The 57671-nt window shown below is 65.8% G+C and carries 44 protein-coding genes and 2 pseudogenes (2 of these 46 only partly in view); 26 read left to right on the top strand and 20 right to left on the bottom strand.

Annotated elements, in window-relative coordinates; translation table 11 throughout:
* The 5 genes from KY501_RS30295 to KY501_RS30275 all read left to right on the top strand — a co-directional run.
* Positions 1–944, top strand: the 3' portion of a protein-coding gene (locus KY501_RS30295) for an ABC transporter ATP-binding protein (protein WP_224367032.1). 142 nt of this gene lie to the left of the window's left edge; 944 of the gene's 1086 nt are visible here — the last part of the coding sequence; its start codon lies beyond the left edge, outside the window; it ends in the stop codon at positions 942–944.
* 381 nt (positions 945–1325) lie between these two features.
* Positions 1326–3962: a glycoside hydrolase family 48 protein gene (locus KY501_RS30290; protein ID WP_224367030.1), complete on the top strand. Its 2637-nt coding sequence runs from the start codon at positions 1326–1328 to the stop codon at positions 3960–3962.
* A 142-nt stretch (positions 3963–4104) separates the two neighbouring features.
* A complete protein-coding gene (locus tag KY501_RS30285; RefSeq protein ID WP_224367028.1) occupies positions 4105–6804 on the top strand; it encodes a glycoside hydrolase family 9 protein in 2700 nt (899 codons plus the stop codon).
* Positions 6805–6829: 25 nt separating this feature from the next.
* Positions 6830–8065 carry a carbohydrate porin gene (locus tag KY501_RS30280; protein ID WP_224367026.1) on the top strand — a complete coding sequence of 412 codons (1236 nt, stop codon included), beginning with the start codon at positions 6830–6832 and terminating at the stop codon, positions 8063–8065.
* Positions 8066–8155: 90 nt separating this feature from the next.
* A complete protein-coding gene (locus KY501_RS30275; RefSeq protein WP_224367024.1) occupies positions 8156–8569 on the top strand; it encodes a hypothetical protein in 414 nt (137 codons plus the stop codon).
* Here the strand turns inward: KY501_RS30275 and KY501_RS30270 are convergent, their stop codons facing one another.
* The 4 genes from KY501_RS30270 to KY501_RS30255 form a co-directional block, all read right to left on the bottom strand.
* A complete protein-coding gene (locus KY501_RS30270) occupies positions 8570–9235 on the bottom strand; it encodes an SRPBCC family protein (RefSeq protein ID WP_224367022.1) in 666 nt (221 codons plus the stop codon).
* Positions 9232–9882 (bottom strand): 2OG-Fe(II) oxygenase, encoded by a 651-nt coding sequence (locus KY501_RS30265; RefSeq protein ID WP_224367020.1) that lies wholly within the window; start codon positions 9880–9882, stop codon positions 9232–9234. Before KY501_RS30265 ends, KY501_RS30270 begins: the two co-directional genes overlap by 4 nt.
* Positions 9883–9897: 15 nt before the next feature.
* Positions 9898–10704: a phytanoyl-CoA dioxygenase family protein gene (locus tag KY501_RS30260; RefSeq protein ID WP_224367018.1), complete on the bottom strand. Its 807-nt coding sequence runs from the start codon at positions 10702–10704 to the stop codon at positions 9898–9900.
* Between the two features lie 70 nt (positions 10705–10774).
* Positions 10775–11830 (bottom strand): hypothetical protein, encoded by a 1056-nt coding sequence (locus KY501_RS30255; protein WP_224367016.1) that lies wholly within the window; start codon positions 11828–11830, stop codon positions 10775–10777.
* A gap of 59 nt (positions 11831–11889) precedes the next feature.
* Here KY501_RS30255 and KY501_RS30250 point away from each other — a divergent pair, with 59 nt between their 5' ends.
* Both KY501_RS30250 and KY501_RS30245 read left to right on the top strand, forming a co-directional pair.
* The gene (locus KY501_RS30250; RefSeq protein WP_224367014.1) at positions 11890–12819 is read left to right on the top strand and encodes a metallophosphoesterase family protein; all 930 of its coding nucleotides are present in this window, start codon (positions 11890–11892) and stop codon (positions 12817–12819) included.
* Between the two features lie 43 nt (positions 12820–12862).
* Positions 12863–13261, top strand: coding sequence for a GFA family protein (locus KY501_RS30245; protein WP_224367012.1), 399 nt, complete (start codon positions 12863–12865; stop codon positions 13259–13261).
* A gap of 4 nt (positions 13262–13265) precedes the next feature.
* Here KY501_RS30245 and KY501_RS30240 read toward each other — a convergent pair whose 3' ends face one another.
* From KY501_RS30240 to KY501_RS30225, 4 genes are all read right to left on the bottom strand, one after another.
* On the bottom strand, positions 13266–14273 hold the full coding sequence (locus KY501_RS30240; RefSeq protein ID WP_224367011.1) for an ASPIC/UnbV domain-containing protein: 1008 nt from the start codon (positions 14271–14273) through the stop codon (positions 13266–13268).
* Positions 14274–14306: 33 nt separating this feature from the next.
* Positions 14307–15827: an FG-GAP repeat domain-containing protein gene (locus KY501_RS30235; RefSeq protein ID WP_304608657.1), complete on the bottom strand. Its 1521-nt coding sequence runs from the start codon at positions 15825–15827 to the stop codon at positions 14307–14309.
* A 110-nt stretch (positions 15828–15937) separates the two neighbouring features.
* The gene (locus KY501_RS30230) at positions 15938–17803 is read right to left on the bottom strand and encodes an Ig-like domain-containing protein (RefSeq protein ID WP_224367010.1); all 1866 of its coding nucleotides are present in this window, start codon (positions 17801–17803) and stop codon (positions 15938–15940) included.
* Positions 17804–18039: 236 nt separating this feature from the next.
* On the bottom strand, positions 18040–18945 hold the full coding sequence (locus KY501_RS30225; RefSeq protein ID WP_224367008.1) for a LysR family transcriptional regulator: 906 nt from the start codon (positions 18943–18945) through the stop codon (positions 18040–18042).
* Positions 18946–19068: 123 nt separating this feature from the next.
* On the opposite strand from KY501_RS30225, the gene KY501_RS30220 reads away from it, so the two are divergent.
* The 5 genes from KY501_RS30220 to KY501_RS30200 all read left to right on the top strand — a co-directional run bounded on the left by KY501_RS30220 (position 19069) and on the right by KY501_RS30200 (position 22563).
* A complete protein-coding gene (locus KY501_RS30220; protein ID WP_224367006.1) occupies positions 19069–19905 on the top strand; it encodes an oxidoreductase in 837 nt (278 codons plus the stop codon).
* 30 nt (positions 19906–19935) lie between these two features.
* Positions 19936–20403 (top strand): NUDIX domain-containing protein, encoded by a 468-nt coding sequence (locus tag KY501_RS30215; protein WP_224367004.1) that lies wholly within the window; start codon positions 19936–19938, stop codon positions 20401–20403.
* A 130-nt stretch (positions 20404–20533) separates the two neighbouring features.
* The gene (locus KY501_RS30210) at positions 20534–20695 is read left to right on the top strand and encodes a hypothetical protein (protein WP_224367002.1); all 162 of its coding nucleotides are present in this window, start codon (positions 20534–20536) and stop codon (positions 20693–20695) included.
* 194 nt (positions 20696–20889) lie between these two features.
* Positions 20890–21867, top strand: coding sequence for a hypothetical protein (locus KY501_RS30205; RefSeq protein WP_224367069.1), 978 nt, complete (start codon positions 20890–20892; stop codon positions 21865–21867).
* 105 nt (positions 21868–21972) lie between these two features.
* The gene (locus KY501_RS30200) at positions 21973–22563 is read left to right on the top strand and encodes a hypothetical protein (RefSeq protein ID WP_224367000.1); all 591 of its coding nucleotides are present in this window, start codon (positions 21973–21975) and stop codon (positions 22561–22563) included.
* Between the two features lie 79 nt (positions 22564–22642).
* On the opposite strand, the gene KY501_RS30195 is transcribed toward KY501_RS30200, so the two are convergent.
* Together KY501_RS30195 and KY501_RS54015 are read right to left on the bottom strand one after the other, a co-directional pair.
* Positions 22643–23524, bottom strand: a complete 882-nt coding sequence (locus KY501_RS30195) for a dienelactone hydrolase family protein (protein ID WP_224366998.1) — start codon at positions 23522–23524, stop codon at positions 22643–22645.
* Positions 23525–23635: 111 nt separating this feature from the next.
* The gene (locus KY501_RS54015; RefSeq protein WP_224366996.1) at positions 23636–24541 is read right to left on the bottom strand and encodes a M12 family metallopeptidase; all 906 of its coding nucleotides are present in this window, start codon (positions 24539–24541) and stop codon (positions 23636–23638) included.
* Between the two features lie 222 nt (positions 24542–24763).
* On the opposite strand from KY501_RS54015, the gene KY501_RS30185 reads away from it, so the two are divergent.
* The 4 genes from KY501_RS30185 (at position 24764) to KY501_RS30170 (ending at position 29208) form a co-directional block, all read left to right on the top strand.
* Positions 24764–26515: a hypothetical protein gene (locus KY501_RS30185; protein WP_224366994.1), complete on the top strand. Its 1752-nt coding sequence runs from the start codon at positions 24764–24766 to the stop codon at positions 26513–26515.
* Positions 26516–26671: 156 nt separating this feature from the next.
* The gene (locus KY501_RS30180) at positions 26672–27199 is read left to right on the top strand and encodes a hypothetical protein (protein ID WP_224366992.1); all 528 of its coding nucleotides are present in this window, start codon (positions 26672–26674) and stop codon (positions 27197–27199) included.
* A gap of 28 nt (positions 27200–27227) precedes the next feature.
* Positions 27228–28157, top strand: coding sequence for a LysR family transcriptional regulator (locus KY501_RS30175; protein ID WP_224366990.1), 930 nt, complete (start codon positions 27228–27230; stop codon positions 28155–28157).
* Between the two features lie 151 nt (positions 28158–28308).
* A complete protein-coding gene (locus KY501_RS30170; protein WP_224366989.1) occupies positions 28309–29208 on the top strand; it encodes a dioxygenase family protein in 900 nt (299 codons plus the stop codon).
* 403 nt (positions 29209–29611) lie between these two features.
* Here the strand turns inward: KY501_RS30170 and KY501_RS54010 are convergent, their stop codons facing one another.
* From KY501_RS54010 to KY501_RS30150, 4 genes are all read right to left on the bottom strand, one after another.
* Entirely contained in the window at positions 29612–33196 is a 3585-nt protein-coding gene (locus tag KY501_RS54010; protein ID WP_224366988.1) for an nSTAND1 domain-containing NTPase, read from the bottom strand.
* Positions 33193–36387 (bottom strand): CHAT domain-containing protein, encoded by a 3195-nt coding sequence (locus tag KY501_RS30160; RefSeq protein WP_224366986.1) that lies wholly within the window; start codon positions 36385–36387, stop codon positions 33193–33195. Before KY501_RS30160 ends, KY501_RS54010 begins: the two co-directional genes overlap by 4 nt.
* A 440-nt stretch (positions 36388–36827) precedes the next feature.
* Positions 36828–37361, bottom strand: coding sequence for a GNAT family N-acetyltransferase (locus KY501_RS30155; protein ID WP_224366984.1), 534 nt, complete (start codon positions 37359–37361; stop codon positions 36828–36830).
* A 120-nt stretch (positions 37362–37481) separates the two neighbouring features.
* Positions 37482–38489 carry a GlxA family transcriptional regulator gene (locus KY501_RS30150; RefSeq protein ID WP_224366982.1) on the bottom strand — a complete coding sequence of 336 codons (1008 nt, stop codon included), beginning with the start codon at positions 38487–38489 and terminating at the stop codon, positions 37482–37484.
* A gap of 138 nt (positions 38490–38627) precedes the next feature.
* On the opposite strand from KY501_RS30150, the gene KY501_RS30145 reads away from it, so the two are divergent.
* Positions 38628–40460: an FG-GAP-like repeat-containing protein gene (locus tag KY501_RS30145; RefSeq protein WP_224366981.1), complete on the top strand. Its 1833-nt coding sequence runs from the start codon at positions 38628–38630 to the stop codon at positions 40458–40460.
* Positions 40461–40478: 18 nt separating this feature from the next.
* Here the strand turns inward: KY501_RS30145 and KY501_RS30140 are convergent, their stop codons facing one another.
* Positions 40479–41255: a helix-turn-helix transcriptional regulator gene (locus KY501_RS30140; protein WP_224366979.1), complete on the bottom strand. Its 777-nt coding sequence runs from the start codon at positions 41253–41255 to the stop codon at positions 40479–40481.
* A 111-nt stretch (positions 41256–41366) separates the two neighbouring features.
* Between KY501_RS30140 and KY501_RS30135 the strand changes: the two genes are divergently transcribed.
* A complete protein-coding gene (locus KY501_RS30135) occupies positions 41367–42446 on the top strand; it encodes an alcohol dehydrogenase catalytic domain-containing protein (protein ID WP_224366977.1) in 1080 nt (359 codons plus the stop codon).
* A gap of 69 nt (positions 42447–42515) precedes the next feature.
* On the opposite strand, the gene KY501_RS30130 is transcribed toward KY501_RS30135, so the two are convergent.
* Positions 42516–43832: a S41 family peptidase gene (locus KY501_RS30130; protein ID WP_224366976.1), complete on the bottom strand. Its 1317-nt coding sequence runs from the start codon at positions 43830–43832 to the stop codon at positions 42516–42518.
* A 160-nt stretch (positions 43833–43992) separates the two neighbouring features.
* Here KY501_RS30130 and KY501_RS30125 point away from each other — a divergent pair, with 160 nt between their 5' ends.
* Both KY501_RS30125 and KY501_RS30120 read left to right on the top strand, forming a co-directional pair.
* The gene (locus KY501_RS30125; protein ID WP_224366975.1) at positions 43993–44841 is read left to right on the top strand and encodes a helix-turn-helix transcriptional regulator; all 849 of its coding nucleotides are present in this window, start codon (positions 43993–43995) and stop codon (positions 44839–44841) included.
* Positions 44842–45076: 235 nt separating this feature from the next.
* Entirely contained in the window at positions 45077–46102 is a 1026-nt protein-coding gene (locus KY501_RS30120) for an aldo/keto reductase (RefSeq protein WP_224366973.1), read from the top strand.
* A 692-nt stretch (positions 46103–46794) separates the two neighbouring features.
* On the opposite strand, the gene KY501_RS30115 is transcribed toward KY501_RS30120, so the two are convergent.
* Positions 46795–47808, bottom strand: a complete 1014-nt coding sequence (locus KY501_RS30115; RefSeq protein WP_224366971.1) for a DUF6402 family protein — start codon at positions 47806–47808, stop codon at positions 46795–46797.
* A gap of 769 nt (positions 47809–48577) precedes the next feature.
* On the opposite strand from KY501_RS30115, the gene KY501_RS30110 reads away from it, so the two are divergent.
* On the top strand, positions 48578–48736 hold the full coding sequence (locus KY501_RS30110) for a hypothetical protein (protein WP_224366970.1): 159 nt from the start codon (positions 48578–48580) through the stop codon (positions 48734–48736).
* A 224-nt stretch (positions 48737–48960) separates the two neighbouring features.
* Positions 48961–49329, top strand: a pseudogene (locus tag KY501_RS30105) (transposase zinc-binding domain-containing protein); the annotation flags it as partial.
* Positions 49330–49785: 456 nt separating this feature from the next.
* Here the strand turns inward: KY501_RS30105 and KY501_RS30100 are convergent.
* A complete protein-coding gene (locus KY501_RS30100) occupies positions 49786–50241 on the bottom strand; it encodes a diacylglycerol/polyprenol kinase family protein (protein WP_224367075.1) in 456 nt (151 codons plus the stop codon).
* 158 nt (positions 50242–50399) lie between these two features.
* Between KY501_RS30100 and KY501_RS30095 the strand changes: the two genes are divergently transcribed.
* The 3 genes from KY501_RS30095 to KY501_RS30085 all read left to right on the top strand — a co-directional run bounded on the left by KY501_RS30095 (position 50400) and on the right by KY501_RS30085 (position 56596).
* Positions 50400–53768, top strand: a complete 3369-nt coding sequence (locus tag KY501_RS30095) for a choice-of-anchor D domain-containing protein (RefSeq protein ID WP_224366968.1) — start codon at positions 50400–50402, stop codon at positions 53766–53768.
* Positions 53769–54988: 1220 nt separating this feature from the next.
* A complete protein-coding gene (locus KY501_RS30090) occupies positions 54989–55840 on the top strand; it encodes an endonuclease/exonuclease/phosphatase family protein (RefSeq protein WP_224366966.1) in 852 nt (283 codons plus the stop codon).
* 420 nt (positions 55841–56260) lie between these two features.
* A complete protein-coding gene (locus KY501_RS30085) occupies positions 56261–56596 on the top strand; it encodes a putative quinol monooxygenase (RefSeq protein ID WP_224366964.1) in 336 nt (111 codons plus the stop codon).
* A 137-nt stretch (positions 56597–56733) separates the two neighbouring features.
* On the opposite strand, the gene KY501_RS30080 is transcribed toward KY501_RS30085, so the two are convergent.
* A complete protein-coding gene (locus KY501_RS30080) occupies positions 56734–57189 on the bottom strand; it encodes an SRPBCC family protein (RefSeq protein ID WP_224366962.1) in 456 nt (151 codons plus the stop codon).
* Between the two features lie 93 nt (positions 57190–57282).
* Here KY501_RS30080 and KY501_RS30075 point away from each other — a divergent pair, with 93 nt between their 5' ends.
* Positions 57283–57636 carry a hypothetical protein gene (locus KY501_RS30075; protein ID WP_224366960.1) on the top strand — a complete coding sequence of 118 codons (354 nt, stop codon included), beginning with the start codon at positions 57283–57285 and terminating at the stop codon, positions 57634–57636.
* Between the two features lie 23 nt (positions 57637–57659).
* Here KY501_RS30075 and KY501_RS30070 read toward each other — a convergent pair.
* A pseudogene (locus tag KY501_RS30070) lies at positions 57660–57671 on the bottom strand (sensor histidine kinase); its annotated part runs 1302 nt beyond the window's last position; the annotation flags it as partial.

The raw sequence follows: 57671 nt of genomic DNA, 5'->3' as shown, positions 1-57671 counted from the left end.
TGATTGCAGGCCTGGAGCCGGCGACCAGCGGCCGCATCTTCATCGGGGGACGCGATGTGACGCAGCTCGAGCCGGACGAGCGCGATATCGCCATGGTGTTCCAGTCCTATGCGCTCTACCCGAACATGTCGGTGCGCCAGAACATCGGCTTCGGGCTCAAGATGCGCAAGGTCCCCTCGGCGGAGATCGACCGCAAGGTGGACTCCGTCGCGCAGTTGCTGCGCATCGAGCACCTCATCGACCGTCGGCCCGCGCAGCTCTCCGGCGGACAGCAGCAGCGTGTCGCCATCGGCCGCGCCCTGGTGCGCCAGCCCTCTGTCTTCCTGTTCGACGAGCCGCTCAGCAATCTCGACGCCAAGCTGCGCGCCGACATGCGCGTGGAGCTCAAGCGGCTGCACGAGCGGATTGGCCGCACCATGGTCTACGTCACGCATGACCAGATCGAAGCCATGACGATGGCCACGCGCATCGTTGTGCTCGACCAGGGCCGCATCCAGCAGTGCGACAAGCCGGAGGTCATCTACGAGCGGCCCGCCAACCGCTTCGTCGCGTCCTTCGTCGGTGCGCCCACCATGAACTTCCTCGACGGCCGCCTCACGCGCAGTGGGGACTGCCCGGCCATCGCCTGCCGTGATGTCGTCATTCCGCTGCCCGGACTGGAAGGCCCGCCCGCGTTGGCCGAGGGCAGCCCTGTCGTGCTCGGTCTTCGTCCCGAACATGTGATGCCCGCCGAGCGAGGCGGTGCCGGGACGATCCAGGCCGTGCCGTTGATGTCCGAGCCCACCGGGCCCGATGTGTTCGTGCTCATGTCGCTCGGCGACAGCGAGATCACCGCGCGGCTCCCCACGGGTGAAAAGATTCAGCGCCATGCTCCACTGCCCATCCGCGTCGACGGGCGGCGCGTCTCCCTGTTCTCTCCGCAGAATGGTGCGCGGCTGGCGTGAGGCTTGCTCCGCTCCACTGTTCTCAACCTAAACACAGCCATCAACCAGGAAAAGCTGTTTTGCTTTGACTCTCGGCGTTCACGGATGTATTAGAAGAATCAACGGGTATCCGGGCAGCGACAGACACACCGCCCGGGCCTCCGTAACGCCGCTCATCCCAAACTCTTCCGTGTGACCTTCTCCGCGATGGGAAGCGCGTCCAGCAGAACCGGTGTCTTCTGACATCGGTTTGAAGCCTCGTGCCGCTCGTTGGTCGTCTCATACACCGCTACACGTGTGCCCTGAGTCCGATCCCTCTCGAAGGAGGAAGTGATGTCTTTTGGCCTGCGTTCAATTACCTCAGCCGTCAAACAGGCGCTCTGTCTCTCCATGGCGCTCGCCATGCCTGGGCAAGCAATTGCCGCCTCTCCCAAGGCGGCTCCCACGCAACAAGCCGTAACGGCTGCCGCGGAGTCCACCTATACGCAGCGATTCCTCGACCACTACAACAAGATCAAGAACCCGGCGAATGGCTACTTCAGCCCGAAGGGAGTGCCCTACCACTCCGTCGAGACGCTGATCGTCGAGGCTCCGGATCACGGGCATGAGACGACCTCCGAGGCCTACAGCTACTGGCTGTGGCTCGAGGCGATGTACGGCCGGGTGACGGGGGACTGGGCGCCCTTCAACAACGCCTGGGCCAACATGGAGCAGTACATCATCCCCGCGCAGGCGGATCAGCCGACCAACTCGTTCTACCAGGCGAACAAGCCCGCCACGTATGCCGCGGAGTGGGATCTGCCCAACCAGTACCCGTCCACCCTGCGCACCGAGGTGGGGGTGGGGAGCGATCCGATCGCGGGCGAGCTGCAGAGCGCGTACGGCAACAGCAACATCTACGGCATGCACTGGTTGTTGGATGTGGACAACTGGTACGGCTACGGCCGCTGCGGCGACGGGACGACGTCTCCGTCGTACATCAACACGTTCCAGCGCGGGGCTCAGGAGTCCGTCTGGGAGACGGTGCCGCACCCCTCCTGTGAGTCGTTCAACTGGGGCAAGACGGGCCAGGGCTTCCTGAGCCTGTTCACGGGAGACGCCAGCTACTCCAAGCAGTGGCGCTACACCAACGCGCCGGACGCGGATGCGCGCGCCATCCAGGCCGCGTACTGGGCTTACGTCTGGGCGAGGGAGCAGGGCAAGGAGAGCTTGGTCGCCGACACCGCCAAGAAGGCGGGGAAGATGGGCGACTACCTGCGCTACGCCATGTTCGACAAGTACTTCAAGCGCATTGGCCAGTGCATTGGCGAGACGGCCTGCCCCGCGGGCACCGGCAAGAACAGCATGCACTACCTGATGTCCTGGTACTACTCGTGGGGCGGTGCGCTGGACACCAGCGGCGGGTGGGCCTGGCGCATCGGCTCGAGCCACTCGCACTTCGGCTATCAGAACCCGATGGCGGCCTACATCCTGAGCACCACGTCCTTCGCGCGGCCTCAGTCCGCGACGGGTGTCACCGACTGGGCCACCAGCCTCCAGCGCCAGCTCGAGTTCTACACGTGGTTGCAGTCGGCCGAGGGTGGCTTCGCGGGTGGTGCCACCAACAGCTGGAATGGCCGGTACGCGCAGCCGGAGAGCGCTTCGAGCTTCTACGGCATGTATTACGACTGGCAGCCCGTCTACCACGATCCCGCCAGCAACCAGTGGTTCGGGTTCCAGGCGTGGTCCGTGCAGCGCGTGGCCGAGTACTACTACGTCACGGGTGACGCCAAGGCCAAGAAGCTCCTGGACAAGTGGGTGGGCTGGGCCTCCGCGAACACGACGCTCACCGCGGATGGCAAGTACCAGATCCCCAGCACCCTCCAGTGGACGGGCGAGCCCGACACGTGGAACCCCACCACCCCGGGCACCAACAGCAACCTGCACGTCTCGATCGTGGATTACACCACCGACGTGGGTGTGACCGCCGCCTTCGCGCGGACGCTCACCTTCTACGCCGCCCGCTCCGGCAGCGTGAGCGCGAAGACCCTGGCCAAGGAGCTGCTCGACCGGATGTGGGCCAACTACCAGACGTCCAAGGGCGTGGCCGTGCCCGAGAAGCGTGAGGACTACAAGCGCTTCGATGATGCCTACAACGCGGCGACGGGCGACGGCGTCTTCGTGCCGACCGGTTGGACGGGCAAGAACGCCCAGGGCGCGACGGTCGACGCGAACTCCACGTTCCTCAGCCTCCGCCCGAAGTTCCAGCAGGATCCGGACTGGGCGAAGGTGCAGAGCTACCTGGCCGGAGGCGCGGTGCCCGAGTTCACCTACCACCGCTTCTGGGCCCAGGCGGACATCGCCCTGGCCATGGCGGACTACGGCCGCCTGCTGGATGGGGTGACGCCTCCCCCCGTGTCCATCATCGCCTCCGCGAACGATCTCAGCGTGCCCGAGGGCGGCTCCAAGAGCTTCACGGTGAGCTTGTCCGCGGCCCCCACGAGCAACGTCACCGTCAACATCACCAAGGTCTCCGGCGACGCGGACCTGTTCCTGGCCACCGCCTCCACGCTGACCTTCACGCCGTCGAACTGGAGCGTGGGGCAGACGGTCACCCTCTCGGCCGGAGAGGATGCGGACCTGACCAACGGCACGGCTGTGTTCCAACTGGCGGCGACCGGCCTCACGCCGGTGCCGGTGAATGCCGCGGAGCTGGACAACGACATCCCGCCTCCCGCCACATGCACCGTTACCGTGGACACCAGCAATGACTGGGGCAACGGCCAGGTGGGGCGCGTCATCGTGCAGAACTTCGGCACCCAGCCCATCAACAACTGGAAGGTGAGCTGGACGGCCACCAATGACTTCACGCTGACGAATTCCTGGAATGGCACCTTCACCAAGACGGGGCGCTCGGTCGCCGTGACGCCTCTGTGGAACTCGACGGTCCCGGTCAACGGCAACGTCGAAGCCGGCTTCCAGGCGAGCTACAGCGGGGCGAAGCCTGTGCCCAGCGGTGTCTCCCTGGAGGGTTACACCTGCAACATCGTAGTGAAGTAAGGGGAGGGCGGTTCCCCGGAGGCTGAGTCCGGGGAGCCGCCTGTTTTTCATGGTGCGTGGCGGCAGGGTTCCCCCCGACTGCCGCCGCGCATGACGTATGGGTTGAACTGTTGAGCCACAGCCGCAGCCGAGGAACTGACCCATGATGCGCAAGCATTTGCTGGCTACACCCGCCGCGCTCCTGATGGGCTTGTCGTCCGTCGTGAGCTCCCTGCCCGCGCAGGCCCAGACGTTCAACTACGCAGAGGCCCTGCAGAAGTCCGTCTGGTTCTATGAGGCCCAGAGGTCCGGCCCCCTGCCCGCGAACAACCGGGTGAGCTGGCGAGGCAACTCGGGCCTGAAGGACGGCTCTGACGTGGGCAAGGATCTCACCGGTGGCTGGTACGACGCCGGAGACCATGTGAAGTTTGGTCTGCCCATGGCCGCGAGCGCGACGCTGTTGGCCTGGTCTGTCTATGAATACGAGGATGCGTATCAACAAAGCGGGCAGTTGAACGCCATCCGGGACAACCTCCGCTGGGTCAACGACTACTTCATCAAGGCGCATACCGCTCCCAATGAGCTGTATGGCCAGGTCGGGGCGGGCAATACGGATCACTCGTGGTGGGGACCGGCCGAGGCGATGCAGATGGCCCGGCCCGCCTACAAGATCAGCGCCTCCTGTCCTGGCTCGGATCTGGCGGGGGAGACGGCCGCTGCCATGGCTGCCTCCTCGATTGTCTTCAAGGAGTCCGACCCGGCCTACTCGGCCACGCTGCTGACCCACGCCCAGCAGCTCTTCTCCTTCGCGGACACGTATCGGGGCAAGTACTCCGACTGCATCACGGATGCGCAGTCCTTCTACAACTCCTGGAGCGGCTACTGGGACGAGCTGAGCTGGGCCGCCACCTGGCTGTATCTGGCCACCGGTCAGAGCACCTATCTGAGCAAGGCCGAGAGCTACACCGCCAACTGGGGCAATGAAGGACAGTCCTCCAACTGGGCCTACAAGTGGACCCAGAGCTGGGATGGCAAGACGTATGGCGCGCAGCTCCTGCTCGCCCGCATCACCGGGAAGGCCGTCTACAAGACCTCCGTCGAGCGGAACCTGGACTTCTGGTCCACGGGCTACAACGGAGAGCGGATCCGCTACACCCCGGGCGGGCTCGCCTGGCTGGATACGTGGGGCAGCCTCCGCTATGCCGCCAACGCTTCGTTCCTGGCGTTCGTCTACGCGGATGACATCGCCTCCAGCGATTCGGCGCGCGCCACGCGCTACCGCGACTTCGCCTCGCGGCAGGTCCGCTACATGCTGGGAGAGAACCCCCGCAACTCGAGCTACGTGGTGGGCTTCGGGGTGAATCCTCCCCGCAACCCGCACCACCGCACGGCGCACAGCTCGTGGACTGATCAGATCTCCAACCCCACCGAGAGCCGGCACGTCCTCTATGGCGCGCTGGTCGGCGGGCCGGACTCGGCCGATGCCTACGCGGATGACCGGTCCAACTACGTCTCCAACGAGGTGGCCACCGACTACAACGCGGCCTTCACCGGTGCCTTGGCTCGGATGTACCTCCTCTATGGCGGCACGCCGGACCCCACCTTCCCCGTGAAGGAGACGCCCACCACGGATCCGTTCTTCGTGGAGGCGGGCCTCAATGTGACGGGCTCCAACTTCACGGAGATCCGGGCGTTCATCCACAACATCTCCGGCTGGCCGGCGCGTGTGTCGGACAAGCTCTCGTTCCGGTACTTCGTCGATCTCTCCGAGGTCATCGCCAGCGGACACTCGCCCTCGGAGCTGGCTGTGACGATGAACTACAGCCAGGGAGCCAAGGTCCTGCCGCTCGTGCGGTGGTCCGGCAACATCTACTACGTCACGGTGGACTTCTCCGGCACGGCCGTCTACCCCGGTGGACAGTCCGCGTACCGCAAGGAGGCCCAGTTCCGCATCGCTGCCCCGGCGGGAGTCCCCTGGAATCCGGCCAATGATCCGTCCTACGTGAACGTGGGCGCCACTCCGGTCAAGACTCCTTACATCCCCGTCTACGAGGACGGTGTTCGGCTCTATGGCATCGAGCCGGGCTCTGCTCCGACCGACTCGACTCCTCCCGCGCAGCCTGCCGGCCTGACGGCCACCGCGGCCGCGTCGCAGATCCAGGTGGCCTGGACCGCCAACACCGAGGCCGATCTGCTGGGCTACAACCTCTACCGCTCCACGAGCAGCGGCTTCACGCCCTCGGCTGCGAACCGGATTGCCTCTGGCGTGGTGGGACGCACCTACTCGGATGCCAGCCTGAGCGCGTCGACCACCTACTATTACAAGCTCACGGCCGTCGACACGTCCGGCAATGAATCCGCCGCCTCCTCGGAGGCCTCCGCCACCACCGGATCGGCGCCCCCGTCCAGCGTCTCGGTCCTGTACCGCGACGCGGACGCCAATTCACCGGCCAACAACCAGATCAAGCCTCACTTCAAGATCGCCAACGGTGGAACGGCCAGCGTCGCCCTCAGCGAGCTGAAGGTGCGTTACTACTTCACGCCGGACTCCGGGGAGTCCGTCCAGGTCTCCTGTGATTGGGCCGTCGCGGGCTGCGCGAACGTCACCTCCACCGTGGTGCCGTTGGCCACTCCGAAGACAGGAGCTACCCACTACCTCGAGCTCGGTTTCACCTCGGGCGCTGGCTCGGTGGCTCCGGGCCAGGACAGTGGCGAGTTCCAGATTCGTCTCAACAAGAGCAACTGGTCCAACTTCGACGAGAGCAACGACTACTCGTTCGATCCCACCAAGACAGCGTTCACTCCCTGGATCCGGATGACGGCGCTCCGTGGCGGCGTCCTGATCTGGGGCGCCGAGCCGTAGTTTCCTCACTCAGCAAGGAAATCCCATGAAGAACTCAGCGTTGATCGCGGCCCTCGCCGCTACGTGTACCGCAGGTGTAGCCCGTGCTGAACTGCCCACCATCGACTTCACGGGCTACATGCGCGCCGGCATTGGCATCAATGCCCGAGGTGGCACTCAGGTGTGCTACGGCCTCTCCGGAGCCGATACCAAGTTCCGTCTGGGCAACGAGTGCGACTACGTCGTCGAGCCGAGCTTCAGCGCCAAGCTCGTCACCTACGAGGAGTCTTCCTGGCACGTGCACTTCATGCCTGGAATCTATCGCTCGTGGGGCGGCAAGGAGTTCCAGACCTATACGACGCCGGGCGGTCCCGCCCTGCCTGACAGCGGCACGGACGAGCTCGTGGCGCGCTTCGGGCAGGTGTATGCCTATGGCACCAACATCGCGGTGCTGGGGCACGGCAAGGCCTGGGCGGGCCGCCGCTACTACAACCGCCTCCAGACGGGCATCAACGACCAGTTCCTGGAGATCAACGACGGAGATGGAGCGGGCGTCGAGGACATGAACGTCGTCATCGGCAAGCTCAGCATCGCCGCCATGCTGAACCCCCGGGGGAATGCCACCAGCAACCGTTTCACGCTGCCCGTGCGGCTCACGAACATCCCGGACATGCCCAACGGGGAGCTGGCTGTGTACGTCACCCCCTCCCTCCAACTCAGCACGGAGGATCAGACGACCGATCCTCCCACCACGCCGTCCGATGAGGCGAAGGGGCTGGGCCTGGGCGTGTACCAGACGCTGAAGGGAGTACTGCTGGGGGGCGATACGCTCGTGGGCTTCCGGTGGGACACGCTCGGCTCCACGCGCAACGGCCGCGTGGTGCTGCAGCAGAGCCACACGATCGGCCCCGTCACCATCGACGGGCTGGCCGAGTACCGCGTCCGGAAGGCCGCCAGCAATTCCGGCAACCGGTGGCTCGCCGTGGGCGCACGCGCGGATACTCGCATCGTCGGCCCCTTCCGTGTCCTGTTCGAGGCGGGTCATGACGTGGTCAAGCCGGATGATGGCTCGCACACGCGCAACATGACCAAGTTCACCCTCGCGACGGCGGTGTCCGCTGGCCAGGATGCGGGCTCGCGCCCCACCATCCGCTTGTTCGTCACGCAGGCCGTGTGGAACCAGGCGGCTCGGTTGAGCTTTGGCGATTCGCGCCTGCGCCAGGTGTATGGCAACGCGACAGCCGGCACCTCCGTGGGGCTTCAGGGCGAAGCCTGGTGGTGAGTCGGCTCGGAGCGCTGGAGGAGGGCCGGTAGCGCGCGCGGCGGGACGTGGGCGGGGCGGCGGCGTAGAGTAGGGGGGAGGAGTGGAGCGATGAGCGCGAAAAGAAAGCCCCTTCGGAAGATCGTCGTCGAGGGGGTGACCTATCTCTGGAAGGTGGAGCACGATCACCTCGCGTTGCCACCGGATCCCTCCCAAGGGGTGGGGGGAAGTCGGTGCCGCGAGGTGTTCACTGCCTTCCTGGAGGGCTATCACGCCAGTCCGGTGCGCATCCGTTTCCCCGATGGGGTGGGGCAGAGCTCTGGCTACCCGCAGGCTGGCGTCGTCTGGACCTCCGGCTCGTCCGGACTCGATGTGAACCTGAACACCCCGCGCGTCGCGGCCGGCCTCATCCGGATCGCGCTCTCACGAGGCTGGACTCCCGGCCAGAGCAAGAGTCCGATGGTCGTGGAGGATGGGTTCTTCCTCCTGGCAGAGTTGCCCGCGGAGTCGCCGCCGAAGGCCTGATCAGATGGAGGGATCCTTCAAGCGGGCCCGGAGCACGGCCCCGAGCACCGATGCGGTCTCCTCCGGTAGGCGGGGTAGGTGGGCGTAGAGTGTCTCCTCGGTCTGGGAGATGACCTCGGGCGGAGCTCCGGCTTCCCTCAATGCAGCCAGCAGGGTGTAGGCCGCGATGCCCAGCGGCTCGATGAAGCCGCGTGACTCTTCCCAGAACTCCTCGAAGCACGGCACCGCTTCCCCCGCGGCGACTCGCACCAGGCGCTTCAGGTTTTCCTCCCAATACGTCCGGTGCGCCTCCATCATCTCCGTGCTCGTGAAGGGGCCCTGGCGCACCTCGAACCGTGTGCCTCCTTCCGCGGGATGAAGCGAGAGGGTGGCGAGCGCCTTCCCTCCATCCAGTGGCCCTCCCTTCCACTTCAGCTCGAACATCAGGCTTTGGCCCTCCTCCACCTGATACATGAGCCCCTCTTGCACGAAGGGCGTACCGTCCGCGTCGAGCATCTCGACCTGGAACTTCTCTCCCGGTTCCGCCCCGTTGTCTCCCCCCGTGCGGTGACAGCCCGGAGGCGCCCCGTACCAGCGTCGCAGCACCAGCCCGTCACCGAAGGCCAGTTGGAAGAGCTCCGCGGGTGCCTGGGGAAACCATACCCCCAACTCCAACTCGCCGTTCATTCCAGCACCCCTCCGCGCGCCCGAAGCTCGATGCGAGGCACCGCCGTCCGGAGACTCTCCGGCACGCGGTACTGCTCCACCACCAGGCTGATGCGCGCGGCCGACAGCGCTGGAGCGCCGGCCGAGACAGAGACGACTTCGTGCACCAGATCTCCTCGGAACATCACCAACGAGCCCTGCATCGGCGAGAGTGCCTCCACCTGGCGGCCTCGGTGGTACAGCCGCAGCTCTCCTCCCGCGAGCGGCTGCGGCACCTGCACGTAGAGCACGCTCACCGCCACAGGCCCGCCAATCCGGCCGTCGTAGAAGATCAGGCTTCGATCCAGGTGGGTACTCACCCCGCGCCCGTTCTGGATCAACAGCGGGTTGAGCAGGAACACGTTGCAGCTCGTCAGCAGTGCCGTGTCCAGGAAGGGGACGAACGCGGGGAAGCGCTCCTTCACCTCCGGCAACGACTCTCGCCAGAACGAGATCGAGAAGCCGTAGCTCCCCACGAACTGATCCGTCAGGTGGTTCTCGTCCAGCAGCGGGGACGTGAGGATCGCCTGGCGGATGGACTCGACCGTGGCCGCCGGGAAGGCTTCGGAGGTGCGGTGGACGAACTGCTGGAGCCGGAAGGCCCCGTCCCAGGGAAGCTGAAAGCTCATGGCCCCGGGACTTTACTATGCCTCCGGACGAGGACGGTTCCCCTCCAGCAGACAGTCCCCCGAGAGCGCCTCGAGCGGAGTGCCGTCCCGGGCCGCGTCCTCCTCGGGGCGCACCGGGTTGGTGCACATGTTCTCCACGGAGTTGTAGACGAGCTGGTGCATCGCCCGGCGCAGCGGAGAGATGTTCTCCGAGGAGGCATGGACCAGGTTGCTGTGCATGAACAGCACCGAGCCCGGAGCGCCCAACTGCGCGACCATTCCCTCCGCCTTGAAGAGCTGCGTCACCTGCTCGTCGCTCACGTTGAGCTGCTTGTAGCCCTCCATCACCGGTCCGTCGTCTGTGGTCATCATCCCCAGGTGATGGGAGCGCGGGATGAAGAGGATGGGGCCGTTGAAGGCCGTCACCTCGTCGACGAACACCGCCACCACCACGGCGCGGGGCCCAGGCATGCCGTCGCGCACGTGCCAGGTGGGAAAGTCCTGGTGCCACGGGAAGCCGCGAGCCGGTCCCGCCAGGCCGAGCTTCGGAACGAGCCGGGACTGGTGCACGTACACCTTGCCGCCCAGGAGCTGTTCCGAGGGCTGGAGAAGGCGCGGATGCCGAGCCAGCTTGCGGATCTGCTCGTTGTAGAGGTGCGTGCCGTGGATGTGACGCACCTGACCGGTGACATCGCAGCGCCGCAGGCCGGAGAAGTTCTTCACGGCGAGCAGCTCTGGGATGATCGCGTCCAGGGCTGCCACTTCCCGAGCGGAGAAGACGCGCTCGAGGAAGAGATAGCCCTGCTGTTCATACTGCTCCACCTGTGAGCGCTTCAGTTCCATGCGTGTGTCCTGCCGGGCCTCGGCTGTCCCACCTCTGGAAGAGCCTCGAGTGTAGTGGATCTGCCCTGGACTATCCGCCCCGGTGCTTCGACGAGCGCTCTTGTGCTCGCTCTACCCGGAGCAACAGCTCGGAGTCCTCGAGCCGCTTCGCGATGGCTGAGGCTCGGGCCAGCGTGCCCGCGTTGTCCGGTGCCCCCTGGATGCGCGCGACGATGAGCAATCCCATCACCCGTAAGCGCACATACCCCCCATCGCCCGCGTGTTCACAGGCTCGACGTGCCAGCTCGAGCGCCTCCTCGCGGGCACCCTGGCGGTGGAGGCCGAACGCCAGCCCTGCGTCCCGGCGATAGCTGGCGAAGGGGTGCACGTCCTCGGTCGGCAGGGAGCGATACAGCGCGAGCGCTCCAGCCGCGTCACCCCGCCGGTTGGCGTCAAAGGCCTGGTGATCGACCAGCCGCGCCTGGAAGCAGGCCGCGTCCGCAGGGGGCAGTTCCACCCGGGCCGCGTCCAGGATGTTCCGGGCGCTCTCCAGGTGTGGGCGCGCGGCAGCCTCCGCTCGCGCCACGTCCGCGTCGAGCCGGCTCAGGAGGTAGCTCGTCGCCAGGTGGTGCTCGATCCGGGCCGCGGGCGAGTCCACGAGCGCCGCAGCCCCCTCGAGGAGGGTCTTTGCATCGTCGAAGGCCCGTCGGCGCAGCGCCACGCCCGCCAGGCCCAGGAGGATCCACACCCGGGCCCTCGACTCGGAGAGCGGTGGCCGATCCCACAGGCGAAGCTGGTCAACGCAGAGTTGGACGGGCAGGTCTCCGAAAGGGCTGTGGTACGTCCCCATCCATCGGGCCTGGGCTTCGACCGTCGCGGGCACCCCGAAGACTCTCAGGAGCCGCTGGCCGATGAGGCCTCCGTCCCGCTGGCCCCGTCCTCGGAGACGACGGATGGCCCGCTCCACGGAGGTGGTGTCTTCAGCCAGGCCCCGCTCGACGAGCTTCCACGCGAGCGCGGCGAGGGTCCCGTGCTCCGCAACCAGGGCTTCCACATAGTCGGCCCACGTGTAGCCAATGGGGGCCTGGGCCTCCTCCAAGCGCTGTCCGGTTTTCTGTCCGTTCCGGCGCGGCAGCCTGGGTGCCATGGTGTCGTCAGCGTTTCTGCCACGGCGAGCCACGCCGCCTCCTCGAAAGGACGCACATCATGCGCCTGCTCCTTATTTCCGACACCCATGGTCACCTGGACATCATCGAACGGCTCGCGAAGGAGTCCCGGGCCGACGCAGTCTTGCACGCGGGAGACTTCGGCTTCTACGACCAGGAGAGCGTCGACCGCATCGAGTCGCGCGAGCTCTTCCTTCGAGTGGTTCACTCGAAGCTGCCCGCGGAGACGAAGCAGAAGGCCAAGAAGCTGAAGGGCGACGCCCTCCGTGCCTTCATCCGCACGGAGCTCCCCCTGTCCGATCTGGGCGGATGGTTGCATGCGGGCCGAGGATTCTCGCTGCCCACGTTCGCGGTCTGGGGGAATCACGAGGACGGAGCTGTCGTCGCCGAGCTGCTGGCGGGGCGCCGGCACATTCCCAACCTGACGCTGCTGGGGACGGCCGAGTGCCGGCCGTTCCGATTCTTTGGCCTCGGGGGAAACCTCCTGCCCGAGCTCCTGGGCGAAGACGCGCCTCTCGATGGGGGACGCGGGAAGATCCGCGCGACGGCTCGGGAGATCTCCGCGCTGCTCGACTCCGCGAAGCCCCGGGTGGAAGGGGAGATCCGCGTGCTGGTGACGCACGTGAGTCCGGGCAAGGTGCCGCTGGTGGGGCTCCTGGCCCAGGCCCTGGATGTGGATCTCACGGTCTCGGGGCACATGGGTTCGCCCTACGGGTGCGTGTGGGATGACTTCGCGGTACGCGAGCCGGCTGAGGCCGAGGCGCGCCTTGCGGCGGCTGTGGCCGCGCTTCCCGAGGAGCTTCGGGCACGGCTTCCGGCGCCCCCGTCTGGCGAAGGGCCGGCTCGCTGGTACCGCGGCACCTTCCACGTCAACCTCCCGGACGCTCCGGATGGCCATGCCGTGGTGGAGCTCAAGGACGGACACTTGCGGCTGGAGACGGTCTCTGCTGGCCTTCCGCTGCGCAAGTGACCGGGGTTGACGTGGCGGGCCGTTGTCAGGGAGGAGAGGGGACATGACCATGCGTCGAGCAGCCTGCAGTTGCGGACAGTTGCAGGTGGTGTGCACGGGCGAGCCCGTCCGGCTGTCCATGTGCCACTGCCTCGCGTGCCAGCGGCGGACCGGAAGCGTTTTCGGCGTCCAAGCGCGGTTTCGTCGCCAGGACGTCTCCATGGAAGGGCGCTCCACTGCGTTCACGCGGGTGGCGGACAGTGGCAATTCCGTCACCTCTTACTTCTGCCCGGCGTGTGGCTCGACCGTGTATTGGGACTTGAACGCCCTGCCGGACTTTGTCGCCGTGGCCGTCGGGGCCTTCGCCGATCCCAGCTTCCCGGCGCCGAAGGTCTCCGTCTACGAGGCCAGGCGCCATGCCTGGGCGCTGCCCACGGGCATCGAGCTGGAACACATGGATTAGGTTCCTAGGGAGCGACCTCCGCGAGCGCCGCCTCCAGCGAGTCACCGCCGCGCACGACGCGAGCCAGCCGCCCTGACGCGTCGTAGAGCAGCACCGTGGGCAGGGCGAGCTGGCCGCCCGGAGAGAGCGGTTCGGCCACCTCGGGTGCCAGCGGCGCCACGGGGTAGAGGATGCCCATCTTCGAGGCTTCGGCCTGGACCTGCTCGGCGGGGTGGGCCGCCAGGCCGAGCACCTGCCACCGGCCCTCCTGGGCGAGCTTGGACAGCACGGGCACCTCCTTGAGGCAGGGCTTGCACCAGGATGCAAAGAGCTGCACCGCCGTGGGCCGCCCCGCCTTCACTTCGCCCACCTGCTCGAGGCGCAGCGGCAGCCTCGCGGTGCTCGCGCGGGGCGCTCGGGCCGCAAAGGCGGTGGAGTCCTTCGCTCCTCCCTCGTTCAGCACCCACCGGCGGCCGGCCTGGAGCGTGCCGAACGACTCCGTCACCCCGGGACGCCAGGTGACTTCCACCTCCGCCTGCTCCGCAGTGCCGAGCCCCACGTGCACGGCCGGCTCCACCGAGCTCACGTAGCCGCGCGTCAGCAGTACGGGGAAGGCCCGGGTGCCCGAGGCCGTGCGCACGCGCACGGTGGCGGTGCTCGCCTCGGTGTCTCCCCGGGTGGCGCGCAGGCGCAGCTCCAGGGCGTGGCCCACGGCGCCCTCGTTCACGAAGAGCTGGAGGCGCGGCTTGGCGCGGTTGAGCAGGAGCAGCTCCTGATCCCCGTCTCCATCGAAGTCCAGCGCCACCAGGGCGCGGCCATCCGCGCGGGACTCGAAGCCGTCCGCATACGCGCACTCCTCGAAGGTTCCATCCGGGCGCTGCATCCACAGCTTCTTGGGCTCCCAGCCAGAGAAGCTCTGCTCGAAGCCCGTCTGCCCGGCGCGCTTGAGCGGCGAGGGCCCGGTGGACTGAACCATGGCGTACGGGGCCGTCGCCGCCGCGGGGTTGTTGCGGCCGATCGATCTGCCTTCCATTGAGAGCGCCAGGACCTGGCGCCAGTAGACACTTCAAAGATCTTTTCGATTCGGGGCGCTGTAGAAGCCGTTGGCCACCGAGAGATCCAACCGCCCATCATCATCCGCGTCGAGGAAGATGGAGCCGAAGGCCCACAGGCCCCGGTTGACGCCCCGGGCCCGTGCCACCTCCTCGAAGGTGCCATCTCCGCGCGCCAGGTAGAGGGTGTTGCCGGCCGCGAACTTGTCCAGGCGGGACTTCAGCTCGGGGCGCACCTGGGAGGCGGCAGCCAGCACTCGCGTGCCGGCCTTGGAGAACATGTTGGCGACGTAGAGGTCCAGGAGCCCATCTCCGTTCACGTCGCCCACGTCCGCGCTCATCCCGTTGCCCGGGTCCCTCAACCCGTGGGCCTCCGTCACGTCGCGGGGTGTTCCGTCGGCATCGAAGCGCCAGAGATCATTGTCGCCGAAGTCATTGGCCACGTAGACCTGCGGCCTTCCCTCGCCGAGCAGATCCGCGGCGACGGCGGCGAGGCCCCAGCGCCGGTGCTGCTCGGCCTTGGGAGGGGAGAGCTCCTGGAAGGTGAGGTCCCCCTTGCCCCGGAAGAAGCGAGCCGGGCGGCCATCGCGGGCGTTGAGGAAGTCATCCGGGCCGAACTTCATCGGGTAGTGCAGGAACACCACGTCCAGCTTGCCGTCCCCGTCGAAGTCCGTGACGAGCGAGGTGTGCGCGTTTGCGGGCGGCAGCTTCGAGGCCACGACGGTGAAGGTCCCCTTGTCATTGCGCAGGGCCACCGGCTTCGAGTCGGCGTTCCAGGCGGTTTGCGTGGTGATGACGACGTCGGCATCTCCATCCGCGTCGAAGTCCCCCGCCGCGAGCGAGGAGAACCACGCGCCCTTGGGCGGGGCCACGTCCAGGCGCGTGCGGGTGTAGTGGAGCGGGGCCGTGGCATGGAACAGGTAAAGCGCGCGGGGATCCGCGAAGAGCACGTCCGGCAGCCCGTCTCCATCGAAGTCGCGCACGGCCAGCGCGCCGCTGTTCATGGCGGCCTGCATGCCGGCTGCCTCGCCGTCAGCCTCGGCAGGGAGCACGAGCCCCGCGGCCTCGGCCTGCTCGATGAAGCGCGGCTCGGGGCGGATGGCCTCCTGCCGGGAGGTGGGGCTCAGCTGCTCCAGCCGCCAGGCGTCCGGGCGGGGGCGGCTCAAGGTGGCGTCGGCCTCGCTGCGAATCGAGTGGCGGGCCCCGTCGTGGTCCAGGCCCTCCAACTCGAAGAGCAGGTGCAAGGAGGCGCCCTGGGGACCGGGCTCGAAGCTCAGCGCGCGCATGCTGCAGGAGGTGATCCAGACGAAGGACTCGGTGGGCAGGTGGATGCCGGGGGCGGCGAGCTCCTCGGGCCACGCGAAGCGCCCCTGCTTGACGGGGGCACAGAAGCGGGTGTCGAAGAAGGACTCCAGGGAGTCCTGGAGCGCCTCGCGCGAGTCGAGCTGGCGGAGGAGGTTCTTCTCTTTCCCATCCGCGCCCCAGGCGGGCGAGACGAGCAGACACAGCAGGGCTGCCACCGCGGGGGGACGCATTCGCACGGAGTGTATCATGTCTCGGGGCATGGAAGCGTGCGTGGCTGTGACACGGGGCTGGCCCCGCTCCGGTCTCCCAGAGCGGGGCCGTGCTTCCTAGCGGTGTGCGCTCAGGGCACGTACGCCTCCGCCGTGGCGAGGGAACGGGTGCCATCTTCGCCGCCCACGACGAGAACCCTGCCTGAGGTCAGCAGCGTCGCGGTGTGAGCTCCACGGGGCGTGGCCATGGAGGCGGTTGCGGACCAGGAAGGGGTGGTTGGGTTGTACAACTCCGCGGTGTTGTAATAGCTGCTGCCGTCGCCCCCCGCGACGAGCACCTGGCCCGAATCGAGCCGCGTGGCGGTGTGGCGGGAGCGGCCTTCGACCATGGCGCCCGCCGTGGACCAGACGTTGGTGCCTGGATCATACAACTCAGAGGAAGAGGCATCGTTGAGCGATGTCCCCCCTGAGATGAGCACCTTCCCCGAGGAGAGCAGCGTGGCGGTGTGAAGGCTATGGCGCGTCACCATGGTGGCAACTGGAGCCCACGAATTGGTGGCCGGGTCGTACACCTCAGCGCTGTTCAAGCTCCCGGAGCCATTGGACCCCCCTGTGACGAGGACCTTGCCCGAAGAGAGCAACGTGGCCGTGTGGTTGAAGCGGGCGGTGCTCATGGAGGCGGCCGGAGTCCAGAGGTTGGCGAGCGGCTCGAACACCTCCGCGGTGGCTAGAGCGTTGTTGCCGTCGGTGCCGCCGGTGACGAGGACCTGGCCCGAGGGAAGCAGCGTCACGGTGTGACCGGAGCGGCCCCCGCTCATGGGGCTGACCTCATACCAGGCGTCGCTCGCCGGATCATACATCTCCGCGCTGGTGAGGGCGCCGACGCCCCCAGTGGCGAGCACGTAACCACCGTCGAGCAAGAGGGAGGCGTGAGCGAAGCGGCCCTTGGACATGGCATGGGCTTGAGACCAAGAGTTGGTAGCTGGGTCGTACAACTCAGCACTGCTCAGGGTGGTCGTCCCATTGCGCCCCCCAGCGATGAGCACCTTGCCCGAGGCGAGCAGCGTGGCGGTGTGGTTGTAGCGGCCCGTGGACATGGACCCTGCGGACGTCCACCCAGTGACGCTGAGTTGAGCCGTGCCGCTCACGCCACCCAGGGTAGCGGTGAGGGTGACGGGCCCACCCCCGGCCATGCCGGTGGCCAGGCCCGTGCTGCTCACGGTGGCAAGGGCGGTGTTGCTCGAGGTCCACGTCGCGCTGTTCGTCACGTCGCTCGTGGAGCCGTCGCCGTAGGTGCCCTGGGCGGTGAACTGCTGTGTCGAGCCCTGGAGAACTGAAGCTGTCGCGGGGGTGAGCTTGATGGAGGTGAGCACGGGCGGGGGAGCAGTGACGCTGAGTTGAGCCGTGCCGCTCACGCCACCCAGGGTAGCGGTGAGGGTGACGGGCCCACCCGCGGCCACGCCGGTGGCCAGGCCCGTGTCGCTCACGGTGGCAAGGGCGGTGTTGCTCGAGGTCCACGTCACGCTGTTCGTCACGTCGCTCGTGGTGCCGTCGCCGTAGGTGCCCTGGGCGGTGAACTGCTGAGTGAGGCCTGCAAGCACGGAGGCACTGGTGGGTGACACCTGCAGCGAGAGGAGGCGAGCTTCGGTGACCTCGAGGGTTGCCTCGCCCGAGACTCCGTCCGCATTGACTGTGATGGTGGCGCTACCAGGCTTGAGAGCCGTCACTTCGACAGTGCCGTCCGGTTGCGGTTGGATGGAGGCCACTTGAGGAGCAGACGAAGTCCACTGCTGTGAAGTGGAGGCGTCGAGGTCGACGACGCGGCCATCGTCATAGATCCGCTGGGCCTTCGCGGTGGTCTTCGTCCCTGCGGAGATGCGGGTCTCCGCGAGGACGACATGGATCGAGAAATCGTCTGATGGAGACGAAGAGCTGTGGCAGCCAGTGACGGCAAGCGTCAAGCAGAGGGCAAGAAGTGAGATCGGCAGGTTTTTCATGCGATGTGGCGCTGAGTTCATGCTGGGGAAAGACCCAGGCGGCCAGCAACCAGAGGAGGTGCCAGGCCACGTCAGCGCGCGGTCACCCCTACCCAGAATGCCGGGTCATCGCAATTGGACTTTGTGCTTACACGGCGCGAATATGCGCCGCCATTCTCACTACGTTTCATGCCAGCCCGCAGCCATCCTGCTTCGGCTGAGTTCCCAGACCGTCTCTTCCTGGCGGGTCCTGCCGCTCAACTGTCTCCCGATGATGCCGCGGCCTTCACGAAATCAACGAAGGCTCGCAGCGCCGTCGGGAGCTGACGGCGACTGGGGTAGTAGAGGAAGAAGCCGGGATAGGACGGGCACCAGTCCTCGAGTGCCCTCACCAGGAGGCCCTCTGCGAGCAGCGTGCTCACCTGCGCCTCGAAGACATACGCCAGACCCACCCCCGCCAGCGCCGCATCCACCATGAGGCCCTGATCGCTGAGGGTCAGGGGACCATCGACTTCGATCACCACCTCTTCGCTGTCCCGCTCGAACTCCCAGCGATAGAGGACTCCGCTGAGAAATCGGAAGCGGATGCAGGGCAGCTCGCGCAGCTCATGCGGCGTCCTGGGCATGGCATGGCGCGAGAAGTATTCCGGCGACCCGACGACGGCGGACCTCTGCCGCGGGCCAATCGGAACCGCGAGCATGTCCGCGGCGATGCTCTCGCCGAAGCGCACCCCGGCATCGAACCCCTCCGAGACGATGTCGCTCAGTGCGTCGTCCACCCTCATCTCGACGCGCACGTCCGGATAGGCTCGGAGAAATCGCGTCACCACGGGCATGAGCGCCAGCTGCGACGACTGCCGGGCCGCGTTGATGCGCAACGTCCCCATCGGTTGGCCTCGGAAGGCGTTCAGGTCCTCGAGCGCATCGCTGATGTCTCGAAAGGCCGGGCGGATGCGCGCGAAGAGCCGCTCGCCGGCCTCCGTGAGGGCGACGCTGCGCGTGGTGCGATTCACCAGCCGCACCCCCAGGCGCTCCTCAATGCCCTGCAGCGAGTGGCTCAGCGCGGAGGGCGATACCCCCAGCTCCACCGCCGCCCGGCGAAAGCTGCGGTGGGTCGCGATGGCCAGGAAGGGCGAGAGGGCCGCGGGATCGATTCGCTTCATTGCTGAGATGAACTCATCAGCTCGGTGAAGATTCAAGAGATTCACTCATCAGAAGCCTCCCGCTACCTTGCTTTTGCCAGCCGACGAACCCGTCCGGCGGCCTTCTGGAAAGGAAGTCTCATCATGCGTACCTGGTTCATTACTGGAGCTTCTCGTGGTTTCGGTGCCCTCATCACTGCCGAGGTCCTCGCCGCGGGCGACGCCGTCGTGGCCACGGCTCGTGATCCGCAGGGCCTTCAGGCGAAGTTCGGAGACCACCCGCGGCTGCTCGCCGTCCGGCTCGACGTCACCCGCGAGGAGCAGATCCATGCGGCCGTCGAGGCAGCCATCCAGCGCTTCGGCCGCATCGACATCCTGGTGAACAACGCGGGCTACGGTCTGCTCAGCGCCGTCGAGGAGGCCAGCGCGAAGGAGGTCGAGAGCGTCTTCTCCACCAACGTGTTCGGACTGTTGGCTGTCACCCGCGCGGTGCTGCCGCACATGCGCCGCCAGCGCTCGGGGCATGTCATCAACGTCTCCTCGGTGGGAGGCTACGGCGCCTACCCCGGCTGGGGCGTCTACTGCGCCACCAAGTTCGCGGTGGAGGGCCTCACGGAAGCCCTGGCCGCCGAGCTCGCCCCCCTGGGCATCAAGGCGACCGTCGTGGAGCCCGGCTTCTTCCGCACGGACTTCCTCGACGGGCAGTCGCTCTCCGTGGCCCGGCCGATCGCCGACTACGCCGCCACGTCTGGCGTCACGCGCACGGTCGCGGGTGAGCTCAACCACGCGCAGCCGGGCAATCCCGCCAAGCTGGCCAAGGCCTTCCTCGCGCTGGTGGATGCTTCCAACCCGCCCCTGCGGCTGCCCCTGGGCAGTGACACGCTGGCGCGCATCGAGGCCAAGAACCGGCAGGTCGCCGAGGAAGTCGCCGCATGGCGCACGCTCGCGGTCTCGACCGACGGGTTCGATGCGAAGGCCTGAGCCTGCCTTCGGACGGACTATGGTGGAGGCATGACGAAAGAGGCGATTCCATCGTGGTACTTCGCGCTGGTGGTGGTCCGCGACGAGGACCGGTTCCTCGTCGTGCAGGAGCGCAAGCACGGGCAGCGGTGGTATCTGCCAGCGGGGCGGGTCGAGCTCGGGGAGACGCTCGCGGACGGGGCGCGCCGCGAGGTGTTGGAAGAGACAGGTGTGGAGGTCGAGCTGACCGGGGTGCTGCGGATCGAACACACGCCGCTGCCGGACTACTCGCGAGTGCGGGTGTTCTACGTCGCGCGGCCAAGTGGGGCGAAGGCACCGAAGACGACGGCCGACGAGCACTCGTTGCAGGCGCGGTGGGTGACGCTGGCGGAGCTGCGGACACTGCCACTACGCGGGTTCGAGGTCCTCGAGGTGTTCGAATCGGTCCTCAACGGGGCGCCAGTGGTGCCGATGTCGATGATCACGGCCGAAGGGACGCCTTTCGGCAGAAGGATGTGAAGCCCTCGTCTCGAGATGAGTGTTAGGTTCATGGCAAGAATTGCGCGGAGAGGGCTGGAAAGGGGTGTCAGGGGTTCTGGCTAGCATTTCGCCTCTATGAAACCTCTCCGTCTCGGTAGCCTGATTCCTCTTGAAGTATGCGAAATGGACGGGCACGGGATGGGAGATCATCAACCTGGGCCCTACGAGTCCGGTCATCTTCAACACATCCCTGGCGTTGGACGCGGCGGGCAGACCGCACATCACCTACGCGAACATCAGCCGTAGCCACTTGAAGTATCTCAGTCCGTGAGTTGCTCGTGAGCCTGTTTTTACGAGAAGTTCTCCTAGAACTTGCTTCACAAGGCTTGCAGGAACGCGTTTGATTTGCCCTCCCCCAGAAAGGCAGGGCATTTGATTCGCTCCATTCGTCGTTCCCCAGAGGTTCTCGCCACAGCTGTCGCCACCGCTTCCTTGCTGCTGCTCTCCGCGTGCGGAGAGGGCGTGATGGACGAAGACTCGCTCGGCATGTCGAAGAGCCCCCTGCTGAACGGCGTGGGCTCGACGGCGGCGCGGGCCGCGCTCACCAAGCGGTGGGCGCCCATCCACTACCAGGATGTGGACCAGACGGGATCGCACGCCCTGGGCGGCAAGTCCGACTACCTCACCCGCGTGGACTTCGACGGCGACTGGAACGGCGCGAACAACTGGGACAACACGTCCGGGCGGGCGCTCACCGCTCATGCGTACCAGTCGGTGGTGGAGACGAGTACGCACTGGTACCTGCTCTACACGTACTTCCACCCGCGCGACTGGTCCGACTCCATCTTCGACACGGAGCACGAGAACGACGGCGAGGGCGTGCTGCTCATCGTGCAGCGCGACGGCAGTGAATATGGGCAGCTCCTCGGCGCGGTGACGGTGGCCCACAAGGACTTCTACTCGTTCGTGCCGACGGGCAGCCCGCTCGGCTCGGGGACGGAGACGGTGGACGGCACGCTGTCGCTCGCCCAGTTCGAGAACGTGGCGCACCCCATCACCGCCCAGGAGGCCAAGGGCCACGGGCTCAAGGCGTGGCCGGCCGTGGACATCGTCGGGGACGGGGTGAAGTACTACCCCTCGCTGAGCACCGCCGAGGAGCCCTCGTCGCCCACGGACTCGGATGTGCGCTACAAGCTCATCGACCTCTACGGCTCCGAGGGGCTGTGGCAGCGCCGGAGCCTCTCCTCGCTGTTCGCCTCCGACGGCACGTTCCTGGGCGACACCAGCGGTGGCTGTGGCCTCATCGCGGGCAACTGCGGCACGAACTCGGCGAACGCGCCGTGGGGCTGGGATGACCAGAACGACGGCCCCATCCTGCGCGGGGAGATCGCCTTTGATCCCGCGAAGCTCGCGGCCTACTACTTCAGCCCGTCCGCGTCGTTCTCCACGACGTACACGTTCAATCCGTTCAAGGGCATCGGGGCCGATCCGAACCAGCCCTGAGCCAGTGCGCGGTGTGGGCAGGGTGCGCACTCCCGGTGAATCGATATGCCGGGCCGGCCAGGACGTTCGAGAAGCGATCCGCTTCATGCACGTCAGGAGGACGGGGTGCTCGCTGCATGCCGGCTGTCAGAGGGAACGCGAACCCGGGTGCTGCTCTCGGGGGTACTGCTCGGTCTGTTGATCCTCGGGGGGACTGGCTGTGCCACCACCTCCGAGCGCCAGAGCCTGCTCGAGCGCAGTGCCGCCCATGTTGCCTATCGGCTTCCCCCCGAGCAGGTCCTGGATGCGGCGCGCGAGGTTCTCGAGGAGCAGGGGTATCTCATCATCGAGAGTACGGACCCCTTCTATGTCCGCACCTCGTGGCAGGCGAAGTTCGACCAGAGCCTCGACATCGGGGCCGTCCGAGAGCGGTGCTTCGTCATGGGGAAGCAGCTCGGAGACGGCCGCTTCGTGCTGAACGCGTACCGCCTCACCTACACCACCATCGGCCGGACCCGACCCCATCCCGCCTCTCCCGTGAAGGATGACAGGACGGGCGAGCAGAAGATGTTCAAGGGCGACCCTCTCTCCTATGCCCGTCCGGTGCTCATGCGGGACCTGGCGCTGGAATGGCAGATCCTCTCGAGGGTGTCCCCTTCCGTGGCCCACAACCTCGAATCCCAGACGGACGCGTACCTCGCTGCCCGGCCGAAATAATCTTCCCCGCGAATCAGTCGAGGGTCCTCCTCGCTCAATCCGTTCAAGGGCATTGGGGCTGAGCCGAATCAGCCCTGAGTCAGCGCAGGTACTTGTTGAAGAACTCCAGCGTGCGTGTCCAGGCGAGCTTCGCGGCTTCGGGGTTGTAGCGCGGTGTCGTGTCGTTGTTGAAGCCGTGCTGGGTTCCCGGATACGTGAAGGCCTGGTAATGCACCTTGTTCGCCTTCAGCGCCGCCTCGTACGGAGGGAAGCTCGTGTTGACGCGCGCGTCATTCTCGGCGAAGTGGAGCAGCAGCGGGGCTTTGATCTTCGCTGCCTCTTCAGGCGCTGGTGAGGTGCCGTAGAAGGGCACGGCTGCCGCGAGCTTGGGTACGCGCGTCGCGAGGATGTTCGCCATGGCGCCGCCGTAGCAGAAACCGACCACGCCGACCTTGCCGGTCGAGTCCGGCCGCTTCATCAGCCACTGGACGGCCGCGACGAAGTCTTCCTGCGTCTTCGCCTGGTCCAGCTTCGGGAAGAGCGCACGCGCGTCATCTTCGGTGCCAGGGTAGCCGCCCAGAGGGAAGAGCGCGTCGGGCGCGAACGCCATGAAGTTCTCCAGCGCCAGCCGCCGCGTGATGTCCTCGATGTGCGGATTGAGGCCGCGGTTCTCGTGGATGACGAGGATCGCGGGCAGCTTGCCCGTGGCTTTCGCTGGGCGCGCCAGGTAGCCCCGCATCTTGCCGTAGCCCTTCGGCGACTCGTACTCGGCGTACTCCGTCTTCAGCCGTGCGTCGTCCTTCGGCACCTGCTGCGCTTCGGCGAACCTCGGCGACAGCATGCCCAGCAGCATGGTGGCGGTGACTCCGCCGGCGGCAAAGCGCGCCGCCTTCTCGAGAAATCCGCGGCGATCGATGTCGCCGTGCACGTACGCATCGAACAGGATGAGCAGGTCCTGGTCGAAATCCTCGGCTCTCTTCATCTCTGCCATGGTGCCGCAGCATATCACGCGGGCGCCGTCGAGAGCAGGCTGCTGGTGCGCTGCGTGAGCGCTTGGATCACTCGGCTCTTGCCGAGGGCCGCGCATCCTTTGTTACTTGCACCCATACAGCTTGTGGATCTTCTTCACATCGAGCGCCGTGAGACCCGGCTTGTCATAGGGCTCCACGACTTTCGCACCCGCCTTCTTGGGCACCATGGTGGCCTTTCCGTTCTTCGTGAAGGCTTGGGCCCCATAATGCATGATGGAGTCGTACTCATAAGGAATGTCCTGCGTCGTGCAGTCCTGGCAGACGTCGAACTGATCCTCCAGCCCCGACTCGACGTTCTGGAAATTCACGGTGATGTACTGGTCTCGGTCGGGGCGGCTCTGCTCATGGTAGAAGCCCAGCGCGTGCATGAGTTCGTGCACGGCGGTGCCCTTGAACTCACAGCCCTGTCCCAGGCTCAGCTCCTGCTTTCCCTGCTGGACACAACCGACATAGGAGTAGCAGCCGTCTCCCTGGAACACGCTGACATAATTCCTGTCCTTGGAGGTGCGCGGGACGAATTGGATGCATGTCTTCTGTGAGAACTCCGCAACGGCGGCCTGGAGGGCCTGGACTTGCTGGCGCGGAACTCCGGCAGCGACCTCGTAGGGGACGACGACCTTTCCGTTGACCATGGGCCACTTCATCTGCGGATTCCGGATGGCATTCTCCATCGAGATGACACCGGTCAGCGTCTTGCCGTGCTCGCCCACAACCATGTCCCCTTCCGTGATGGCCAGGTTGCCTCTCTTCACGATGACCATCGGGACGGGCTTGGAGTCCGCGGAGCGCCGGACCTGGACGGTGGTTGGCTTCTCGTCGATGCTCAGGCGCTCCCAGGGCGCCAGAGGCTTGGACTCGGTGGGGGCGGGAATCGTCTGCCCCATCGACTTCTGTGCGCGGGCCTCCATCGCGGGGGCCAGCAGCAGCAGCGCCAAGGTGAGTGGATGAAACAACCGGGTGCGTGTCACGTTGGGTCTCCTGGTGGGTGGGCTCGGGCTCCAATGCACGAACCATTCCGCGCTCCAGAGCCCCCTGGGAACTTCATCGACGTGTGTTTGCAGGCCCATGACCTGTCACTGGCGTGTCACTGACACGTCAGGCGACAGAAAGTCGGGTAGGTTCTCGCCATGCGGTGTTGGGTCGCCCTCTTGGCCGTCGTTGCCTTGCTCCCGTGCCCTGGCGCGGCCTCCATGATCAGCGACCGTCTCGAGCTGGGGCCGCCCCTGTTGTTGCAGCGGGAGCGAGGCCTTGTGGTCATCCGGAGTGTCACCGGCGAAGTCACGACGCGGAGGAGGAAGGTTCACCGCTATTATGAGTCCTACCCGGTCCTGGCGCTGACCGTGGAGGTGGAGAACACGCTCGCGGAGGCCGTATGGCCGCTGGAATTCGAGGTCTTCTCCGGAGACTCCCAGGACCGCCTCTCGAACAGGCGCCAGGTCTCCGACTGGGGGACGTTCCCACCCCGGAGCCGAGCTCCCATCACTGTCGATATACCGCTCGGAGAGCACGAGTCGGCCCGGGCCTTTGACGTAGGCCTCTCCCGCTACGGGTTCGAAAGGTGGCCTGGCGCCTCGCTGCTTCTCCAACTCGCCGCTTCGGAGGGGCCGGTCGACCAGGTGACCGCTCTCAGGTACTCCGAGGGAGACGTCCTGTCAGCCGCCGCCCGTGAGCCGCTCGCTCGAGACTTTGCCGCGGAGGTGAAGGCAGGCCCTGCGGGTGAGCGCGCTTGGACGCTGGCACCGCTGCTCGCGTTGTATGCGCTGGGTGAGGTGGGCCGCGAGGACGCGGTGCCCGTGCTGCTCGAGGCGCTCACCCGCGAGGCGGCATACCAGGAGGCCTCCCTGCGGGTGGAAGCCCTCCGGAAGTCCTTCCCCGAGAGCGCGGTGCCCCAGGCGTTCCCCCGTTCCGAGGTGCGGGAGGTGGTGGCTGTTGCGCTCGGCACGCTCGCCGTGGACGACGCGGTTCGCGGGCTGGTGAGGGCCGCCTATGCGGGCGATGAGCGGCTGCGCCAGCACGCCCGGGAGATGCTGGATCAGGCCTGGCCCATGACGGGCTCGCGGGTGGCGGGGCTTCGCGGAGACTCGGCGGCGCCGGTCCTCGAGATTCTGTGTCGGGGCGGCGATGCCCTGGCGGTGCGGTTGCTGGTGGCACTCTCCGCGCTGGGATTGGACGGCGGAAAGGGCAGGGGCTGTATCGCCGCACTGCCAGATGCGGTGGTGGTGCCGGCCCTGCTGGCCACACTACAGGAGCCTCTGCGCAGCGCCGACCCGCTGGCGGTGGAGCTGCTCCAGGCTCGGCGCCGGAGCGCGCTGCCAGCACTGCGCAAGGCCACTCGTGGCCTGGAGGTGGCTCCGGGCGCGGACGTCGCGGTTCTGGCGCACGCTCTGTCCCAGAGCGCCCAGGCGCGGCATCAGGAGCAGTTCCAGCAGGCCATGGCCGAGCTGACCGCCCTCCTGGACAAGCCGACCGTGAGTGCTGCGGATGCCATGCGTCAGCGGCGTGAGCAACTCGCCGTGCTCCGCCTGGCCCAGGCGCATGCGAGCGCGGAGCAAACCGGCTGGCTCGTGCAGTCGTACCTCCGGGCGTGCTCCCAGAACTGGTTCTCGGTGTGGGATCCGACGTGGAGGGAACTCGCCGGGCTCTCGGAGTTGATCCTGTCCAGACCTCCGGATGCGCAGGTGGACGCAGCTCTGGAGCGCCTCGTGCAGCGCATCAACGAGCGGCTCCATGAGCAGGCGGCAGCGCCTCGGCTGGAGCAGTTGAAGCCCCTGTTCTTCAACCCCGCGCGCTTTGCCAGCGCCGTGGAGAGCTCCCGCCTTGCCGCAGAGCGCGCGAAGGCACCTGCGCCAGATAGCACCTGGGCGTACTGGCTGGTGGGAGTGCTCCTCCTGCTCCTGCTCTCCGTGCCCATCATCAAGGGCATCGGCAAAGGAGCGCCCTGAGCGTTCGTTTCCACTCCGCCTATGCTTTGGTCCTCAGGGCTCAACGACAGGGGAGCACATGGCCACCCGGAAGAACAAGGTCGCGACAAGACAGGGGAAGAACATGTATTACGGGAGCGTGCATCCGATCGATCTGTCGGCAGGTCAATACGCGACATGCGACTGATAGAACTACTGGTGGGCCGCAGCGCCGATGACCAGGGGGCTGCCGCTCGCAGGAACGTGGAGCGGGCGTCGCTCGACGAGCTCCTCGACGCCCTCGACCTCGAGCCGCTGGGCGAATGGGCGCTCCTTCACATTACCTACGAGTTGACCCATCGCGGAGCGTTGATCATTGCGCCGATCGCGGCGAGGCTTGTGGCGCGTCCCATACGGCCTGGGACATACGGGCTCACCGAGGCGCTGACAGAGCTCTTCCGCTACGAGCCTGATACCGCGGGGCCCGCGATCGTCCGCGCTCTCATCGAGGGTGGGGAAGCGGCCCTCCGCGCCGGGGCAAGCTCGCACGACGCCGGAACCTATCTCATACAGCTTGCCGACTGCGCTCGGATGGCCGAGCGGCCACTGCTGGAAGCGCGGCCGCTGGCGCTCGCCTTCCTCGAGAAAGCCCGAGGCGAGGCGGAGCCCTATCGCTTCGGCATCGACAACGCGGCATTCCTCGCCGGCGGCGAACCCGGTGGGTGATGATCTGCATCGGCATGGATGATGGATCATGATGGGCAACCTCACTCTGGATCAACTGCGCGTCCTCGTGACGATTGCCGACATGGGCAGCTTTTCCGCTGCTGGCCGCAAGCTCCGCCGTGCGCAATCGGCGATCAGCCAGGCCGTGGCGACGCTCGAGGACATGCAGGGGGTGTTGCTCTTCGACCGGAGCGGTCACCGGCCGCGGCTGACCGAGATCGGGCGCGTGCTCGTCGAGCAGGCGCGGCTGGTGTTGGCGAGCGCGACCCGGTTCGAAGCGGTGGCGGCAAGCACCCGCGCGGGGCTGGAGCCCGAACTCGCGCTCGCGATCGATCCCCTGGTGCCGACGACGCCGCTGATCGATAGCCTTCGCGCGCTCAGCGGCACCTTCCCTGATCTCCCGGTCAGCTTCTCGACCGAGGGGCTCGGAGGCGCGCTGCGACGCCTGCGCAACGGGTCGGCCGCGCTGGCGATCTGTCTGCTCCTGCCCACTGTCCCCGACGACATCGCCGCCTACCCGCTGCTGCGCATCGGATTGCGAGCCGTGGTGGCGCCCGCTCATCCGCTCGCCATGCTCGGACGGCCGGTGACGCGAGGAGACCTGGAGCCGCACGTTCAGCTCGTGCTGTCGGATCCGTTCGATTCCGGCGGCGCCAATTATGGGCTCGTGAGTTCCAGGCTCTGGCGCTTCGTCGATCTGGGGCGGCGTCTCGACTTCCTGCTTGCCGGCTTCGGGTGGTGTCGTATGCCCGAGCATCTCGTCGCCGGACCGATCGCCGCGGGGCAATTGGTACCGCTCCAGCTCGACGAGGATCCGACCCCAAGCGATGGACTGACGATCTATGCGGCCCACAGACGCGACCGCGTGCTGGGGACCGCCGGCCGGTGGTTGCTCGACGAGCTGAGGCGCCGCCTGTCGTCTGCTGAGCGCGCGGCACCGCCTCGGCGAAAGGCATGAACCCGGCCCACGGGTAATTGCTCGCACGAGAGCTATTCGAGTCGCCCGTACAAAGTGTCCCCATCATGATCCATCATCCACGCCGATGGAGATCATCATGATTTGCTCACTCCCGCAGAGGAGAGGCGGCGTTTAGATTTTCGAAATGCCAATGAGCACGAAAACGAAGAGCATGACGCGCCGGGGGCTGCTCGGCGCGATGGGTCTGGCGGTGGTGGCGCTTCCTCTTCCCCGTTTCCTGGCGTGGGCGAAGCAACCCGCGAAGCAGATGGGGAAGGGCTGGGCCACCGGAGGCACCGCCGCGATGACCGGCGCAAGTGCCTACCCCAATCCCTTCACTTCCCAGGTGGGAGCAGCGTGCAAGCTGACGTGCGAGCAGGTCGTGGGCCCCTGCTATGGGAGCACGAAGGTGCGCAAGGACATCAGCGAGGGTCACGCGGGGCTGCCCGTGCGGCTCGCGTTCCGGGTATTGGATGAGAACTGCAAGCCCGTTCCAGGGGCGAGCGTGGACATCTGGCATGCCGGACCCGAGGGGGTCTATTCGGGCGACGATCAGCACCCGCTCTGCAATCCCGATGACGAGAAGGCGCGAGCCGCGCATTGGTTCCGGGGTGTGCAGACAACGAACACCGAGGGCCGGGTGGATTTCAATACCTGCTTTCCTGGCTGGTACAAGAGCCGGACCGTGCACATCCACTTCACCATCAAGATCGCGGGCACCGAGAGCGTGACGTCTCAACTCTACTTCGAGGACTCGCTCAACGACGACATCCTGAACACCCAGGCGCTCTACAACACGCGCGGTGTCCGCGACACGCGCAACTCGACCGACAAGACGGCGGCACCCGACAAACAGGGTGACTTCGTGCTCCAAACCCAGAAGATGCCGGATTGTGCGCTGCTGGCCTGGAAGACATTCATCGTCCGCTCCTCGACGGGCATTCCCTTGTGCGATGCCAGCAGCGAGCACGTCAAGGCGCTGATAAAGTCGGGCGTCAATCCTGCGGACCCCAACACCTTTCCCTCCGACATGCTCTCCCCGGAGAATTGAGACGAATAGGAGCATGGCGCGGCACCCTCCGGATGATCTGGGAGATCGACCTGACGCGTGAGCCTGCCCCGAGGATGACCATCGCGATGGAGCCTGCGTAGAACCGGAGGGGCGGTGGGCGGAGCGCCATCCGGTTGATGGTCACAGCGCCCAGCCACGCCTGTGATGCACTTCCTTGACCTCCCGCTTCCAGAGCAGCGGCGTGCTCCCTGCCGAGGCCGCTAACAATTGGAGATCAACAGCGGATGCTGGCACCCGATGACCAACACCGCGCCGCCCTGTGGCGAGGACGCATATGAGTGGAAGGGCGCGTGTTACTAACCCATCCTCGACCGAGCCAAACCACGCACTCCGAAGCAACTCCGGTAGGCCTCCCGCTCACAAGAAAGGCCAGGGGCGGGGCTCAGCGCTCTTGCGTGAAGAACGGGGGGCGGCCAAACGAGTGCTCACATTCCTCATAGCCCTCTTGGGCCCGGGCGGAGTTTTCGTCCAGATAGGCCTGGCGTATCTCAGGGGAAAGACAGTCCTTGGTGGCGTCGAGCAGCAGGTGGCGGTAGCTGGCAATGGAGACAGGCCATACCCGAACCATGCTGTCAGATGAGGCGGTGACGATGTGGTCGCCGTTGGGACTGAAGGCCGCGGTGGTGACCCATGCGTCATCGGCCTTGAGCACCAGCGGCGTCCCACTTCCATCGGTGTTCCACACCCGAGCCGAACTGTCATTCGAAGCGGTGACGATGCGGCGTCCGTCCGGGCTGAAGGCCGCGGAAACGACTGCGGCCCCATGCCCGCGGAGCACCAGTGGTGTCCCGCTCCCATCCGCCTTCCACACCCAGGCTGTGCCGTCATACGAAGTGGTGACGATGTAGCGCCCACCGAGGCTGAAGGCCGCGGTGATGACCCGCCCCTCATGTCCCGCGAGCACCCAGGGAGTTCCGCTCCCATCCGTGTTCCAGACCCGGGCTGTCCTGTCATCACTGGCGGTGACGATGCGGCCCCCATCCGGACTGAAGGCCGCGGAGTTGACCGTCGCCTCATGCCCCTGGAGCACCCGTGGCGTCCCGCTGCCGTCGGCGTTCCAGACCCGGGCCGTCTTGTCCTCCGAGGTGGTGACGATGTGCTTTCCATCCGGGCTGAAGGCCGCGGTGATGACCCGCCCCTCATGTCCCGCGAGCACCCAGGGAGTTCCGCTCCCATCCGTGTTCCAGACCCGGGCTGTCCTGTCATCACTGGCGGTGACGATGCGGCCCCCATCTGGACTGAAGGCCGCGGAGTTGATCGCCGCCTCATGCCCCTGGAGCACCAGTGGCGTCCCGCTGCCATCGGCGTTCCAGACCCGGGCTGTTTTGTCCTTGGATGCGGTGACGACGCGCTGTCCATCCGCGCTGAAGGCCGCCGAGGTGATAGCCTCCTCATGCCCTGTGAGCACCTGCGGCGCCCCAGTGCCATCGGCGTTCCAGATCCGGGCCGTCTTGTCCACGGACGCAGTGACAATGCGCTTCCCATCCGGGCTGAAGTCCGCGGAGGTCACCAGGTCTTCGTGCCCCACAAGCATTCTCGGAGTCCTGGACGCCTCGGCGTTCCAGACCCGGACCGTCTTGTCGAGGGACGCAGTGACGATGAAGTGTCCATCCGGACTGAAGGCCGCGGAGGTCACCACATCTTCGTGCCCCACGAGCACCCATGACAGCCCGTTGCCATCCGCGCTCCACACGCGGGCCGTGGAGTCGTCCGAGGCCGTGACGATGCGGCGTCCATCAGGGCTGAAGGCCGCGGAGGTGACACGCTTCGTGTGCCCCCGGAGCACCCGTGGCGTGCCGCTGCCATCGGCATTCCACACCCGGGCCGTTCCGTCATCCGAGGCGGTGACGATGAGCCTCCCGTCTGGACTGAAGGCCGCGGTGTTGACCCGTCCTTCATGCCCCTGGAGCACCAGAGGCGTGCGGGTGTCTTCGGTGCTCCACACCCGGGCCGTGTTGTCCGCAGATGCGGTGACGATGAGCCTTCCGTCTGGGCTGAACGCCGCCGTGGTGACCCGGTCTGCATGCCCCGTGAGTTCCCGCAGGGCCCCGCTTCCATTGATGTTCCACAGCCGGGCTACCGGTTCCACGCTCGTCGTGAGGATGCGGCTGTCGTCCGGGCTGAATACAGCGGAGGTGACCGCGGACGCATGGTCCTTGAGCACCCAGAGCGCCCCGCTGCCATCGGTCTTCCACACCCGGAGCGTTCCATCATCCGAGGCGGTGACGATGCGATCACCGGCCCGGTTGAAGGCCGCGGAGTTGACCCGCTCTTCATGCCCCATGAGCGGCAGGGAATCTCCCGTGCCGTCGGCGTTCCAGACCCGGACCGTCGTGTCCACGGAGGCGGTGACGATGTGCCTTCCATCCTGGCTGAAGGAAGCGGAGGTGACCGCAGCCTCATGGCCCTTGAGCACCAGGGGCGACCCTCGACCGTCGGTGTTCCACACCTGCACGGTTCCATCCCAGCAGGCCACGACGACATGCTGGCTGTCGGGGCTGAAGGAGGCCAACCCAGGCGCCTGGAAACGCATCGTCACACTCGTGGTGACGCCCGCCATCAGCACGTCGAGTGCACGCTGATCCCATTGGTAGGCGTGTTCGGGATGGTGGACCTCCAGCAGGAGCCGGGTCGCCACCTCCAGTCTGTGACGGCCGGCCATCTCACGGATGCCGGCCATGAGCATGACTTCCCGTGCTCGATCCGTCTGTTCCAAGGCCCATGTCTTGGTCTGCAGCGCCCAGAGGAGGAGCAGTCCCATGGCCAGGGTCACGCCGAGGGCTCCCATGGCGAGGGTCGCCAGTCTCCCGCGAACGGCGAGATCTCGTTCGATCTCCTCGGACTCCTGCTCTTGTTGGAGCCGCTCCTGCCGGAACTCGAAGACCTTTCTTGCCAGCCAGTCATGCCCGAGTTCGAAGTAGCGACTGCCCTCGTGCTCCTCCGCATGAAGCACGGCGGCCGTCTCGAGATGGACGAGCACCCGGTTGACTTCCGCCTTGGACAAGCTGGGCAGGGCCGCACGCGCCTGAGGCTCCATCAAGAGCATCCGGCTTCCGTCGGTGGCGACCAGGTACTCCTCCAGCAGGCGGCGTGCATGCGCCTTCAAGGAGCCCAAGCCCTCCAGGGTCGTCTCCAGGTACTGGTGGAGCACGGGCTCGGCGCGCACCGGACCGTAGCCCTCGCCCTTGGCTCGATCCTCCCACAGGGCCCGGCAGACGATCTGCGCGAACGCCGCCTGCACCTCGGCTTCTTCCCCCTCTCCCTGCCCGGCCACACGCACCTGGAGCATCAGGTCCACCACCTCGCGCCTCTCCCACGGCTGAGAAGGGCTGCCCGCTTCCGCGAGCTGGCAGGCGACCTTCGCCATCTCCCCGACGGTGAGCCGCCCCAGGCGGAAGCCCTGCTCCAACAACTCCCGTCGTCCGCGTGCGCGATCCCGGAAACGTCCCAGGTAATCCTCACGCAGTGCCAGCACGAGGTGGATGCCCCGCCCGTGCTTGCTCGCGAGCAGGTGCAGCCCCTTCAAGAGGGCTTCTGCCTGCCGGACATCGCGTCCCGGCAGGAAGACCTGCTCGAGCTGGTCGAGGTAGATGAGGATGGGCCGGTCAGAGCGTTGCTCCGCCAGCTCCATGGCCAGCTCCAGCTCCTGGTGCGGCTCCCGCCTCTCGGACAGAGGGGTCAGCTCCAAGTCCTTGAAGAGGGCCTGGACCAGGCGCTTGAGGGGCGGCTCCGAGGCGAGCCATCCCTCGATGCGGACCGTGCGGAAGTCATGCGTCTCGGCCAGATGGAGGATGACGCCCGCCTGCATCAGCGAGGACTTGCCCGCCCCCGAGGGCCCGTACAGCGTGATGCAGGGGTGGCTGAGGATGCGGCTCGCCAGCTTCCGGATGAGCTCTTCCCGGCCGAAGAAGCGCTCGCGGTCCGCGGCCCGGTACGGCTGTGGGCCCAGGAACGGATTGCCACTCACGGCGAGCCACCTGACGGCGTGAGGCCAAGGGCCTGCGCGAGCTCGGCGGTTGCTTTGGAGACCACCTGCACCCGGGTGTCTCCCGGGACGCTCCGACCCTTGCGCCACGAGTCGGCCTCGATGTTGCCGGGCTCCAGCAGCACGGTGCTCCGCGGGTGCAGCGAGCGCCGCCCAAAGAGAGACTGGAGGACGTGGCGGTGATCCCACGACAGCAGGGACAGGCCCCACATGAGCGAGGGGCGCTCGTGGAGCGTGCTGCGCAGCTCATTGGCCAGATCCTCGGGCAGCACGTCTTCCAGGCCACCGAGACTCGACAGGTAATCGTCCTCCGTGAGCAGCGGCGTATCGAAACCCTTGTCGGGCAGATATCCCCGGTAGAGGCGCAACAGGATGACATCCCGCTGCGGGTCCAACGCGTCCGGCATCTCCTCGAGCGTCACCCAGGTCTGCCCGCTCACGTGCCGCTGGATGAGGGGCGAGTCCTCCCCCGGCCGGAGCGGATGGATGACGTAGAGGGGCAACTCGGAGTGGTGCCTGGCGAGCGCGTACTCCAAAACGGGCAACCGCAGGAGCGTGAGGTGGAACCCGGGCTGGATCCAATGCGCCAGCGCGTCGACCAGGGGCAGGGCGGGCAGGTCATCCTTGAAGACGCTCTGGAACAGGGAGTTGAGCCGCGCGGCTCCAAACTGGAGAGCATACCGCTGCGTCAGGGCGCTCAGCGGCAGTCCTTCGGGCGTGACCCACGCCTTCTTCTGGAGGCTGTCGCGCAGGGCCTGGCGGAAGCCCTCCACGGCGGTCGACCAGGCATCCCCCAACAGGGAATCCCCCAGCAGCAGTGAGAAGGGCTGTCGCAGCAACTCCCTCAGCGAGCGGACGGCGGGATCATCCGCGAGCACGACAGGCGCGGCGGTCAGGGGCTCGGCCGGCGATGTGGACTCACGGATCTTCAGGGGCTCCAGGACCGCCCTCTTGGCGAGCACATGCTGCGAGAGGGAGACCGCGGCGCGCGCCGCGAACGGTTGGGCCCGATCGCTCTTGGTTCCATCTGCCCAGTCACAGATCGCCTTGACGAGGATGACCTCCACGCCCATTCGCTCGGTGACGGCGTAGGCGCCCGCCCCCTCCATCTCTCCGGCATGCGCCGTGGGAAAGGCCTCCGTCAGCGCATCGCGGAACGCATGGTTGTCGGTGAGCTTCTCGCCCGAGAGCAAGGGGCCCTGGAAGACCCGGACGACGTCCTCTCCTCGCGCGAGGCTCCAGTCCTCGCGCCGCGTCCGGAACCGCTCCGACAGGATGGGGCCACACGCCAGGGGTTGCCCGCGGTGCACCGTCTTCTCGCCCACGCGCTGGAGTTCGTAGGGAACGACCGTCTCGGCGATGATGACATCTCCCAGCCGCTGCTTCTCCGGCCTGAGCCCGAATGCGATGCCGATGATCACCACGGCCTTGGGGGAGATCTCCGAGATGGCGTCACGCACGGTGAGCATGGAGCCATCCCGAGCCTGGCTGCCCATGGTGCTCTGGACATGAGCGACGACGTACCGTCCGAACTGTCCCAGGCGGTAGGTGTTGTTGTGGAGCGCTCCTTCAATCAGCCCCGCTCGTCCGGGGAAGGGCTTGAGCGCTTCATACAGGGCCTGTCGCTCCACCTCCGTCGTCGTGAGCAGGACCACGTCCACCTGGGGCAGCAGCGCCTTCAACTCCTCCGGAGAGACATCCTCGAATCGGGGAGGCGGCGCGAAGGACGTGGAAGGCACATGGCTGAAGAGACACCGGGAGCCCTCACGGATCTCCTGGGCGAATCGCCCCCCCACCTGGCCGAGGAGCCTGTCGAGGGCACCGCTCTCCGCATCCTGGAGCAACTGGGGGAGCACCTGCCTGGGAAGCTTGAGGGGAAGGATGAACCTGCGCTCCTGAAAGGCAGGCGCGGCCACCCTGGCGCCGTAGCTCGAGGCCAGGGATTCGGCGAGCTGCTCTCGAGACAGAGCGGCAGGATCCGGAACGGAGAGCCAGAGCTCGAGCGAGACGGAACCCTGCGGGGAAGCATTTGTTTCGGCCGTCTCGGCGCGCGCCTGGACGGAGCGTGGCTCGCCCTTGGGGCGCCGGATGTCGAACAACCGGGAGTCACGTCCCCTCAGGTACAGCACGGGGGAGAAGGCCTCCGCGCTGCCCTTGAAATCCTCCAACACCCTCCGCCGCGCCTCGTGGAGGCTGCGCGCCACGTCCCCCGAGGGCTCGGAAGCCCCGGCCAGCGCGCGGTAGAGGCCCACCGAGAAGCGCCGGGACACTTCTTCCTGCATCGGCCACAGGTGCGCCACCACGGCGTCGGCGCCGGCCTGGGCGAGCCGCTCCGCCGCGCTGGCGAGCGCGCCCGGTTGGCCCATGGGGGCCCCTTCCAGGATGATCAGGCGCAGGTTTCGGAGCGCCATCTCCAGTTCCGCCGCGAGTGCGCCCACAGCGAGCCAGGACTCCTGGCCTCCCTTGTCCGCGAGCCTCAAGCGGGGAACCTGCGCCTCGTCGAAACCTCCATGCCCGATGAAGTGGACGATGTGCGGCAAAGGCTCGTGTCGTAACCGGTCGAGGACTTCGGCAACGGTGGCACGGGGGCCGGTGAGGGAATCGAGCCATTCGAGCTCCCCCACTTCGATGCTGGGATAGAGGGCCGCGCGGAGTCGTGCGGGCGCGGCCTCATCGAAAGGCGAGATGACGAGCAGGCGAACGGCGCCGCGCACCTCTCGTGGCTGCCACGGTTTCGTGGAGTGCACACCGCGAACGAGGCAGACCTCTCGCGAGGCCCCCACGAAGTCGCGGCCCGTGCCAGGACGGCACAGGGCTTCCCAGGGGACGGCCTGGAGGTGGCTGTCCTGGGGCATCAGCCGGAGCAGGGGCGCTTCCGCTCCGGGGACTGCCTCCACCTGCGAGAGCGCGTCTTGCAGCGCCTTCTGGAAGAGCGCTGCATGGAGTGACTCGGCGTCTGGCGGCGAGGGCGTCAGCGAGGCGGCGCGAGAGGCTGCCTCCTTCACCCATTCGCCAAACTGGCGCAGCGTGTCCGGGGTGTGTCCGAGTCCCAGACTGTAGAGTTGCGGAGGTGCACTGCCTCCCAGCCGGACCGCGGCACTGATCTCGGCGCCGACCTGAGCGATATCGATTTCCAGCCATCGCCTGGGAGCTGGTGGTCCACCCCTGTCCATGAGGAAATCATAGGCGAAACCGAGAATGTCTGGCTTGCCTGGCCCGTGTACCGTCCGCGCTCGGCGGGCTGCAGGTGGATCTGCGTGGTGGTCACGTAGATCTTCTCATCCGGTCCCACTGCGAAAGTGTCAGGCCACCGCAAGCGCTCATTCTCGAGGACCTGCTCATATGTTCCGCCCGGCACATAGCGGGCGAGCGAGCTGTTCTCCAGGCCGCCGAGCCAGAGGTGGCCCTGGCGATCGAACTGGATGCCATCCGTCGCCACGATGGTGCTCACCCGCTCGATGCGGCCAGCAAGCGCCGCGTCGTCCAACTGCATAAGGAGGAGCGTGGGTTCCAACCAGTTGGAAGTGACTCACCGGTTCCAACTCCCTGGCTCACGCGGTACTGCACCGTGTCGGGCTCTCCCCCCAGCCGCGTGGTGATGAATCTCATCTCCTCACTGCAAGGCCAGGCGGAACCCGTAGACCTGCAGGTTCTCCTGCATGAAGTCCAGGTCCTCGGAGCGCCGGAAGCCCATCCGCTCGTACATCCTCCAGGCGATCCTCATGGCGCCGGTCGTGTGGATGATGACCTGGGGATGCTTCCGCTCCCTCGCCAGCGCGATGCATCGGTCGATCAGCGCCTGGCCGACGCCCATGCCCCGGGCCTCGGGGCTTACCGCCAGCAGCCTGAACCCGGAGGCGTTCTTCTCCCCCGTCGCTGTGCCACCAGAGCCGTACTGAGCCATGTCGGAGTAGTAGACCACGCCCCCCAGGAGCCGGCTGCCGACCACGGCCACCAGGAGCTTCGTGTCAGGCCCGGCCGCCAGCCGGCCGATGTGGGCCAGCTTGTCGTAGTACCGGGGCTGTTCGTCCTGCTTGGGGAACCCCTCGAGGCCCGAGTAGACAGACACCATCAACTTGCCGAGCGCTTCGAACTCCTCCTCCTTTGCTTCGCGGATGATGAACGCTTCCTGCTGGGCAGAGCGCATGACCCTCCTCCTGGGCAATCGGTCCGAGTTGCCCAGGTTGTACTGGCCACGGCGCCGCTCCAGCAGAGGCGGATGTGCCAAAAGGGAGTGCCGTTCCTGCCAGGGCCTTGCCGCGCAGCACTACCCGGCGGCCGAGAACGTCTTCCGGTAATCGGAAGGGGTGACCTTGGCCAGACTCCGGAAGACCTTGCGGAAGGCCGTCACGTCCCCGTATCCGACCGCCAGGGCCACCTGCTCCACGGGCTCGGGGGTGGTGACCAGCAGCTCCTTGGCGCGCTCGATGCGCACGCGCTGCACGTAGCCGTGGACGGTATCGCCGGTGGCCCGCTTGAAGCGGCGCGCGAGCGTCCTCGGGCTCATCGCGCAGGCCTTGGCCACGCCTTCAACATCGGGCGGATCCTGGAAGTTCTTCTCCAGCAGCTCCTGCACGGCCGCGATGGCCTTGTCCCCGTGGCGAGAGGTGGGCGTCAGGGCGGCGTACGGCATCTGCGAGCGCCGGCCCATGTCGAGCAGGAGCGAGCGCGCCGTCTCGGTCGCCACGGCGTGGCCCTGGAAGCGCTCCACCAGGAACGTGCAGAGATCAAAGTAGGAGTGGACGCCGCCGCCCGTGACGAGGCGCCCTTCATCCACGATCAGCTTCTCGACAGTGAGGTGGACGTGGGGATGGGCAGCGCGGAAGGTCTCGGCGAAGCCCCAGTGGGTGGTGGCTCGCAGGCCGTCGAGCAGGCCGCTCGCCGCGAGCGCGAAGGCACCGGTGCACACGCTCGCCAGGGTCGCGCCCGCCGCGTGGAGTCGCCTCAGCCACGGCGTGAGCACCGCCGCCGTCTCCGGCACGGTGGCCACGTCGGCCGCCGAGAGCACGACGAGATGGGCGGCCGCCACTTCGGCCACGGCGCAGTCGGGAATGAGCCGCGTGCCGTTGAGGCAGGTGACGGGCGCACCATCGAGGCTCGCGATGCGCACCCGGAAGGACGGGGCGGCCGGGCGGCCATGGATCATGGGCCACAAAACGCCCGACAGAGAGAAGATGTCCGCGGGCCCCGTCACGGTGGAGGCCACTGTCCGTGGCAGGGCTACGATGACCACCTCGGCCGGGGCCGGAACGCGCGCTTGCTTCTTTCTCGCCATGCTCTCCCTCGCCATGCGTAACGCGTTTCTTGCGGAGCGTCTCCAGCCCCAGTGATGGAAGCTCCGTTGCAAGCGCGCCTGCGCTGCGTGTACCCTTCAACAATGTCTCCTGCTTGCTCAGTTTCTCGTGTCTTCAGCTTGACCCTCGTCTTCGCCGCGATGCTCTGCTCCACCGGGTGCCACAAGGACCGCAGCCCGATCGATGACAACGAGAAAGCGGTCTGCGGCGACGGGTCTACCATTTCCCCGGAGTCTTGTGACGATGGGAATACGGCCAGCGGAGATGGCTGTTCGAGTGCCTGCCTGATCGAGAGTGGCTGGAAGTGCTCTCAAAAGCCAAGCGTCTGCACGAACGTCGACGACTGTGCCGCCAATCCTTGCCTGAATGGCGGAACCTGTACGGACGGCGTCAATGGCTACACCTGCCAATGTTCACCGGGTTATGCGGGAACGAATTGCGAATCCAACGTCGATGACTGCGCTGCCAATCCTTGCCTGAATGGCGGAACCTGCACGGACGGCATCAATAGCTACACCTGCCAATGCGCCCCGGGTTATTCAGGCGCTACCTGCGCAACAAACATCAACGAGTGCCTGCCCGAGCCTTGTCTCAATGGCGGAACCTGTACCGACGGGCTCAATAGCTACACTTGCCGATGCGCCCCCACCTACGAAGGAGCCAATTGTCAGAGTTGCAGCGGGACGCTCGGGGACTGTAACGGACTTGTTGCCGACGGCTGCGAAGTCAACTTGCAGAGCAGCAGCTCGCACTGCAATGCCTGCAACAACCCTTGTGACACGGGGCAGATCTGTTCGAATGGAGCGTGTCAGGCTCCGCCCACAGGCCAGGTGCCCGGAACGCCGATCGACTTTCCCGAACCGCATAATCCGCTCGCTCCAGCAGTCGCGGACGTGAATGGCGACGGAAAGCTGGATATCTTGGTCGCCAATGCCGAATCCGGCTCGGCAACGACCCCCTCCGGATCGCTCTCCGTGTTTTTTGGCAATGGCGACGCAACCGTCCAGTCCGAGCACTACTACGCCGGCGCTCCGCTTTCGAGCAATGCTGTCGTGGCTGTCGATGTGGACAAGGACGGGTGGCTTGATGCAGTCACGGTCGACGGCCAGACCAACCTGGCATCGACGAACGGGACCATCAGCGTTTACCGCAATCTCGGCGCGAGTGCCCCTGGAACGTTCGGGATGCCCACGAGCTTCACTACCGGCGCTCCGGGATCCATTCACCTTTGCGCGGGAGATTTCAACCAGGATGGGTCTGTCGACATCGCGACGACCAGCGTGGTGACAAACAACGTGAGCATCCTGTTGAATGACGGCGCGGGCAATTTCACGGCGTCCTCGCCGCTCATTCCCATCGCAGCCACGGGCGGCGTGCAATCGAGCATCGCTTGCCGAGACTTGGATGGTGACAATGATCCCGATATTGTCGTGACGAGTCCCTCCTCGGCGCGTTTGAGTATCCTCATCAATCAAGGCAATGCTTCGTTCGCATCCCCTGTTGCCTACACCAATAGCCAAAATGGCCAAACGGCAGGCATTTCATTTGGCGACGCTGACGGTGACGGGAAACTCGACATCTTTTCGAATGGTGCGGCTGGAGCGTACCTGTACGTCTTCAAAGGCGCTGGCAACGGGACCGTGGCAGCCGGTGTGGGATCGCCTACAGGAGCCTCGGCCGTCGCCAACTCCGCCTTGGGGATCGTCGCCAGTGACTTCAATGGCGATGGGAAGCTCGATGCGTACATCCTGGTGACCGCGACGACGGGGGGGGTTCGTCCCATGACGGGCAGCGGCACGGGAACGTTCACCGCCGGGACGCTCGTCACGACGGGCAGCTCACCAGGCCTCAACGCGATTGCCATTGCCGACTTGAATGTCGACGGATACGACGATCTCATCTTGACCAACAAGGGATCCTCGACCCTGACCATCGTCCCCAACGGCCTCTGACGCTTCCACCAGGGCTCTCTATCGCGGTGTGTAGATGACCAGCTTCAGGGCGGGATTGTCGTTGGCCTGAAAGCTCGCGTACTCGAATTGCAGCCAGCCCTTCTTGGGATGTCTCAGCCGCTTCTGGCCAGAGGCCACGCCGCGGATGTCGTGGTCCTTCCACCAGGGCTCGAACTCGAGGCTCGCGTGCCGGAGCCGCTCCAGGAGCTCCAGGAACGCGGGATCATCGGCCCACAAGTCATGCGTGGCTCTGAACTGGGCCACCATGCGCTGGGCCTCGTCCGCCCAGCCTGCTCCGAATATGCGCCGGGCCTCCGGCGTGGTCAGCATGAAGAGGAGGATGTTGCGATCCTCCTCGGGCAGACGGGTGAAGTCGGTGAAGAGATCGGCTGCTGCTGCGTTCCACGCCAGCAAGTCCCAGCGGCGGCCAGTGATGTAGGCCGGCTGAGAGAGGCTCTCGATCAGCCGCTGGAGCGAGTCAGGGACGGTCTCGCGGGAGAACGCGCGGCGCTCCGTGTTGCGAGCCAGCTCTCGCAGATGGGCGTGCTCGGCCTTGTTGAGGCGCAGCGCTCGCGCCAGCGCATCGATCGTGGAGGCAGAGGGGCTGACGGTGCGTCCCTGCTCGAGCCGGACATACCAGTCGATACCGATGCCCGCGAGCTCGGCGACCTCCTCCCTCTTCAAGCCGGGAGTGCGGCGCTTGCGTCCTCCAGAGAAGCCCATGGCCTCAGGGGTCAGCCTCTTTCGCCGCGAGCGCAGGAAGTCGCCGAGTTCGCTTCGGCTCGAGTGTGCCATGGCCTTTACGCTCTCATCAGGGAGGTACTCCCCAATCCTAGGATGGCCCCGTTCCTTCCCGCGAGGGGACCGCACGCGAAGAATGGTCTCGTTCGGAGACGGAGCGACACCATGAAAGCAGCCATCCTGAAAGCATTCGGAGCCCCCCTCGCCATTGAGACGCTGCCCGAGCCAGTCCTGGGCACGGGAGAGGTCATCGTTGATGTCGTGGCGGCGCCCGTTCTGGCCTACGCGAACGAGGTCTTCAGCGGCGCGCGGCGGTACCTGCTGGAGCTGCCGGTCGCGCCGGGACCGGGAGCGATCGGCCGCGTGCGCTCCTTCGGGCCGGACGCGACGCATCTGGCCGTAGGCGATTGGGTCCTCTGTGATCCGACGGTGCGCTCGCGCGATGATGTGCTGTCACCCGACATCACCCTCCAGGGCTGGAGCGCTCGTGGGGAGGGGGGCCTGCGGCTCCAGAAGCACTTCCGCCATGGCTCGTTCGCCGAGCGGATGCTGATTCCGACGGAGAACGCCATTCGCATCGGCTCGATCGATGAGGAGGAGGCACCGCGCTGGTGCGTGCTGAACACGCTGCTGGTGCCCTATGGCGGCCTGCTCGCGGCGAACCTGCAGGCAGGGGAGACGCTCCTGATCAGCGGCGCCACCGGGCATTTCGGCAGCGCGGCTGTCGCGGTGGCTTTGGCGATGGGCGCGGGCTGTGTCGTCGCGCCGGGCCGGAACGAGAAGGTGCTCGAGGACCTGACGCGCCGTTTTGGCTCCCGGGTCCGGACCGTGAAGCTTCTCGGCCGCGAGGAGGACGATCGAGAGCGGATGCGGCGGGCGGCACCGGGGCCGATCGACTGCGTGCTGGACCTGCTGCCGCCCTCGGCCGACACCGTACCGGTGCGTGCCGCGGCCATGGCGGTGAGGCCTTACGGCAGGGTCGTGCTCATGGGCGGCGTCGGCATGTTGGGAGGCAAAGGCCTGGAGCTGCCCTATCCCTGGATCATGAGGAACTGCATCACGGTGCGGGGACAGTGGCTGTGTCCCCCCGAGGCGCCCATCCGGATGGTGAAGCTCATCCGGTCCGGTCTCCTCAAGCTGAGCGAGTTCGACGTCACGAGCTTCACGTTGGACGAAGCGAACAAGGCCGTCGAGCACGCCGCGGCCCACGGAGGCCCCTTCAAGATGACCGTGCTCCGGCCCTGAGCTTGGAGCCAGGGCCTGGAGAGCCTCCTGATGGCAGTCCGCGCAGGCGACTGCCGCCTTGGCGCGGCTTCAGCCACCCGTGCCAGCGAGCCGGAGTGCCTCTTGGAGGATGTGGTCCGAGCCCGCGACCAGACTCGCCGCGTCCAGGGCGACCTCCACGTCCGGAGGGATTCCGATACGCTCGTACACCTCACCGTCGGGCCCAGAGTAGAGTTCGGGCGACAACCAGAAGGTCCAGCCGTTCGGCATTTGCCGGGTGAGGATGTCTGACTGCGCCCCCAGCGTCCGGTCGCCGACGAGGGTCACCTGAGGCAGGCCACTCATCGCCAGGGTGAAGTTTTCCGCGGCGCTCGCGGAAGCGCCACTGATGAGCAGGTAGACCGGCTTCGTGAACTGACGGGGACCCGCCGGGGCGATGCGGTACTCCCTCAGCGGCGTGTAGCTGTCCCCGTCGCGGGTCTTCTTGGAGAAGCCGATTCGCTCGACGTTGGTGAAGCGGCTCGCGAGGGCCAATGAGATGGCGTCGTAGCCTCCTGGATTGAAGCGCACGTCGATGATGAGAGCATCCTTGTTGGACAGCGCCTCCAACGCTTCGTCCAGGGCACGGCCAGCCGCCTCCGCATTGCCCGCCGCGCCATCGGTCGGATTGGGGCTGAACTGGTCCATTCGGGTCACGAAGATGTATCCGACGCGCTCGTTGAGCGACTGATACGCCATCCGGTTCTCGGCGGTCACCGTGACGCCGGGCCCCGCGAGCAGGTGCTCGAAGATGTAGTTCGTGATTTCGGCGCGGTGGGCCTCGAAGTCCGCGGGGTAATGCTTGGGCTGGAAACGTCGCGTTCCCCCGATGAGACCGATGTGGCCATCGGTGAGGGGCTCAAGGCTCTCGGACAGGATGGCGAAGAGTTCGTCATCCGTCGTGTCGGCCGAGACACGCGACCGGAAGCGCTCGTACCGGGCTTGCCAGTCGACACCGTAGAGTTCGAAGAGGGCGTATTGCTCGGCGAACGTGCGCCAGAACACCTCGAAGTTGAACACCGGGTCGTTCGAGGAGAGCGGCGCCCGGGTGCAGACTTCTGGAAGCCGCGTCCGATGTCCCGTGATGTGGAGGGTTCCACCGTCCTCTATCAGCAGCTTGTCGTTCTCCAGCCGGAAGTTCAGCCCCGCCGCGCGAAGACTCCCGTTCTCCAGCGGGCCCGAGGTGAAGAGCAGACAGCTCACGGCCGTGAGCTCATGAAGGGCGACCGTGTCACCCTCGAAGCGTACGACGAAGCCGTAGCCATCGGTGGTCCAGACTCCCTCCAAGGTCGGCTCGGGGTCGGCGTCATCACAACCGCTCAGCGACAGGAACAGCGCCAGCGACAAGTACCAGAAACGACACGACATTGATTCCTCGGTGAAATGACGGGTGCGCCCCCTGAACACCGCGGATACGCAATTGTGTTACCGCCGTCATTGGACCTTGGGTCCCTCAACTCAGGCTGGTGTTGAGTGAGTCCGCGACGATGTCCAACTATTTGCCGGACACTCGACTAGACTGAGGCCCGTGACTGCCGCGTCCCTGTCGTCTCCGCGCTCCGAGCTGGGGCACTTTCTCCGGACCCGCCGGGCGCGGCTGCGGCCGTCCGATGTGGGGCTGCCCGAGGGCTCGCGGCGGCGCACGCCGGGGCTGCGGCGCGAGGAGGTCGCGCAGCTCGCCGACGTGGGGGTGAGCTGGTACACGTGGCTCGAGCAGGGGCGCGACATCCATGTGTCCGAGCCGTTCCTCGAGCGGCTGGCGCAGGCGCTGCGGCTGACTCCGAGCGAGCGAGCGCACCTGTTTGCGCTCGCCCAGGGGCGGCCGGCGGCGAGCCCGCTGATCGCCCCGGCCGGCGTGAGCGCGGCGCTGCAGCGGGTGCTCGACGTGCACCCGTTCCCGGCGCTCGTGGCCACGATGCGCTGGGATTACCTCGCCTGGAACACGGCCGCGGTGAGGCTCTACGGAGATTTCTCAAAGCTCACGCCCGCGCTCCGCAACGGGCTCTGGAGACTGTTCACCGACCCGGACAGGCGCCGCATGATACCCGCCTGGGAGCAGAACGCGCGAGCCAGCGTGCAGCGCTTTCGCCTCGACGCGGCGCGCTCGGCCGACCGCTCGGCCTTCGACGAGCTGGCGGCCGCGCTGTCGCGGGTGAGCCCCGAGTTCGCCCGCTGGTGGGGCGACCATGACGTGGTCGAGGTGGGCGAGGGATCGAAGGAGCTGCTCCATCCGGACGAGGGGCTCGTGCGCTTCGAGTACGTGACGCTCACGCAGGCAGAGCCCGACGGGCGCGTGCTTCGTGTCACGTTCTACTCACCGCAGGCTGGCGAGAGCGAGGAGCGCACGAGGCGACTCTTCGGGCCGATCACACGGTGAACGGCGCGCCGGTCCAGCGCTCGCTCACCGCCCAGCCATCCACTCGGTCACGATGCCGCCCGGGTGGACCGCGAACGCGCGCACGCCGTGGGACTGGCGCAGCGCGGGCCTCAGTCTGGTGGTGGCAGTCCCAGGATAAAATCTCCCTCTGGCAACCCTTCACGCCGTTCGTATCGTGAGCGCCGTGAGCAGGCCGACCGGGGCGTCCGGTGGACTGCGTGAAGGAGAATTTCGCATGCGTTATAGACTGTTCGGCCGCACTGGCCTTTACGTCTCGGAACTCTGTTTCGGAGCGATGACATTCGGCGGGAAGGGCTTCTACGAGCCCATTGGTAAGACGGCCCAGGCCGAGGCCGACGCGCTCGTGTCAATCTCGCTCGAGAGCGGCATCAATTTCTTCGACACCGCTGACGTCTACTCCGAGGGCGAGTCCGAGAAGATCCTCGGCAAGGCCCTCGGCGCGCGCCGCAAAGACGTCGTGCTCGCCACGAAGGTGCGCGGCAAGGTCGGCACGGGTCCGAACCAGCAGGGCCTATCCCGCGCTCACATCATGAGCGCCATCGAGGGCAGCCTGAAGCGTCTGGGGACCGACTGGGTCGATCTCTACCAGATTCACGGCTTCGACCCGGTGACCCCCTTCGACGAGACGCTGCGCGCCCTCGACGACGTTGTCCGTTCTGGCAAGGTGCGTTACGTCGGCTGCTCGAATCTCGCGGCATGGCAGCTCGCCAAGGCCAACGGCATCGCGGCGCTCCATGGTTGGGCTCGCTTCGAGTCATTGCAAGCCCACTACACGATCGCCACCCGCGATCTCGAACGCGAACTCGTGCCTCTCCTGAACGACGCGCAGATGGGGCTCATGGTATGGAGCCCGCTCTCCGGGGGCCTGTTGTCCGGAAAGCATGGTCGTGACGGCAAAGGCCCTGACGGCTCGCGCCGAGCCAGCTTCGACTTCCCGCCCGTCAACAAGGACCGCGCCTTCGACTGCATCGACGCGATGCGGAAGATTGGCGACGCCAAGGGCGCGAGCGTCGCATGCGTCGCGCTTGCGTGGCTGCTCGCAAAGCCCCACGTCTCTGCGATCATTGTCGGCGCGAGGAACGAGGCGCAGCTCAGGGACAACCTGAAGGCGAGCGACTTCGTTCTCGACCCCGCCGAGATCGCCGAGCTCGACAAGGTGAGCGCACTGCCCGTCGAATACCCGGGGTGGATGATCGAGTTCCTACGCAACCAAGGCAGAGCGCCGAAGAACGCTCGCTAACGTCAACTGTTGCCGTCTGGCGAGCCCGCATGCCCGCATGTCGTTCACGCCGTGGGCGACCATGCGGGCTCGTCGGAGGCATTCAAGCGGTCACTCCACCCCTCCTCTTTAGGAGTGAGTTCGGCTCAAGGCGGCGGGAGAACTCTATTGGAAGCGGCGGGATTCGAACCCGTAGCAAGGCGGAAGCAAAACCCCAAGCAGGTCGCGCTGTTACCGGCTAACGCCTTGATCTCACACCGGATCGTTCCCCCGCTCCGTCCCGTCTCGTCCCGTCTTGTCCCGTTCTAATCCCCGCTGGAGGGTCACACTGGGGGCACATGCAATGCCCCTCATGCCTTTCAACTACGCGTTCAGGAGGGCCTGCAGGCCCGTAGAACCGCGCTTCACGTCGAGGCTCGCTGCCGGGGCCCATGGCGCGCTTCACGTCGAGGCGTGCCTGCTGGGCTGTGGGGCACGCGAGGGTTCCACCGGAAACCCGATTCAGATGTGGGGGATGCGAGCCAGTTGAAGGGACGGGTTGGAGCAAAGAGGCCGAGGAGTGCCGTTGATAGGCACTTTGAGGGCTGTTCGCCACGCTGATCTATCCATCATGCAAATCCTTGCCCCTGTATCAGCTTGCAGCACATACATTAATAGCCGCAGTGATCCACCCATACTGCTGGCACTGCGTCAATTCTTGCTGCGCCAAGGTATCAATTAGAGATGTTCACAACAAACTTGTAAGGCTCCTTCAAGTCGGTTCTTTGCACGTCAGAAAAAACCAGATAGTCACGCCCTTTTTTATTCCTATCTCGCCAGTCGCGAAAATTACGATTGTAAACAGTGCAGCGCTTGCGAGATTTCAACCCCAAGAGACTGATTTCTTCGCCAATCGGCCACTTGCCCAATTCTTGGTTATCACCAGGCTCATCAATGAAGTCATAGGAGTCCCGGACATACACTCCCACCCTCAGTATTTCCACTTCATACTGAATGGGCTTGCAGGGTACGATCATGCCGTTAGCGGTATTGCTGTTGCTGAAATTGGATTTAGGAATCTTAAGATGCAAGCCAGACACGTCCGTAGCGCCTGCTCCGCCAAGGGGGTTGCACAACCCAGGGTTGGCCGCAACCATCTCGCCGAGTGTGACGTTCTTCTTTTGCGCAACCGCAGCTAGTGTTTCGCCCTTGCTTGCCGTGTATGTCTCGCCAGAGAGTTGGACGCCAGCACCTTGAGTTGGCTCATACCGAACAGGCCGTACTTTTCCGCCAACGACCATTCTCAGATTGAAATTGGCAAGCGCCGCATCTAGGTCGTCATGCCAAGTGATATACTCGCGTATGCCCATTCCAGCCTTTTCTGTCCAGTCATCTCCAATAAGGAGTTGCTGAACATAATCAGGATCCAGCACATTCGCGGTTTGCCTGAACCAAGCATCATCGCCAAATTCCTGCTCTTTCCCAGTCAGCAGACCCTTGCGAGAAAGCATGTTGGCTATTTCTCTTCTTGCGTTGGGTGTGCTCCACATCTTTTTGTTTATCAGGTTGTTGTATTCGGTGTTGGCTCGCCGGAAGCTTCGCACCCATTCCATTGTAACGATGGTTGCATTGTAGAAATTTACTGGATTGTCGTTGGCAGAGCCATTGAACCAAGTTCTCATCAACCTCGCTCCGATGGTCCAGCCGTATTCGTCCATTATGTCTGGAATAAGTTCGATGTTGCACATAGACGATCTTGCTCCTGTGAGCCGGTTTGCATAGGAGTACGACAGAAGCAAAACGAAGAGATTGGTAGAATAGGGCGGGGCAGGCAGTACAGCATCCAGGGCACGCCTGGGATGGGGTCGAAAGGAAGAAGGACGAAGTGCTGCTGTAGTGCTAAGCTGATTCTTGAATTATAAGCACCTTGTCTATTGAGTGTAATGTCTTGTCGCTAATTATTGATTTGATGTTTTCTGTCTCCAGATCAATGGAAAACAACACCACGATCTCCACAATCGAGGCTATCTCCCATTCCGTCCTGAACCCAAGACTCTGAGCTTCCTCTGAAATTTTTCTTATGTCGCTTTGAGAGAGATTCTTCCTGTGGATGGGCAGAAGTGGCGAACCCTGTAGGTGAGCCCAAAGGCGCTTCAAGAAGCTTTCCAGTCCATCGTTGCCAAGTATTTCGATTTGGCGTGCTGAGATTTTGAGCATTTGTTGTTGAAGAGCAGTCGATGGGCTGGCAATGCAATTGGAGGCGTTGCCCTGCGATTCATGACTGTGGCTTCAACCTCTCCTCTCTTGAGTAGTGGATCGTTAAATGTTCCAGGGCCTTCTAGTCGCCTGCTCAATCGCTCAGGCTTTTGAGATTGGGCGCCAGGAAGTAGGGGGTTACCGTAGGCTGAGAGGCGCCAAATTAGAGAAGGTGCGGGAGGCAAAGCACTACCACCAAAGTAGTACTCTTGGTTGGCACACGAGGCTCAGGGTGGCATGGCGCTTGGAGGAAGAGGCGACGTGCTGACGCGGCTTGAGGGCACGAAGACGCTGTCCAGCACCAGCAAGCGGGAGTGCGGCGTTACCTGCAAGGCCGAGCCGAAGAACCGGAGGAATGACACGGCCCCGGCGGGTGCCACGGGCCCAGCAGTCCCGCTTGGAAGTGCGCGCGATCCATGAACGCAACTTCATCTGTCTGACGCGTGCACCGGAATACGCAACCAGACCCAGCAGGAAGGGGGAGAGCGGCAGGGCGCCCTCTCCCTCGGTGTCCTACCGTGGAGGCTGCAGCAATCGAACCCGCCGCCTCCGGCGCGGGTCTGCTGTAGCTTGTTCTCATAGGCCCCGATCCCCACAAGCAGGCAGGGGCTCCACGGGAGCCCCTGGGAGGCGGACGGTAGCGTGTGCCCTGGCGAGGTGTGGCTGGGGAGGGGCTGGTGAGAACGCACGGATGGGCGTACCGGCGAAGGCAGCCGGAGGGGACGGTGCTGTACGAGGCGGTGCGGGAGAACCTTGCCACATTGCTGGCGGAAGCCAGCGAGGTAGGGCGCGGCCTGCCTCGGTACGTGGAGCGGGACTTCGCCAGGTACCTGGAATGCGGAGTGCTGGCGCACGGCTTCGCCTGGGTGCGCTGCGAGAGTTGCAAGGACGAGCTGCTCGTCGCCTTCTCGTGCAAGGGCCGAGGGGTGTGCCCGTCCTGCAACGCGAAGCGGGCGCATGCGACGGCGGTGCATCTGATGGAGCAGGTGCTGCCGCACGTGCCCTACCGGCAGTGGACGCTGTCCTTTCCGCACCGGGTCCGGTGGGTGCTGCTCAAGGACGTGGGACTGCTCTCGGACGCAGAGGAGGCGAGAGCGGGAGGTGAGGAAGGAGCGGATGAAGGAGAGGAGGCCGCGAGAGGATTGGGCAGAGTTGCTGAAGAGGACGTTCGACTTCGACGTGTTCGCCTGCGTGAGGTGTGGAGGCAGGAGGCGGGTCTTGGCGTACGTGAAGGCAGGCAGGGCAGTGCGAGCGATACTGGAGCACCTGGGCTTGCCCACGGCAGGTGTGAGCTTGGCCCCGGCGCAAGAATCAACCCAGGCCGCGTGGTGTTGAGGCTTACGCCTCTCCAGAGCCAAAAGGCCAGTCCCCTTCCGCGCACCCCATGGGAGGGCGGCCTGGGCAGTCGTGTACCTCAAGGGGCTGCGCGGCCTGTCCACCCGCTTGGCTCACGGCTCGGGCGGCGCCTGTCAGCGCTCCTCCGCGGCACCTCTGCTCCTGCCCTCACCCGCAACATGGCCTCTATCCCGCCTATACGCCAGGGACGCCAGCGCATCCCCCACAATCATGGCGAGCACGCTGCCAGCGGCCACGGCGGGCCGGTCCCACGCCAGATAGAGGCACGCCGAGAAGGTGAGCGCGTACCAGACGGTGCCCAGGTTGTCGGGCTCGGTGTCCACGGCCCGGAGCAGGCGCTTGCGGTGGATGATCCAGTTGGCCACCGCCGCCATGAGCGAGGGCATCACCGCCAGCTCCCGGTGCTCGAACAAGTGCAGCGCGGGGAAGACCCACAGGCCCACGCTCGCGTGGATGAGCTTGCGCGAGAACTCCTGAGGCGCCCCCTTCCGCGCCGCCACATCGCCCACCAGGACGCACGCGCCCACGTAGGCATAGGACCAGAGAAGTGCCTGGAGATCCTGGCTCATGGCGCCCGAGTATAGGCGTTCGAAACGAGACGGCCTCGTGCCTTGAGTGTCAGGGCTGGAAGTCCTCCATGGTAGGGTGCGGCATGCCCTTACGCCTGTCTCTCCTTGCCGCGGCTCTTCTGCTCACTGCGTGTTCTGGCGCTGACAGTGATTCGAGTGTGTCGGAGAGCTCGGAGGCGGTGCAGGGGCTGAAGAGTCCCGAGCCCCGCGTCGTTGCCGGTGAGCTCCTCGTCAAGCTTCGTCAGCCGCTGGCCAGCTCGCGGTTCGAGGCCGCTGGCTACACCCTCCGCCCGGTGAAGGAACTCGCCCCTCACCTGTGGTTGATGCGGCTGGAGGGAGGCCTCGAACTCCACGACACGGCCACCCTCGCGGCGGACACCCTCCAGGCCGTCACCGCTCTCGCCGAGGATCCGCGTGTCGCGGAGATCTCCGAGAACTCACGCATCCCCTACGCCCGCGTCCCCTCCGATCCGCTCTATCCCTCGCAGATCTGGAACTATGACACCTCCCTCCACCTGCCACAGGCCTGGGACATCACGACCGGCCAGAGCAGCGTGCGCATCGCCATCCTCGATAGCGGACGCACCGAGCACCCCGATCTGCTCTGGGGGCCTGGCAAGGACTTCGTCGACGGCAATGACGATCCCACCGCGGAAGGCACCTACCACCATGGCATCCATGTGGCGGGCGTCGTGGGGGCACAGCCCAACAACGGGAGAGGCGGTGTGGGCGTGTGCTGGGGCTGCACGATCATTCCGCTGCGCACGGGGGACACCCAAGGCAACGTGCGCTCCGCTGTCGTCGAGGCTCTCCGTTGGGCGGGGGGACAGATCACCCCTGATCAGAATGGGCCGCGGCGAGCCGACATCGTCAACCTGAGCATGAGTGAGAAGACTTCGTGCAACCTCGGCGCCAACTTTGCCATCAGAGATGCGATCGACTTCGCGGTGGCCCAGGGGGTGACCGTGGTGGTGGCGGCCGGGAACTTTGGCAGCATGTACGACGCTCAATTCCCGGCCAACTGCAACAATTCGCTCGCCGTCGGGGCCAGCGCGCCGGGAGGCGCTCGCGCCAGCTACAGCACGCAGGGCTACAGGATTGACATCACCGCGCCTGGGGGTGGGCTCGAGGGCACCAGCCACTGGGGAGAAGACATCGGCGTGTCGTGCCCTCGTTACGACGCGGGTTCCACCGATCCCTGGCTGGGGACCCAAGGTGTGGTGTCGACGTGGACCGCGGCCACCGCCACGCCTGGGCCGTGGGATCACTGCTACCGCTACCTGTCGGGCACCTCGTTGGCGGCGCCCCATGTGGCTGGCGTGCTCGGGCTCATGCTCTCGGTGAATCCCGGGCTCACGCCCGCGCAGCTCAAGGAGAAGTTGAAGTCCACCGCTCGGCCCATGACCTGGACAGAGTGCCCGGGCGGAGGCTGTGGCACCGGCCTGGTGGATGCGTATGCCGCGGTGCGGGCGGCGCGTGGCTTCGATCTCTCGCCCACGTCGCTCGCATTTGGGGATGTGCGCGTGGGGACCGCCTCGGACCAGACGGTGGCTGTCACCAACATCGGCACGGCCCCGCTCACGCTCTCGATTGTCTCGGTGACAGGCGCCGCGTTCTCATGGGTCAACGCACCGACGGGGCCCATCGCGCCCGGTACCTCGGCGAACCTCACGCTGCGCTGTGTGCCTTCATCGGCCGTGTTCTCCTCCGGCACGCTGGCGCTCTCCGGCAACGGCATCCCGGCTTCCGTGGGGCTCTCCTGCCGTGGCGTCGCGCCGGTGCTCTCGGTGTCTCCGGCGGGGCTGGTGTTTGGGGATGTGCCGGTCAACACCGCCGTGGGCCGGGTGGCCACGCTCACCAACACGGGCACCGCGCCGCTCACCGTCTCGAACTTCTCGTTGGGCGGGGGCCCCTTCTACCCCAACACTCCGTTGACCGTTCCTGGCGTCATTCCTCCGGGCGGCTCCGTGAACTTCCAGGTGACGTGCCAGCCGCCTTGGATTTCGACGTACACCGGCACCCTCTCATTCGTCAGCGACGGGGGGAACGCCTCCGTCTCGCTGTCGTGCCGCGGCTACGCGGCGGAGATCCGGGCACAGGAGTTTGTCGGCTTCGGAGATGTGCGGGTCGGTGAGGCCGCGGACCGTCCGCTGACCATCACCAACCAGGGCACGGCGCCCCTCATCCTCACGGGGACCTCGCTGAACAACGCCGCGTTCTCGGTGGTGGGCGCGCTGCCGGGCCCCATCGCTCCCGGTGCATCGGCGAACCTCACGGTGCGCTGCCTGCCCCCGGCGGCCGTGAGCTACTCCACCACGCTGTTCATTTTCAGCAATGGGGGCTCGGCCCCCGCGGGGCTGGCCTGCCGCGGCTTCGCTCCGGTGCTCTCGGTGCCGACGTCGCTGGCATTCGGGGATGTGCGAGTGGGGGGGAGCGTCGACCTGCCGCTGACCGTCACCAACTCCGGGACGGCGCCGCTGACCGTCTCGCTCGCCACGGTGAACAACGCCGCGTTCTCGGTGGTGGGCGCGTTGCCGGGGCCCCTTGCTGCCGGTGCGTCGGCGAACCTCACGGTGCGCTGCCTGCCCACCACCGCCGTGAGCACCACGGGAGCGCTCACGCTCACCAGCGATGGAGGCTCGGCTGTCGTGGGGCTGTCGTGCCGGGGTCTCGCGCCCATCCTCTCGGTGTCGACGACGCGGCTCGACTTCGGCACGCTCCTGGTCGGCACGACGAGCAACCGGACGTTCACGGTCTCCAACACGGGGACTGCGCCCCTGCTCGTCTCGAGCCACTCGCTGAGCGGTGCCGATTTCCAGCTCATCACGACGCTCCCGTTCACGGTCGCGCCAGGCGCGAACAAGAGCGTCACGGTAGCGTGCGGGCCGCCCACGGTGGGAAGCCGCATCGGCACGCTGACGCTCCAACACGATGCGGGCGCACCGGTCTCGATTGCTCTCGCTTGCAATGCCACCGCGGGCCAGCTCCAGGTCGTGGAGCCGGTCGGCACCATGAGGCTCTATTCCTCCCAGACGGGTCGCGCGATGCTCCGCAACGTCGGCACCGGATCGCTCCGCATCACCCAGTTCAGCATCCTCGGTGGCCCGAACAGCGCGTCGAGCCTGCGAATGATCGGCCTCACGCTTCCTGTGACGCTCCCACCGGGCAGCCTGATATCCTGGTCCATCAAGTGCGTCCCCACGTCGACCCAGTCGATCTCCGCCACGCTGTATGCCACGCACGATGGGCTCCCCACAGGCAGCCTCTTCACCATCACCTGCACACCGGGGATCGTCGTGATCGACGACCCGGTGCCACCGATCGAAACCTCCGCGACCGAGGGGCCTTCCACGCGCTGCGGGGGCGAGCGCCGCCGCCGGCAGGGAGGGCCAGTTACTGGCGGACGTAGATGCGCCAGTACCTGGCCAGCGACTGGTTGGTGGCGCAGGTGGGCACCGTACCGCTCTCGAAGCATTGCAGGGAGCGCTCGTTGCTTCCCGTGTAGCCTGTATAGACGCGCTGGCTGACGTCCGTCGCGTTCGAGCCGTCAATCCGGTTGTGCGTGACGGTGAAGGAAGTGCCCACCGCGGTGACACACTGGTGGACGAAGGAAAGCCTGGTGGGGCTGGCCGTGTCACCGACGGCGATGGGGGCTCCGCAGAGACGGGTGCCTTGAGTCCAGCTGTTGACGGTCACGGGGGTGATCTGGTCGGAGTAGGTGCTCACCCCGACCTCCATCCCGGCGGGCAGGGTGAGGGCCCGGGTGACGATGTCCACCATGGTCCCCAGGTAGTGCCAGCGGCCATCTCGAAGACAGGCCTCCGTGAGCTCCACATCGCTCAGGCCTGGCCATGCGGAGCGGAGCCAGGAGTCGGTGTTCGGGTTGCAGGTCCTGGAGTATCTGCGCGCCGCCACGAGCAGGGTGGCGAGCGAGGTGCTGCTGGAGTACCTGGGCTTGCCCACGGCAGGTGTGAGCCTGGCCCCGGCGCAAGAATCAACCCAGGCCGCGTGGTGTTGAGGCTTACGCCTCTCCAGAGCCAAAAGGCCAGTCCCCTTCCGCGCACCCCATGGGAGGGCGGCCTGGGCAGTCGTGTACCTCAAGGGGCTGCGCGGCCTGTTCACCCGTTTGGCTCACGGCTCGGGCGGCGCCTGTCAGCGCTCCTCCGCGGCACCTCCGCTCCTGCCCTCACCCGCAACATGGCCTCTATCCCGCCTATACGCGGAGCTGCCACTTGCCGATCCACGTCTTGCTCATGTCGTTTCCGTCTCCGGTTTGGTCCTCCTTTGGTCCCCAACAACCGGATTTGGCCCCGAAAATGCGGGCGCAGCCCCGTTCTCAGAAGGGGGCGCCTTGAAAGCGGCGGGTTGCTCTACTTGGAAGCGGCGGCAATCGAACCCGCCGCTGGGAGTGGAGACGATCCGCAGGAGGCGCGGGATTTCGATCGTGGCCAGCGAGATCGCCCGGGCCCTGCGACGCCTCGAATCCTTGTCAGTTCAAAGCGTTACCTCGTCAGATGAACCGCAGTCTCGCGGATCACTGGCTCGCGTTTCCGGGAGATCTCTTCCACCTATACTCCTTCATCGACTGCGCAGTGAATCATTTCACCCATGAGGAGTGAAAAGCTTCACAGCGCCGTGAGAGTTCGCGTGGCAACCTAGCTCCTACCAAGTGCCACGAGAGGCGGGCCGTGGTGAATAAGTAGGACCCACCAAGCCAGATAGGCCGGCTGAAGCGAAGGGAGACATCATGGAGTCAGAGCTGAAAATCATGTGTTGGAATATCAATGAAGGCCGAGGAACAGACCCAAAAGGAAAGGTCGATGCAACGTTAAAGGAGATAGTGGAGGCGATCAAACTGAAGTCGCCGCATATTGTGTTACTCAACGAGGTGCGGAAGCCATACATTCTCAGTCGCATCTTCAGGGACGATCAAGCTGCAGTCATCGCAGAAAAGGCCAAAATCTCGCACAAGGGTTTTGGCGAGGTTAATTCAGCGGGCCTTCCTTTCATCGGCAGCGGGAAAGGCATGGCCATTCTCTCTCAATGGCCGCCTCTTAAGATCCCCGAAAGGGGGGAATACGAAGTGATCAAGGTGGTGCACAAGGGCACAAAGGCCAAGTTCGGGACAATGGTGGCGACATTTAATGTCAATGGAAAGAACCATCACGTCTTGTCGACACGCTTGGCGCCACACAACGACGATGGCACCAACAGAGCAGAAAACCCATCAGGGATTCAGCATGCGCTGGATCTCGTAAAGTCATTTCCTCCTGATGAACCGATCATCTTTGGTGGCGACTTCAACGCAAGCACGGACCCGGGAGCCAAGAACGAATACGAAAAAGCGATGAAGGAGTTCTTTGCGAAGAGTGGACTGAAAGAGGTTCTCAACACGAAAGGCATGTACCCGGTAGGGGAAGATCGGGTTGATTACCTTTTCTATCGAGGTGCGTATGAGGTCGTCCATGCAGAGGTTGCAAACTACGACTTGGTCAACGAACAGGTTGTCAACAAACAGGTTGGCAAGGATGATCGGCCGCCCAAGCCACGATTGGCATCGGACCATAGCTGGATCTATGCTGAGTTGAAGAAGGTGTGATACAGTCGAGATTCATAGGCCCATTCGTAGTAGTCCTGAGATGACGGCCTTCTCTTCGTCGTTGGTGAAGCCTGTGATGTGGTAGCCCTCGAAGGGTGAACTTTCCCTCACCTGGGTGGCGAGCATCGCGGCTGGCGCGTGGCAGACGATCGCAAGGGGTTTGCCCGAAGCGAGCGCCGCGACGAGCAGCCGGCCCGAGTCAGCGTTGAGAAGGGCGCAGGCTCATCACATCCACGTACGGCACGACACCGCCAGGAGTGGCCACGACGACCGAGTGACCAGCCCTGGTGAATGCCCTGTACGGGGCCGCAAACTCTTCAGCCCAGTATCCCGTCGGGTGCCTGGTGGTGACGACTTCTGGCCTGCCGAGTGATACGACGAGAACCGACGCTCGAAGCGCGGCCTGCGTAGGAGAATCGTATGAGTCTGCTGGTGCTATGTGAGTTCAGGGCACGGACCGACGGAGATGCAGAGTTCCGGCGGGTGGCGCGGGCGCTGGCATCCGTCGCTGCGACCGAGCCGGGAACGTTGCGCTACCAGTGGTTTGTCACGCAGAGGCCCGGTCATTATTCGATCATTGAGGAGTACGTCGACGCTGACGCGGCCGAAACGCATAACAACCATGTGGAGTCACTGCTCCGCGAGCTCTTCGCGGTGGCAGATCTGGTGTCGGTGTCATTCTACGGGGAGCTCAACCGGTACTTGCGCGAGTGGATCTCCGGCCGCGAGGGAGTTGCAGTCAATATGCCGTTGTGACGCTGAGGTAGCCCCTCTCCATGCGCACTCCCTTGCTCTTCATCGGCAATGGCCAGGACTTTCCTGTGTTCCTCTAGCGAGCCAGGCTCGAAGCGCACCGCTGACGGGCGGTAACAGTCAAGAGCGACACCGGTCTTTCAATCACCCTGTTCCGCTTCCCGCTTCAGCGCCAGGTTGCGTGTCTCCAGCAGCCGCACCATGTGCCGGGACAGGAAGAGCCAGTCCGCCACCCGCCCCAGCCACCCCAGCGGCGCGCGGTGCTCCCACTCGTCCACCATGCGCGTGCCACCCTCTACGGGCTCGAAGCGGTGACGGTGCTCGAAGCTGGCGAAGGGACCGTGGACCTGCACGTCCGTGAAGAGCTGGGGCCGTTCCAGCACGGTGACGCGACTGCGCAGCCTCCACACCCTCCCCAGGTGCCGAGCCTGCCACTCCACCTCCTCCCCCAGCTCGATGAGGCCCCCCGTCCGGCCCCCAACGATCGTCTCTCCGGTGTCCGCCAGGGAGCGCTGGTGGAAGTCCAGATCACGCGCCAGATCGAACACCCGCTCGGGCGGCGCGGCGATGAAGGTCTCCAAGCGAAAACGAGCCATGCCTTCAGCCTAGAACGGGTGCGCCACCGCGGCGCTCGAGAAGGCGTCATCGCCTGTCACCTCGCGCAGGCAGTTGCGAAGCACTCCCATCTCGTGAGTCAGGAGCACGCCCGGGAGAGCATCGCCCGATTCCAGGAGTCGTCCGCCTCCGGAACGGTGCTCTCCTACGCGTTCGAGCGCAGTGCCTTCGATGAGCTGCTGGCACAGCCAGACGCTCATGGCATCCGGGTGCATTACGCCCTGGAGGCGGGCGGCGCGAGGACGCTGGTGCTCTATGGCACCGACTCGCTGTATCGGGATCTGAAGCGGATGCCCATGGGTCGGGCCCGAAGCAAACCCTCGCGGCCGAGCCGCGTGCCGTGGCGCCCCCGCTCCAGCTCGAAGTCGATGAGCTCGTCCGCCATGGCCATGCCTGCCGACACACTACCAGAGCGTTTTCGCCGCTGACTCCGACAGGGCGTTCATGGAACTCAGGGGATCGG

The organism is Hyalangium versicolor (genome assembly GCF_020103695.1).
GTDB lineage: Bacteria > Myxococcota > Myxococcia > Myxococcales > Myxococcaceae > Hyalangium > Hyalangium versicolor.
Note: the sequence above shows the minus strand (reverse complement) of the source record. Positions and strands in the feature narration are given on the sequence as shown.

What these genes read in the sequence shown, in the direction of transcription:
- KY501_RS30290 (WP_224367030.1), top strand. Translation starts at nt 1,326, where the DNA reads ATGCCTGGGCAAGCAATTGCCGCCTCTCCCAAGGCGGCTCCCACGCAA.
- KY501_RS30285 (WP_224367028.1), top strand. Translation starts at nt 4,105, where the DNA reads ATGATGCGCAAGCATTTGCTGGCTACACCCGCCGCGCTCCTGATGGGC.
- KY501_RS30280 (WP_224367026.1), top strand. Translation starts at nt 6,830, where the DNA reads ATGAAGAACTCAGCGTTGATCGCGGCCCTCGCCGCTACGTGTACCGCA.
- KY501_RS30275 (WP_224367024.1), top strand. Translation starts at nt 8,156, where the DNA reads ATGAGCGCGAAAAGAAAGCCCCTTCGGAAGATCGTCGTCGAGGGGGTG.
- KY501_RS30270 (WP_224367022.1), bottom strand. Translation starts at nt 9,235, where the DNA reads ATGAACGGCGAGTTGGAGTTGGGGGTATGGTTTCCCCAGGCACCCGCG.
- KY501_RS30265 (WP_224367020.1), bottom strand. Translation starts at nt 9,882, where the DNA reads ATGAGCTTTCAGCTTCCCTGGGACGGGGCCTTCCGGCTCCAGCAGTTC.
- KY501_RS30260 (WP_224367018.1), bottom strand. Translation starts at nt 10,704, where the DNA reads ATGGAACTGAAGCGCTCACAGGTGGAGCAGTATGAACAGCAGGGCTAT.
- KY501_RS30255 (WP_224367016.1), bottom strand. Translation starts at nt 11,830, where the DNA reads ATGGCACCCAGGCTGCCGCGCCGGAACGGACAGAAAACCGGACAGCGC.
- KY501_RS30250 (WP_224367014.1), top strand. Translation starts at nt 11,890, where the DNA reads ATGCGCCTGCTCCTTATTTCCGACACCCATGGTCACCTGGACATCATC.
- KY501_RS30245 (WP_224367012.1), top strand. Translation starts at nt 12,863, where the DNA reads ATGACCATGCGTCGAGCAGCCTGCAGTTGCGGACAGTTGCAGGTGGTG.
- KY501_RS30240 (WP_224367011.1), bottom strand. Translation starts at nt 14,273, where the DNA reads ATGGAAGGCAGATCGATCGGCCGCAACAACCCCGCGGCGGCGACGGCC.
- KY501_RS30235 (WP_304608657.1), bottom strand. Translation starts at nt 15,827, where the DNA reads ATGCGTCCCCCCGCGGTGGCAGCCCTGCTGTGTCTGCTCGTCTCGCCC.
- KY501_RS30230 (WP_224367010.1), bottom strand. Translation starts at nt 17,803, where the DNA reads ATGAAAAACCTGCCGATCTCACTTCTTGCCCTCTGCTTGACGCTTGCC.
- KY501_RS30225 (WP_224367008.1), bottom strand. Translation starts at nt 18,945, where the DNA reads ATGAAGCGAATCGATCCCGCGGCCCTCTCGCCCTTCCTGGCCATCGCG.
- KY501_RS30220 (WP_224367006.1), top strand. Translation starts at nt 19,069, where the DNA reads ATGCGTACCTGGTTCATTACTGGAGCTTCTCGTGGTTTCGGTGCCCTC.
- KY501_RS30215 (WP_224367004.1), top strand. Translation starts at nt 19,936, where the DNA reads ATGACGAAAGAGGCGATTCCATCGTGGTACTTCGCGCTGGTGGTGGTC.
- KY501_RS30205 (WP_224367069.1), top strand. Translation starts at nt 20,890, where the DNA reads ATGGACGAAGACTCGCTCGGCATGTCGAAGAGCCCCCTGCTGAACGGC.
- KY501_RS30195 (WP_224366998.1), bottom strand. Translation starts at nt 23,524, where the DNA reads ATGAAGAGAGCCGAGGATTTCGACCAGGACCTGCTCATCCTGTTCGAT.
- KY501_RS30185 (WP_224366994.1), top strand. Translation starts at nt 24,764, where the DNA reads ATGATCAGCGACCGTCTCGAGCTGGGGCCGCCCCTGTTGTTGCAGCGG.
- KY501_RS30180 (WP_224366992.1), top strand. Translation starts at nt 26,672, where the DNA reads ATGCGACTGATAGAACTACTGGTGGGCCGCAGCGCCGATGACCAGGGG.
- KY501_RS30175 (WP_224366990.1), top strand. Translation starts at nt 27,228, where the DNA reads ATGATGGGCAACCTCACTCTGGATCAACTGCGCGTCCTCGTGACGATT.
- KY501_RS30170 (WP_224366989.1), top strand. Translation starts at nt 28,309, where the DNA reads ATGAGCACGAAAACGAAGAGCATGACGCGCCGGGGGCTGCTCGGCGCG.
- KY501_RS30160 (WP_224366986.1), bottom strand. Translation starts at nt 36,387, where the DNA reads ATGGACAGGGGTGGACCACCAGCTCCCAGGCGATGGCTGGAAATCGAT.
- KY501_RS30155 (WP_224366984.1), bottom strand. Translation starts at nt 37,361, where the DNA reads ATGCGCTCTGCCCAGCAGGAAGCGTTCATCATCCGCGAAGCAAAGGAG.
- KY501_RS30150 (WP_224366982.1), bottom strand. Translation starts at nt 38,489, where the DNA reads ATGGCGAGAAAGAAGCAAGCGCGCGTTCCGGCCCCGGCCGAGGTGGTC.
- KY501_RS30140 (WP_224366979.1), bottom strand. Translation starts at nt 41,255, where the DNA reads ATGGCACACTCGAGCCGAAGCGAACTCGGCGACTTCCTGCGCTCGCGG.
- KY501_RS30135 (WP_224366977.1), top strand. Translation starts at nt 41,367, where the DNA reads ATGAAAGCAGCCATCCTGAAAGCATTCGGAGCCCCCCTCGCCATTGAG.
- KY501_RS30130 (WP_224366976.1), bottom strand. Translation starts at nt 43,832, where the DNA reads ATGTCGTGTCGTTTCTGGTACTTGTCGCTGGCGCTGTTCCTGTCGCTG.
- KY501_RS30120 (WP_224366973.1), top strand. Translation starts at nt 45,077, where the DNA reads ATGCGTTATAGACTGTTCGGCCGCACTGGCCTTTACGTCTCGGAACTC.
- KY501_RS30115 (WP_224366971.1), bottom strand. Translation starts at nt 47,808, where the DNA reads ATGTGCAACATCGAACTTATTCCAGACATAATGGACGAATACGGCTGG.
- KY501_RS30100 (WP_224367075.1), bottom strand. Translation starts at nt 50,241, where the DNA reads ATGAGCCAGGATCTCCAGGCACTTCTCTGGTCCTATGCCTACGTGGGC.
- KY501_RS30090 (WP_224366966.1), top strand. Translation starts at nt 54,989, where the DNA reads ATGGAGTCAGAGCTGAAAATCATGTGTTGGAATATCAATGAAGGCCGA.
- KY501_RS30085 (WP_224366964.1), top strand. Translation starts at nt 56,261, where the DNA reads ATGAGTCTGCTGGTGCTATGTGAGTTCAGGGCACGGACCGACGGAGAT.
- KY501_RS30080 (WP_224366962.1), bottom strand. Translation starts at nt 57,189, where the DNA reads ATGGCTCGTTTTCGCTTGGAGACCTTCATCGCCGCGCCGCCCGAGCGG.